This is a genomic window from Microcoleus sp. B9-D4 (assembly GCF_036705105.1).
Lineage (GTDB): Bacteria > Cyanobacteriota > Cyanobacteriia > Cyanobacteriales > Microcoleaceae > Microcoleus.
Genome location: NZ_JAUBTS010000018.1, coordinates 1 through 56,326 on the forward strand (window position 1 = coordinate 1; position 56,326 = coordinate 56,326).

The following is a 56,326-nucleotide window of genomic DNA, read 5'->3' on the forward strand; positions in this document are numbered from 1 at the left end:
GTCCTTTTTGGACGGGCGGGACGCCCATCCCACAATAACAATTAAAATTGTAAGTTATTTAATTCGCGATCCGATGAAGGCAGATGCACGCAGATGAACGCAGATACATTTAAAGATAGGAGAGCAAAGAATAGCTTCAATTCAAGTCTAATATTTATCGGTTAAATCCTGTAGATTGCTCGTTGCCGAACTTCCTTTTTTCCCCAAAAATTATGAGCCCTGAGTTTTGGATTCCAAGTTTAGCAAAAAACTCAAACCTCAAAACTCAAGACTCAAAACTCTTTCAGGCTAAAAGCCGATCGATTCAGTTGATCGCCCGACACAAATAATCGCATCAGGGCAGCATCAATTACCGGCGACGGGGAACCATCGTGTCGATATTGATATTAGCTAGAGGCACGCGCTGGGGCGGAGTAGCAGGCATGGGCATATTGCGCGCCATACCCAAATAGTTCGACGGATCGCCAGCCTTCGGTTGCTTCTCTTGAGGAACAAAACGGCGCACGCCAGTCTGCCAGATGATTTGCGGGAAGCCAAGCTGCGAACGGTGGTACTCACCGTAGCGGGGCGTTTTCAAGTTGAAAGGAGTGTCTCCTCCAACTCGCTGAGGCAAAATTCGGCGCTGCTGGTAAGGTATTGTGTCATAGCCGAACTTATCCAGGTACTCTTCGCTATTGACCAACTCGTCAATAAAGCCTTGAGGCCCCTTATTGGCTACGACGATCGACCAAGCAATCTTTTCGCGCTCGCTGTACACATCCCGGCCCAAAATGCGCTGCACGCACATTTCCACAAACCGATAGTTGCTGTTAGTTTGGTAATTCCGCTCTAGGAAAGGAGAAGAAGTCGCCAAACCGCGAATAAAGTCTCGCACCGTAATTTGGCCGAACTTGAGTTGCGACTCCAAAGACTTTTGGCGGTTGCTCTTGAGGATTTGGTGTTCGCTGTAAATCTGGCGATATCCAGCCCAAATCAAATTTTCCATGTCTCCAGACGAGAGCACATTTTCAGTTGTGAAAATTCTGGGCTGCTCGTCGCTCCCTGTTTCAAAACCAGCTACGCGCTGGTTTTGGCTTTTGGGGGCGTAGTTTATCAAAGGTAGCGCCACGTTAAAATCTCCGTTATCTCAAATTTCAGAAATAGTTGACACCGTGAGCTGCCAGCATAACGGATACAACTAACCAACATACAGATTAGGGGATTCCCGCAATCTAAATCTGATTTTCCTGAATTTTTGCAACAATCTGTAACATTTGTTGACTGTTGTCAGTTGTCAGTTGACTGTTGTCAGTGGGCAGTGGGCAGTGGGCAGTGGGCAGTCAACACTCAACAATCAACAGTCAGCAGTCAACAGTCAACAGTCAACAGTCAACAGTCAACATCCAACAGCCAAATTACCAACCCAGAGCCGAATAAAACTCGCTAGCGGGTACTTGATCTCCTGCTGCTTCTGATGTTGCATCCGAGTCTGGTTGCACCCGAATTTCGGTACAAAAAGTCGATGTGCTGAAACCGCCAAAGCGCTTTACGGTACTTGTCCGCATCCGCACGTTCGGATTAGCAAACCAGAAACGCTCGATCGAACTCATCGTCTCGTATTCCGTAATCAGCAGCAGCCCATCCTCATCATCCATCTCAAAACGGCCAGCCACCGGCACAATTTCCGCATAGCCCCGTTCGCGCAACATCAAGCCCTGCCGGGGATTTTCAGGATCGGGGACGATCGCGAACACTGTAGACCCTTTATGATTCTCATCATCCTTATCCCACGCCATCGAGCCGTGCCAAGTCACAAAAGCCCCCCCAGCAGCCCGGCTCGGATCGACTTCGTGCATCTTGCAAATATCGGCCACTCGCGCGTCATCCGCACCCAGCGCCGTTACCTGAATATTTGAATCCCCAATCTCCGCTTGGCGGAAAGCGAGGTGGTGAGTGCTGCGCTGAGATCGCCACTCCCCAGCGCTGCTTTGAAAAAACTCCATTGCATCCATACAAACTATCTCCTTTGGCTTATGCTTCCCGGTCTTGACGCCTTTTTATGATAGAGCTCCCCCCACTTAGATGTACTTTTGCTACACAAATTAGTCTTAAAATGTGTACTTTGGACATATTGTCAAGGGAATGTTATGATAGTTTACAATGTAGGAGACACAACAAATTCTGCGAAACGTCATTCCGATCAATTTCGCATTAATCTCAGCAAACTGGAGGAGCGATTTATGGATATGCCTACAACCAGCCTCAGCATGGAACAGCAGTTCAAACTTCAAGTGCTGCGCGAAGAAGTCAAAAGGTTAAGCCAAGACCAAGCTCAGGAATACTTGCTCGAAGTTATGCGGCAAAGTATGGTCAAAGAAAACCTGTTTAAGCATTGGATGAAGAATATGTGAACTCTTCGAGCATTTCTTCACAAAAATCAGCCGCTTGTATCTGCAAAAAGTGCGATAGACTCACATCTTGCACCATTGTCAAGAACAGGCTTTCCGGCCTGTTCCACAAAGAGTGAATTTTCTTGTGGAACAGGCCGGAAAGCCTGTTCCTAAAAAGCTTATTGAGAATGGTGCAACATCTCAGATCGAGCTATTAAACATAAAACCCAGAATCCCGCCTTCTCCAAGAAAGCGGGATTCTAAATTCAGAAAAGTTTTATGCAGTTTTTTTTGTCGCTAGCATACTCAGCAAATTAAATGTTTTTAGTCTCCTAGATAGGGACTTCGTTTTTGTAGCGACAGGCTTCAACCTGTCGGGGACTCAACCAAAACGGCCACTCACATAATCTAAAGTAGACTCTTCCTTCGGAGTTTGGAAAATTACCTCAGTCTTGTCACACTCCACAAGATAGCCAAACCGCTTCCCATCGTCAGAAAGTTTAGCATTGAAAAAAGCAGTCAGGTCAGAAACCCGCGAAGCCTGCTGCATATTGTGAGTAACAATCACAATCGTATACTTCTCCTTGAGTTCCCGCATCAACTCCTCAATCTTAATCGTAGAAATCGGGTCAAGAGAAGCGCAAGGTTCATCCATTAACACTACATCAGGATTAATCGCGATCGCCCTAGCAATACACAAACGCTGCTGCTGGCCACCCGAAAGAGAAAAACCGCTTTGCTTCAACTTATCCTTCACCTCATCCCACAAATAAGCTTGGCGGAGCGACTTCTCCACCAGCTCATCCATATCCCCCTTATAATTGTTCACCCTCGCACCGTAAGCAATATTGTCATAAATCGACTTCGGGAAAGGATTCGGCTTTTGGAATACCATCCCAATCTTGCGGCGCACCTCTACAGCATCAATATCAGAATCGTAAAGATTTTGACCGTAGTAATCAATTCTACCCTCTAAACGAAAACCGTTAACTAAATCGTTGAGGCGGTTAAAACATCGCAGAATTGTACTTTTACCGCAGCCAGACGGCCCAATCAACGCAGTAATGCGATTTTTAGGAATCTCCATTGAAACATTTTTAACTGCGTGAAAAGCGCCGTAAAAAATATTGATATTTTCTGTCCGTAAAATTGTTTCCGTTTGCTTGTCTAAATCCATCATCATACAGGTAAAAATCCTCTCAAATTTTACTCAAGACCTGGGTTACATTCGGCCTTCACCATAAGTGCATGAAGGCATTTTTAAAACTCACCCTTTAATACACTTTTTTGTGAGTAGCCCAGCGAGAAAGAATACTCGTCAGCAACACCATACACACCAAAATCAAAGATGCAGCCCAAGCCAATTCTTTCTGTGCCTTAAAAGGCACCGTTGCAAAGTTGTACACCAAAACCGAAAGACTCGGAGTTGGCTTATCAAATCCAGCAGGCCAAAAAGGCGAATTCAGCGCCGTAAAAATCAAAGGAGCAGTTTCTCCAGCCGCGCGAGCAATTGCCAGTGTCACACCCGTTAAAATAGCCGGAATTGCCGCAGGCAAAACCACCTGCAACACCGTTTGATAATTAGAAGCACCCACACCAACCGAGGCCCATCTAATATCTTGCGGGACGATTTGTAGAGCTTCGTCAGTAGTCCGCACAATCGTCGGCAACATCAGCACAGCCAGCGCCGCACCCCCTGCAATTGCCGAAAAACCTCCCATATTTACCACGAACAAACCGTAGGCAAATACCCCTGCAATAATCGAAGGAACGCCGCTGAGGACATTAGTAGCAAAGCGCACCCAGCGAGCGATTTGGCCGCTGCTGAATTCCGACAAATAAACGGCTGCCAATACACCAAAAGGAACAGCGATTAAAGAAGCAATTCCCACCGTCATCAATGTACCGAGAATTGCATTAGCAATACCGCCTCCCGATAGTCCGGGCGGCGGTGGCAGCTTGGTAAACAAGTCTAAATTCAGGCGATTGAAACCTTGTACGGTGACATAGGAAAGAACTGCAAACAAAGGCAGCAGAGTGATGGCTAGACTAGCTCCAGCCAATACAGTCATCCCCAGACTAAACAGCGCTTGCGGGCTGTTTTTAACCTTCTTTAAACTGCCTGTTTTCGATACCAAAGGATTCTCATCGGAGACGCTATTTGACATAAACTAAAACTCTGTAGGAAATGGCGGCAAACTTCTAGTTGTACTTCGCTCTTACTTGAGAAACAATCCACTCTGCTAAAATATTAACAATCAGTGTCATAATAAACAGAATTAGCCCAGTGTACATCAGAGCTGCTACTTGCAACCCGGAGGCTTCCGCAAACTGATTTGCCATCAGAGAAGCAATAGTATTTGCCGGAGCTAGCACAGAAAGACTTAACTGATTGGAATTGCCAATTAACAGAGTCGCAGCCATTGTTTCTCCCATCGCGCGACCGAGCCCAAGCATAATTCCGCCGACAATACCGGAAAAAGCCGCCGGTACGAGCACTCTAAAAATTGTTGTCCACCGAGTAGCTCCTAAACCTAGAGATGCTTGCCGCAAATCGGGCGGGAGACTTGCCAAAGAGTCGCGGGAGATGGCAGTAATAATCGGCAAAGTCATAATTCCCAAAATTACTCCTGCTGGTAACATTCCCGGGCCCACTGGCGAGGTGCTAAAAATCGGCAGCCATCCGAAAGTGCCGTTGAGAAACTTGCCGAGAGTGGTAATCATGGGAATCAATACAGCAATTCCCCACAAACCGTAGACTACGCTGGGAATGGCGGCTAAAAGTTCTACTAAAAAAACTAAAGCGGTACGCACTGGCAGCGGCAAAAAATCTTCACTCAAGAAGATGGCAGTCCCTACTCCTAATGGTACTGCAATTAGGAGCGCGATCGCCGAACTGACGATCGTCCCGTAAATCATCGGCAGCGCACCGTACTCTTCTTTAACCGGATTCCAATCACTGCCAAACAGAAAGCCCAAACCGTACTGTTGAATCGCCGGTAAAGCCCGATAAGCAACGGTGAGCGCGATTACCAGCAAAATTACACCAACTCCTATGCCCAAAATCCGCGTCAGCCAGATAAAGCCTTGGTCTAAGGATTTTTCTGCCCCAGAGCGCGATCGGCTCTGTGATTGAGCGCTGTTATTATCTGAAATCATAGAAAAAAAAACCAAATATATAGTAGCCGAAAATAGCCTGTTTCGGAAAAAGCTAGAAGGAAGCAGAAAGAAAGACGATAAATAAAATCACAGAGGGGCGGGTTTATTAATCCCCTGACTTTTCAACAAATATTTCTGGTAAAACCTGACCCTTGTATTTTGAAAGAGGTAGATGGCGATTTACCGTTGGGTGGGGCGGGTTTATCAGATTATTGATTTTAGGCAATTATTGTCGGTGAACCCGCCCCTACAGAAATATCTCTCTTCCTTCTTCCTTTTTTCCCTCTGCCAACTGTCAACTAACAACTGCCAACTGTCAACTGCCCACTGACTTCTCTTACTATTTGGCAACCTCAATCTTGTAGTCTGCGCTGATGCCGTCAGCGGCCGCGGCTACTTTTTCTTTAACGTTTTGGGGCAGAGGAACGTAGCCCAATTCGGAACTAACTTTTTGACCTTCATTCAAGCCGTATTCAACCATTGCCTCGATGGTTTTGGCTTTGTTGGGGTCAGTAACTGTTTTGGGGACGAGCATCCAAGTGTAGGTGACAATTGGATAGGATTGAGCGCCTTCGGGGTCTTCGATAAATGCTCGCAGGTTTTCCGGCATCGGCACAGTTGCTAAAGCTTGAGAAGCTGATTCGTCGGTAGGTGCGACAAAGCTGCCTGCTTTGTTTTCCAAAGATGCAAATTTGACATTGTTGTTTTTGGCGTAGCCGTATTCTATGTAGCCGAGGCTGCCTACGGTTTGCAGAATTTGAGCTGTGACGCCTTCGTTCCCTTTTGCGCCTACGCCTACGGGCCACTCTACTGTTTTGCCGTCGCCTACTGCACTTTTCCAGTCGGGGCTGATGGCACTCAGGTGTTTGGTGAAGACGGCGGTGGTACCGCTACCGTCGGAACGGTGGACGATGGTGATGGCTTGGTCTGGCAATTTAGCGGTCGGGTTGGCGGCTGCAATTTTGGGATCGTTCCACTTGGTAATTTTACCGGCGAAGATATCTGCGTAAACATCCCGTGGCAGTTTCAGTGGTTCGGTTAAGTCTGGCAGGTTGTAGCCGATGACGATGCTGCCGGCTGTCATGGGCAGCAAGATTACGCCTTTGTCTGCTGGAACTTTGGCGATTTCGTCGTCTTTCATGCCGGTGTCGCTGGCCCCAAAGTCTACTGTGCCTTTGGTAAATTGTTCGACTCCGGCGCCGCTGCCTACTGATTGATAGTTAATTTGTACTTTGGGGTTGATTTTGTTGAAGTCTTGAAACCAACGCTGGTAAAGGGGGGCGGGGAATGAGGCGCCGGCTGCGGTGATGGCTACGTCTGAGGCTAGGGCGAGTTTGGTGTTTTCCGCTGTGCCGGTGGCTGCAACGGGGGATGCGCCGGGGGATGCTGCGGTGTCGCCGGGGCTGGTGGTGCTGCTTGTGTTTGTGCTGGGACTGCTGCAAGCTGCTACACTGAGGGCGATCGCCATAGCGGAAATTGCAGTAGTCAGACGGTTTGAATTAATCAAGTTGAGACGAAAAAGCATAGGTATAAAAAATCTGCGATCGTTATATGGGTCTCCCGCATCAGCATAGCGCGCAAAAGTAAAGGTTAGGTTAAGAATCTTTACACTTAATGGCAATTTAATATTAATTAATATTATTAATTAATTGATGAGCTTGACAAGGGTGATTTTCTAAGATAAAGGCAAAATAGATTTGTACGGAAACCAGGATTCGATCGCCCGATCGCGAAAAATTCCCCATTAAATTATCACAATATCCAGGCTTGAGAACCAGAAAACCATACAATGGTGGTTATTTTGACAGTGGTGCTACTATTAAGAATTTAAAAGCTGGGGGCATTGAAGCTTGCATCGGACAAATACCTTCTGAGGAATGCCGTTTGATGATATAGCAACCGCCCTGACGGTTAGGACGTTCTTAATTGCACAAACATAAACGGTCGATTGCAACTTCGGTCTTCCTTCTTCCTTCTGCTATAATGCCTGCTCCTATTGAATTAATCTGGGCTGTTATTGGTTTGCTCCTGACGATAGGAGGCACTTTTTTGCCTGCATCTGTCACAATTCCTATTGGGTTGTGGGACGATCGAGGACTTCAGGCGTACTCTTTAGGTGTTACCTATCAAATTGGAGCCGTCTTGCTAGTAGGCTGCATGGGGGGGAAAAATGCTGCGGCTCTCTCGCAAATTGCTTATTTGGCATTAGGATTAACTTTGTGGCCAGTTTTTTCTCAAGGCGGCGGCATCGGCTATCTCAAAGAAGCGAGTTTTGGGTATTTGCTGGGTTTTGTGCCTGGTGCTTGGGTGTGCGGCTGGGTGGCTTTTAAGGTGGCTTCGCGGCTGGAATCTATGGCTTTTAGCTGTTTGTGCGGTTTGTTCACTGTTCACGCGATCGGCTTAATTTATCTAATTTTTACTTACTGGCTGCCTCCGGCAAAAAAAACACCTTTATTCGATGAGATTCTTAAATATTCGGTTTATCCTCTGCCGGGACAATTGGCGGTAGTTTGTGCGATCGCAGTGCTGTCATTTACTTTACGCCGCTTGATGTTTTATTAATTGGGGAATTGGGAATTGGGAATTGGGAATTGGTAATCGGGGATTGGTAATTGTGCAAAATAAGGTTATACTATCATTTCCCAACGGGAGAGTTATCGCGCTGCGGCTGGGATTGCTTTGACCCACTGCATTCTGCTCGCAATGACAAGTGAGATTGGAGTAAATTCTCTCATGCCCGATGCCCCATTTTCTATTGCTTAATTCATGCGTTTTAAAAGAAATCCCTTGTTCTGGGTTGCTGCTGTTATCAGTTTAGTTTTAGACCACCTGGCTAAGTTTTGGGTGGTGCAAAATTTTGACTTGACGGTTCCTCCGCAGACGCAGGCGGTGTTACCTGGGGTGTTTCACTTCACTTATGTTGTTAATACCGGTGCGGCTTTTAGTCTTTTCAGCAATGGCGGGGCGATTTGGTTGCGGTGGCTGTCTTTGGCCGTTAGTGTCGGATTGATAGTGCTGGCTTGGTTTGGGCCACGAATTAACCGCTGGGAACAAGCTGGCTACGGTTTGATTTTGGGGGGAGCACTGGGGAACGGGATCGATCGATTTGTTTCGGGCCATGTTGTAGATTTTATCGATTTTCGGATCATTCGGTTCCCCGTATTTAATCTAGCCGATGTGTTTATTAATGCTGGGATTATCTGTTTGCTGATTGCAACTTTTCACAGTGAACCGCCGACTCCGAAAAGTCAGGACGATCGCAATTCTATTTCAGAGTAAATTTGAAGAAGCAAGAAGGAAGTTCGCCAACCGATTCGCTTTCTTCGGATGTAACGGATGTAACAGCTAACTAACTGTAGGGTGCGTCAGCGGGGAGATCCTTAGTTTGTGGTCGCCACATTCAACCCTGACGCACCCTACAATGACTTTGGAAATGGCTTAAAATGAGATAAGAACAGACCTATTGTTAAAACTAAATTTGCCCGTGAATCCTAATCCATTTGCCCAAGAACGCTTACTATTTGCCCCAGCAACCCCCGATGCTGATGCTATCCCGACTATTTTTGCTTTTCCCAACGAGTACACGGTGGGTATTACCAGTCTCGGCTATCAGATAGTGTGGGCCACTTTGGCTGTGCGATCGGATATTGAAGTGGGCCGTTTATTTACTGATATCCGCGAACAACTTCCCCGACATCCAGAATTACTGGGATTTTCGCTTTCTTGGGAACTAGACTATGTAAATATTCTCAATTTATTGGAATCTCTAGAAATTCCGATTTGGGCGTCTAAACGAACGGATAATCATCCCATAGTATTCGGCGGTGGCCCGGTTTTTACGGCTAATCCAGAACCTTTTGCCGATTTTTTTGATGTGATTTTGCTGGGAGATGGCGAACATCTCATTGACAATTTTATTGATGCTTGTAAAGAAGTCCGTACCGCCGACAGACAAACTAAATTGCGGCATTTAGCCCAAGTTCCGGGAGTTTACGTCCCCAGTTTGTACGAAGTAACTTATCTGGATGCGACTGAGGGGATTAAATCGATTCAGCCTGTCGATTCGGAAATTCCCAGTATGGTTGAAAAACAGACGTACCGCGGCAATACTTTATCTGCTTCTACTGTGGTGACAGAAAAAGCTGCTTGGGAAAATATTTACATGGTGGAAGTGGTTCGTAGTTGTCCAGAAATGTGCCGTTTTTGTTTGGCAAGTTATCTGACTTTGCCGTTTAGAACTGCGAGTTTGGAGGATTCGTTAATTCCGGCGATCGATCGGGGTTTAGCTGTGACTAATCGTTTGGGTTTGTTGGGTGCTTCGGTCACTCAGCACCCGGAATTTGAAGCGTTGCTGGATCATTTGAATCATCCGAAATACGACGGCGTGCGGCTGAGTCTTTCTTCGGTAAGGACGAATACGGTGACAGTTAAATTAGCCGAAATTTTGACAAACAGAGACAGCAAATCTGTGACAATTGCGGTGGAAAGCGGGAGCAATCGCCTCCGCAAAATCGTTAACAAAAAACTCACAAATGACGAAATTATCCAAGCGGCGAGCAATGCTAAAGCTGGTAGCTTAAAGGGAATTAAACTTTACGGGATGGCGGGAATTCCCGGCGAAGAAATGGAGGATTTAGAGGAAACGGTGGCCATGATGCGGGCGATTAGAAAAGCTGTTCCCGGTTTGCGGTTGACTCTGGGATGCAGCACTTTTGTCCCGAAATCTCACACTCCTTTTCAGTGGTTTGGAGTGAATAAAGATGCGGAGAAGAGGCTGAAATTTTTAGATAAAGAATTGCGGAAGTTAGGTTTAGAATTTAGACCTGAAAGCTATAACTGGTCGGTGATTCAGGGGTTGTTGTCAAAGGGCGATCGGCGGTTGTCTCGGCTGTTGGAATTAGTGCGGCATTACGGCGATACTTTGGGCAGTTATCGGCGGGCGTTTAAGGAGTTGCGGGGACAGTTGCCGGAGATGGATTTTTATGTTTTTCAAGAGTGGGAATTGGATCAGGTTTTGCCTTGGAGTCATTTAAAAGGGCCGCTACCGGAGGCGACTTTGAAGAAGCATTTGGCTGAGGCGATGAGTCATTTTAGGACGAAGGATTTGCAGTTGACGAGTTAGGAAATAGCGGATGCGAAAGTGCGTTAGCGAAGCCCGCCCCTACGGGGGCTACGCCAACGAAGAGGATCGCATCTTTGCAAGTAAGTAGATTGAAAGCTAACTTAACAAGATAAAATAAGGAGCGACGTACTATAATACAATTATGCCAGAAGTTCAACCCAAGGAAATTCAGCGTTATGTCACCTCAGATGGCAGAGTACCTTTCGCTGAGTGGTTTGATTCCTTCAAAGATACAAACACTCAAGCCAAGATTCGATCTAGGCTAAATCGGGTTGTTACTGGTAATTTGGGAGACTATCGTTCAGTGGGAGAAGGAGTTTGCGAACTCAGAATAGACTATGGCCCTGGTTTCCGAATCTATTTTGGGCAAGTTGGAACAACAATTGTGCTTCTCCTCTGCGGTGGAGATAAAAGCACTCAAAACCGAGATATCCTCCAAGCAAAAGAATACTGGACAGATTACAACAGGATTTAAAACAATGGCTAAAAGTATTCCAGATCATCCGTTTTTGATTGAATCTCTGAGAAAAAACCCGGCATTGTCAGCCGCCTATATAACGGCGACTATAGAGGAAATCGACCCGGAACCTGAATTGCTGAAACTTGCTCTGGGCGATGTAGCAGAAGCTCTCGGTCAACCAAAAATGACTCCTGAACAATATGAATTGCACTTAAAAAAACTGGATGAATTGCTGTCGCAGCAAGGAAGTGATGCGATTTATAATCTGGGAACTTGGCTGAATGCTTTGGGATTGAAACTAACAGTTGCTGTTTGTACTGATACAGAGGATAATACTGCAAATGCTGAAAGGCGATCGGAAATAACTGTTTAACTTAATCTAGAAAATGCCTAATTTTCGATATTCATCCCTAATTAATGCCACCGTTGAAACAGTCTGGAACTTTCACGAAAGGCCGGACATTCTGCAACTTTTGACTCCGCCTTGGCAACCGGTGAAAATCATTCGCCGCGAAGGGGGACTCGATGTGGGTGCTGTATCAGAATTTCGCCTGTTATTGGGGCCGATTCCTGTAAAATGGGTGGCGACTCACACTGAGTGCGAACAATATCGCTTGTTTGTTGATGAACAAACTGAGGGGCCAATGGCACGTTGGACTCACCGACACGAGTTTACCTCAGAAAATGGCCACACTAGATTGACAGATGCGATCGCATTTTCGATACCGGGCGGCCCGATTGTCGATTTGCTGTTAGGTTGGTGGGTAGAAATGCGGTTAACAGATATGTTTCGCTACCGCCACGAAGTCACAAAAAGAGAGTGCGAGAAAGATGCAAACAACGGCTGAATATTACTGTGCTTTCTGCGGCGAACCGAGTACAACTTTTGTTGATATTAGCGGTGGTATGGAACAATCTTATATCGAAGATTGTCAGGTTTGCTGTCGCCCGAATGTTCTTTATGTCAGAATAGATGAAGATACCCTGGATATTGAAATAGATACTGACTATCAAGAATAAGTGACTATAAAAATGTCGGAATTGCCTTTGATGCTGACTTGGTAGAATTTATCAATCTTGAAGCGGCTGCTTCTACGAAAGCCCGAAAAATTCGAGAGTTGAACGAACAGTTGGGTGACATTTCTGGGTGCCATTGAATTGCTATCATCCAAGGGTGATAGCAGTGCTCCATTGCTTCTACCAAAGTGTCAGGTGCATCGGCTACTATTTGCCAATCGGATGTTACCTTTCGCACTGCTTGATGATGCCAGGAAACAACTGTTGTTGAAGTTTTTCCCATAATTTTTGCTAGCCGACTGTTTGGCTCAATTTGAATGGTATGCTCGATCGCACGTGGCGGAATTCCCGATCCGTGATTAACCTCATCTCCGTAAGCATCCGGTACGTGAATCACCAAACTGCCGCCGCTGGCTACGTTCAACATTTGCATTCCCCGGCAAATCCCCAACACAGGTATGTCAGCCTTCAAAGCTAGCTTTGCTAAGCTTAATTCAAAATTGTCGCGTTCTGCATTAACCGAGTAAACTGTGCGATCGACATAACCGCCATAAAGTTCTGGGTTGATATCTCCGCCCCCGGAAAAAATCAAACCATCTACTGCATCCAAAATACTAGCCGGATCTAATTGATTGGGGGGCAGTAAAATCGGAATGCCACCAGCCGCCTGCACTGCATCAATATAAGTTCCATTTAAACGATATTCGCCTGCTGGACAGCGGTTGTATGTTGTGATGCCAACAATCGGAAATTTTTTCATTTGCTAGAGGTTGGGAGATAATTATTTAGATTAATACTCAGATTTGGCACTATTTGTAATCAGTGTTTCATGGGCGGGCTAGGAGCCCAACCCCTACTCCCCAAAATAAAACTTACTTACTTATTGTGGAACAGGCATCTTGCCTGTTTCTTGTCTGATTACTTGTGATGGATTTCTAGATTAAACTGAAAATTACCAGCACTGCTGTCTAATTTGTAACAGTTTTACTATTAGTTTCCGGCAGGGGTTTGCGCGTGCACAGATAAGCCAGCGGCCCGAACAGCGGCACTAATGTTACTGCCCAAAATGCTGTAGAGTTCTGCATTCCTCGGCGCGCCATATCGTCTCCTAATAAGGCAGGAAATAGCAGGCAAAGCATACAAAAATCTAAACTCATTACATGGATAAAGCGGCTAGTCTGCCACTGCTGAATAAAATCAGACCAATCGCCGTTTGTCAAGCCAAAGGCAACTAAACCAACAGCAGCTAATGTTAAGAAAAATCCAGTAAAACGGGAGTCTAATATCTTTAAAAAGATATTTTTTTGACCGGGAAATTCTGGATTAGGTTCGCGCAGGGCTAAATAAGGCAGCAAGGCAACGGCGCCGACGCCAAAGGATAAAGTGGCAAATAACCATGCAGGTATTTTCTGGCCCCTGCCGTCAGCAAATAAGACGCAACTGTAGATGAGCGGCCAGACTCCCATGAGGTTGAATAACGCTACAATTAAAGGGTTGATGTCTGCTATTTTGCCTGTGGAAATATTGGTAATTAGTGTGATGGTTTTTTCTGGGCTGTCGGGTGGTGCAAATACAAAGGCGTAGGTGATAAATGCAATCCAAAGCAGCCCAAATCCAATTTTTCTGAACATAGTTAGTTTTTCTGACTTCTGATATTACTATAGCAAGCTTAAAGGGTTTTTGAATAATACTTTTTTTATTTACCCCAGAGGACGCAGAGAACGCTGAGGAAGACTGGAGAATATCTGAATGTATTGCTATTTGGTATTGCGGGTTTTGGGCAGATTGCTAAATTTTTGCATAAATTGGCGATCGATCCAATCTTTCCAGTACCACAACAACCGTGATTCCCACATGAAAGATCCGCGAGATGCGATCGCCCTTTTATTTCCAGTACCAATTAACCCTAAGTATTGTTCCTGCGGTGCAAAGGGTTTCAGCGGTTTTTCCAATAAAAACTGCTGCAAGTTTTCAAACAGCGGTTTGCCCTGACGCACGGCAAACACGCCTGCTTTGGGACGCGGATAATTAACCATCGCAGCGATATCTCCCGCCCCAAATACGTTGGGGTGAGAGACTGATTGCAGGCAATCGTTGACTTGCATAAAGCCGTTTGAGTCGGCTGCTAAACCGGATTCTCTTATCCAATTGGCTGCCGATGCTTGTGTCACCCAAAAAATGATCTCGCACTCTAATTCTAAACCTGATTGACAGGAAATTTTGGCATTGGGCATTGGGCATTGGGCATTGGGCATCGGGCATTCTTGATTATCTTCTATGTCACTCGTTTCTGGCTTTTCTATAGCACTAACTTTTTCCATTAAATGCAGTTTAATCCCACGACTAATCAGAATTTCTTTCAGGCGGCGACGCACCCGTTTGTTATGTCCCGGCATTAATTCAGCACCGCTATGAAACAAATGAATTTCTGATGATGAATTTTCTAAATTTTCTTCCCTGGGACGACTTCCATCGGACTTCCCCAATCGAGATTGCATATTTAATGCTAATTCTACGCCGCCTGCACCGCCCCCTACAATGGCGATCCGCAGCGGTTTTTGGAGAGAGTTTTGCCTTTCGGAAATTAACTGATTCCAGCTAGCTAAAAACTCCGGTACGGGTTTAGCTGCAATTGCATATTCTGCGGAACCCGGTACAGATAAAGTCGCAGGAGTGCTGCCGATATCCACCGAAAGCACATCAAAATTAACCGGAGGACGAGTTTGACAAATAACTAAATTTTTGTTAAGGTCGATCGCGATCGCCCGATCGATCAATATTTGACACCCGGCAAATTCCGCGAGCGATCGCAAATCGATGTGACATTGATCGTAATCGTAAAACCCGGCAACGTGCCCCGGCAGCATCCCCGAATAAGGCGCCTGCAGCACGTCGCTAATCAGAGTCAAACGCACACCGGGCAGCGGTTGGATACCGAACATTTTTAATACGATAGCATGACTGTGACCGCCGCCAATTAACACTAAATGTTTCACAATTACAGATGTTCGATCGAGATATTCTTTTCCCCGATATTGTACAGCACTTGCACTCCTGGGGCCGCACTGTCCGGTAAGGAAGGCTTGCAGTGCGTAATTGATTTCCCAGCAGTTAGACAGAATGCTGTCACTTACCATCTGTCTCCGAGATTATACGGAACTCAGTTGCGATCGCATAACATCAATGCACCCATTTCAGTTAACCTATTCCACATTCAGGGCAAATGGCTGTAGACTGTAGAGCGAGCAAATTTTATCACCAAATTATGTCGGGGTGTGTTTCAATAGCTAACTCACCATTCAAAACTATGACATTACGCATCATTCCGCGCAGTTGGCAGCGATCGATTAAAACTCTTTTCCCGCTTCTGTTTGCCCTCTCATTCATTATAGTATTGCTGGCGAACCACTTCATTCCGGCGATCGCCCAGGAACCCCGCCAGGAAATTCGCGGCGTTTGGATGACGACAAACGACAAAGACATCCTCAGAGATCGTCGCAAACTAGGAGATGCTGTCAGCAAACTCAAACGGTTAAATTTCAACACAATCTATCCCGTTGTCTGGAATTCTGGCTATGCAATGTATCCCAGCGATGTAGCGCAGCAAAAAGACATTCAACCCTTTGTTTACAGAGGGTTAGAGGGACAAGATATGATCGCAGATTTAATCGCTCAAGCTCACCGCCAAGGCCTGCTAGTAATTCCTTGGTTTGAGTTTGGTTTCATGGCTCCTCCCACATCAGAATTAGCCTTAAATCATCCCGATTGGCTGACACAAAAACAGGACGGTAGCCAAACATCAACTGGTGCAGGTGGCGAAGTAGTTTGGCTCAATCCCTTTCATCCCGAAGTTCAGCAATTCATTACCGAACTCGTACTAGAAATCACCACTAAATATAAGGCCGACGGCATTCAATTTGACGACCACATGAGTTTGCCGTCTGAATTTGGTTACGATGAGTACACAGTTGCTTTGTATACCAAAGAAACAAAAAAAGCTCCGCCCAAAGATTTTCAAAACCCAGCATGGGTGCAATGGCGAGCCAATAAAATTACCGCTTTTATGTCCCAGTTAAATCAAGCCGTCAAAGCAGTAAAACCCCATGCCATTTTCTCAATTTCTCCCAATTACTACGAGTTTGCTTACAAACATCACCTGCAAGATTGGCTGGCTTGGGTGCGTTTGGATATTGCCGACGAGCTAATTGTGCAAGTGTACCGTCCCAATTTAGAATCATTTGTGGGCAAGATTAACCGTCCAGAAATGCAAGAAGCACAGCAAAAAATTCCCACCGGAATTGGGATTATGACTGGTTTGAGAAATAACCCCGTACCGATTCAGCAAATTAAATCTCAGGTGCAAGCAGTCCAAGGATACGGCTTAGGTGTCGCTTTCTTCTACTACGAAAGCTTGTGGGAATATGCACCAGAACCTCTAGCAGTCCGACTTTCTCAATTTAGCGGTTTCTTCCCGTCTTCTGCATTCCGAACAGCGCTACAAATACCCAGACGCGCGGCGACTTTCCCTCCGCCTGCGCCACCAAAACCAGACCCCAAAGCTAAGCCAGAGGAACCTACCAAAAACAGCGCACCTTCGCCATCACCAACCACGTAAAAGAATTAAAGAGTCATCAGTCATTAGTAATTTTGTAGGGTGTGCCAGTAGTCCGACAGTCCAACAGTCCAACAGGGGTTTAAACCCCTGTCTCATAGCTGAAGTCGTCTAAAGACGACTGTACCCATTCTATCAAAGCTGTTTTTGTATAGAGTTAGCGCCGAATATATGTGTAACTCTAATTTTCAAAATAGAGATTACTATTTGAGTCGGTTTTAACCGACTTATGCTATTAGACAGGGACTTGAGTCCCTGGCGGCCCGTGGCAGAATGAAACAGCTCTACTTGGGGCTAGGGGATACCGAGTTATTTTCCTATAAAATATCCGTATTACCAACAAATACCATCAAAAAAATGCAAACAAAAGAAACAATTTTACTACCAAAAATGGGCTGTGGCACTTGGGCTTGGGGCAACAGATTGCTCTGGGGCTACAATGAAAGTATGGACGAAGAATTGCAAGCCGTTTTCAATCTTTGTGTGAGTAACGGTGTCACTTTATTCGATACCGGCGACTCTTACGGAACAGGGAAATTAAATGGACGCAGCGAACAGCTTTTGGGGCAGTTTTCTCAACAATATCAAGGTGCAAACAAAGACAGTATTTGTATTGCAACAAAACTGGCTGCTTATCCTTGGAGACTGACGCGACAATCAATGATATCGGCTGGCAAAGCCTCTGCGGCGCGCCTCGGAAAAAATGTAGATTTGGTGCAAATGCACTGGTCTACAGCAAATTACGCTCCTTGGCAAGAGGGGGCTCTTTTAGATGGTTTGGCTGACCTTTACGAGCAAGGATTGGTCAAGGGAGTGGGCTTGTCTAATTACGGGCCGAAACGGCTGAAATGGGTGCATCAAAGATTTAGCGATCGCCAAATTCCTATTGTTACTTTACAAGTGCAATATTCGCTACTTTCCACCTATCCGGTGACAGAACTCGGATTGAAAGATGTTTGCGATGAATTGGGGATAAAATTGATTGCTTACAGTCCTCTAGCCTTGGGTTTGCTGACTGGTAAATATTCCGAAAATGGATCTCTTCCTAAAGGTATTCGAGGTTTGGCGTGCAAGCAGCTACTTCCGGGAATGCGATCGCTTTTGGAGTGTTTGCGAGAAATAGCGGCCTTCAGAAACAAGACTGTTTCCCAGATAGCAATTAACTGGTGTATCTGCAAAGAAACTATTCCGATTCCGGGGGCGAAATCTGCGGCACAGGCGATGGATAATATTGGTGCTTTGGGGTGGGAGTTGGACTCCGGGGAGATTGCCGAATTGGATAAGGCGGCGGCGAGTGTAGATAAAAAAATGGTGCAGAATATCTTTCAAACTAAGTAATATCTGAGATGTTGTACCATTCTCGTGAACAGGCAAGATGCCTGTTCCACAAGACATGAATTTGCTTGTTGCACAGAAACTAAATTTTCTTGTGGGGTGGGCTTCTAGCCCGCCCATAAAAGGCCGATCGAGAATGGTGCAAGATGTGAGATGTTTTACCATTTTCATGAACAGGCAAGATGCCTGTTCCACAAGACATGAATTTGCTTGTTCTAGAAAAACTAAATTTTCTTGTGGGCCGTTGTTCCTAGTCCGCCCCTGAAAGCCTGATTTACATCACGCAAAACTTTTCCACACACCGCACAAACATTTCTACACCCATCCCCAGCGCAGTTTCATCAAAATCAAAGCGCGGGTGATGGTGCGGGTAAGCCAAGTTTTTCTCTGGATTTGCCGAACCCAAAAAGAAATAGCAACCGGGGACTTCTTGCAAAAAGAACGACATATCCTCGCCGCCCATTGTTTGACATTCGGGAACGATTCCCGCAGGAGTTTCGACAACTGCTTCTGCAACGTCGCGCACCAATTCAGCTATTCTTGAATCATTAATAACTGGCGGGTAAAGCGCACAATAATCTAATTGGTAATTTGCCCCGTGACTCTGACAAATTCCGGCAATTACTTGCTCGATTCGCTGTGCAAAATAACCTTGATATGCAGGATTGAAATAGCGCACCGTGCCACCGATTTGAGCGGTATCGGCAATGACGTTGTGGGTGTGGCCTGCGTGGAATTTGCCGACAGTTACTACCGCTGAGTCGATCGGGTCAATGTTCCGCGCGACAATAGCCTGCAAAGCGCTGACAATTTGGGCTGTAACTACGATCGAGTCCACAGTCTGATGTGGCATTGCGCCGTGTCCACCTTTGCCAAAAATCGTGCAGTCAAAAACTTCCACAGCCGCCATCAGCGCGCCGCTGCGGACGCCTACAGTGCCCAAAGGTAGATTGTTCCACAAATGCAAGCCGACGATCGCATCAACATCAGGATTCTTTAAAACTCCCGCTTCAATCATCGGTTTTGCGCCTCCTGGCCCTTCTTCGGCGGGCTGAAAGATAAATTTTACTTTACCAGAAAAGCTGTGTTTGTGCTGGGCGAGATAACAAACAGTACCGAGGGCGATCGCAATGTGGCCGTCGTGACCGCAAGCGTGCATAATTCCATCATGCTGCGATCGATAATCCACCTCATTTTCTTCTTGAATCGGCAAAGCATCCATATCCGCCCGAATTGCCAAAACCCGCCCCGGTTTGCCGCTGTCTATAGTGGCGACAATACCAGTTTTAGCAATATTAGTTTCATGATCAATGCCCCATTCCTGCAACTTTTGTGAGACAAACTGCGCCGTTAAATTTTCATCAAAACTCAACTCCGGCTTTTGGTGCAAAAGGCGACGCCATTCGACTAGCTGAGGCTGCAAATTTCTAATTTCCAGCCGCAATTGAGATAAATCGACAGAAGTTAAATTCGGTAAAGTAGAAACCATTTTTCATTCTCCTTATAACAATTTGTGAAACTCTCTCTTCTCTTTCTCTGCGCTCTCTGCGCTCTCTGCGGTTAAAATAAAATCTTAGTTTTTAACCACAGAGGCCGCAGAGTACGCAGAGGAAGAGAAGAATCAGAAATAGAGGTGTTTAGAATAGGGTTATTTAGAAGTCTGAGGAACTAAATTAACCCCTGGTAGTAACCGCTCTAAATCTAAATCTGAAGCAACTTTAGCTAATTTAGCAAGGTCAGTCGGGTCATCTAAATGCGGCAAAATACCCAACACAGGTATTTGAGTCAGCGACTGGATCAAATCTAGGGGCGCTAAATCGGCAATTTCTTGTTCAGAATAAGCTTTAACGCAATTGAGCACAATTCCTCTGAGCTTAAAACCAGTGTGTCTGGCGAGAGCAACATTCGCCACAGCTTGCCCGATCGCCCCCAACCTCACAGGTACTACCAAAACCCCCCTCAGCCGCCAATCCCTGGCAATATCGGCCACCGTCAGTTCCCGCGTTACAGGCGAACCCAGTCCTCCCAAAGCTTCCACCAACACAAAATCCTTGCGTTCAGAGAGGCTTTGCCAAGCCGTCCAGACCTTTTCGAGTTCGATACGTCTCCCCTCCAGTTCGGCGGCAATTGGTGGTGCTAGAGGCGCATCAAAGTGCAGCGGATTGAGTTCTTCGGGGGATTGGTCGAGGGAAAACAAACGGGTGTAGAGTTCGCGATCGCCCGTTCCTGTTTGCATGAGTTTCATAATTCCCAAACTGCGATCGGGAAAATACATTTGCCAATAAGCAGCCAGAGCGCTGGTCAAAACAGTTTTGCCCGCGTCGGTATCAGTTCCAGCAATTAGCAAGGAGTTCATTGACAAATAGCTAACAAATAATTGGCCTCAACATCAGTCTAGGGGAATTTTGCCAGAAGTTTAGAGTTCTGGCGATGGTGCGGGTGTTGGTGCTGGTTCCGGTTCCGGTGCGGGTTCCCGTTCCGGTTCCGGCGACGGTGCAGGAGTTGGGGCAGGTTCCGGTGACGGTGCGGGTGTTGGGGCAGGTTCCGGTGTTGGTGCGGGTGTTGGGGCAGGTTCCGGTGTTGGTGCGGGTGTTGGCGCTGGTGTTGGCGCTGGTGTTGGGGACGGCGCGGGTGTTGGTTTGGGTGCGGGTGTTGGTGCGGGCGCCGGTTTGGGGGTCGGTTTGGGCACCGGAGTCGGCGCGGGCGTCGGTTTTGGTGTCGGAGTTGGCGCTGGGCTTGGTTCTGGGCTTTGTTCTGGCAAAGGTTCTGGGCTTTGTTCTGGTAAAGGTTCTGGGCTTTGTTCCGGCAAAGGTTCTGGGCTTTGTTCTGGTAAAGGTTCTGGGCTTTGTTCTGGTAAAGGTTCTGGGCTTGGTTCTGGTAAAGGTTCTGGGCTTGGGGTTGGCAAAGGTTGGGGGGTTGGGGTTGGCAAAGGTAGCGGGTTTGGTACCGGAGTTAGTGTCGGCGTCGGACTGATGACTGCTGGCGCTGTCGGAGTGGGTTTGGGCCGCGAATTGTTGAGAAATGAGCCGACTAAAGCCCAGGAACCGAAGCCAGTCAAGATTACTAAGCCCGTCAGCAGTCCGATCGCAGCGATGGGATTGTCCCAAAAAGAGCCGCCAACAGGCTCACTTAACGGATCTGGCTGGTTTTGCGGGTGGGAACTCTGGGCGGCGGGCTCTGGCGGCCTGCCCACCGCCACCGTTGCTATTAGCGAAGGGTTTGTCGGCACCACTGGGGGCGCGGGCGGTACAGTTGGCTGGCTAGGTTTAGGATTAGTTTGGGCGTCGAGTGCTTGGGCGACTTCGCTGACAGATTGATATCGATCGCCCGGAGATCGGCTCAACATCCGATTCAGCACCAAAGCCAAACCCGTGCTCACCTGCGCTTGCTGCTGCCAATTCCACTGCAGCGTTGTTTGATCGAGCAATTCCTGCGGTTCTTTGCCCGTCAGCAGGACGATCGCCGTTACGGCTAAAGCGTAGAGGTCGCTGCTAGCTGTTGCCCGCCCGCTTTGCAACTGTTCCATCGGCGCGTAGCCGATTTTACCCACTGTTGTCGCGTGGGCTGTTCCTTCGGGAGACTGGACTTTGGTGGCAAGTTCCTTCACCACTCCAAAGTCAATCAGCACCGGCATCTGGTCGTTTTCCCGCCGAATTATATTTTCTGGGGAGATGTCGCGGTGGATGATGCCGCGGGCGTGGATGTGAGCGAGTACCGGCAGCATTTGCCGGATGAATACCAAGACTTCGGCTTCAGTGAAGCTGCGACCATTTGAAGTTCGATCGAGCATTAGTTCGCGGTAAGTCATCCCTTCCACGTAATCCTGCACTAAAAACAAACGCTGGTTCTCTTCAAATATTGCTCGAAACTGGGGAATTTGTGGGTGCCCAATTTGGTAAAGTATTGTCGCCTCTCTTTGAAACAATTCCTTCGATTTTTCCAAAACGTAAGGCCCGCTTTGCACCGGAATCAATTCCTTCAGCGCGCAGCGTTCTTGAAACCGCCCCAAATCTTCTACTAAATAAGTGCGGCCAAATCCTCCTTGACCTAAAATATTTACCAAGCGGTAGCGGTTTTGTAGGAGAGTTCCAATAGCAATAGGTGGCTGCATAAGTTTAAGTTGAAACTGTTAAAAAATAGACGATCGCTCACAGACATAGACTTCTACGTCTTTAAGGCTTCATAGCATACTTCACTGTCTCTAGTTCCCAGTCCCGACCAAAGTTAGCATTTTACGTTTTTTTACGCAACTTTGAGAAACCAGTTTTTTTTGCAAATTTAATTCGGGGCAACCACGGGGGGTTTGCCCCTACCTTCTTCGTTCTGACTAATGACCAATGACCAATGACCAATGACCAATGACCAATGACCAATGACCAATGACTAAGGACTAAGCTTTGCTTTCACCATGTCTTGAATTCTGTTACCGTCTGCTTTGCCCTTAAGCTGCTGCATTGCCTTGCCCATCACCTTGCCCATATCTTTTGCAGAAGTAGCGCCAACCGACGCAATCACTTCGTCAACGACTTGACTCACCTCTTCATCTGACATCTGCGGCGGCAAATACTCTTCAACAATTGCCAACTCCGCTTCTTCTTGTGCCACTAAATCTTCGCGGCCACCTTTGCGGTATTGTTCGATCGAATCCCGGCGCTGTTTGGCTATTTGCATCAAAATTTCCATTTCTTGAGCTTCTGTCAGCGTGTCTTGCCCGGAGGGACGGAGGCTGACTTCTTTTTCGAGAATAAATTTCTTGATGCCGCGAACTGTTTCCAAGCGAACTTTGTCCTTGGACTTCATGGCTGCTTTGATTTCTGCGTCAATGCGTTCTCTTAAGCTCATCGATTTCTACCTTGCTTTGCCCGATATCAAAAATCTGAAGTGTGCTTCCGATTCTTAACTTTTTTTACAGTATTTTTCAATTTTATTGCCTGTTGGTGGCTTTTTTATCGCATTGAACCCGGATGCCTTGGGCTTTCGACTGAATTTGGGGTGGCTGCGCTTGCAGCCTCAGCCCCAAATTGACTCTCGCCAGAACTTTTAGGCGCAGGGGCACAAGTGCGATCGTACTTCTGCCAGTACAGAGGTCGCTAGAGCCCACATTCCACGCCCTGGGGTGTCACACAGCATAATTACGCAGAAAACTCTATCTTTAAAGTAATAAATTATGCCTTTTAAAAGTAATTTATCCGTTAATCTACGGTATTTTAGTATAATTTATAGTTTTATTGCTGGATAAAAATAAGTAAAAACCGATTGTGACCGTTGAAGGTGTCGAATGTGGGCTAGAAACCCGGTTTCTCGGACATATTTCTGCAAGTCCTATTCAATTCGCCTAACCTAACACTTGTGGTCGCCCCGAAAGTTAAATGTATTAAAAAATTGGCTGAATATTTCTAGTTTCAGATGGTAAGATAGCGATGGAATAAACGTCCTGCAAGAGGCCTGCTGTGATCCGTTCTGCTACTTTACCGCTTCCGCTTCCCGAGCCGCCGGTTTCCGCTCATGACCGTCTGCGGCTGTTCTCCGGTTCTGCTAATATTCCCCTCGCCCAAGAGGTGGCTCGCTATCTGGGGATTGATTTGGGGCCGATGGTTCGCAAGCGGTTTGCTGATGGGGAACTCTACGTTCAAATTCAAGAATCGATTCGGGGTTGCGATGTTTACTTGATTCAGCCAACTTGCTGTCCGGTAAACGATCGCCTCATGGAATTGTTAATTATGATCGATGCTTGTCGCCGCGCTTCGGCTAGACAAATTACTGCTGTCATTCCCTATTACGGATATGCTAGGGCTGACCGCAAAACGGCCGGAAGAGAGTCGATTACTGCAAAATTAGTGGCTAATTTGATTACGGAAGCTGGGGCAGGTCGCATTTTGGCGATGGATTTGCACTCGGCTCAAATTCAAGGTTATTTTGACATTCCTTTCGATCACGTTTACGGTTCGCCGGTGCTTTTGGATTATCTGGCGAGCAAGCAATTGACGGATATTGTTGTGGTTTCGCCGGATGTTGGCGGAGTCGCTAGGGCGAGAGCTTTTGCCAAAAAGCTTGGTGATGCTCCCCTGGCAATTATTGACAAGCGCCGCCAAGCTCACAACGTGGCAGAAGTGATGAACCTCATCGGTGATGTCAGGGGCAAAACTGCTGTTTTGGTGGACGACATGATCGATACTGCGGGCACGATTTCTGAGGGCGCGAGATTGTTGCGCCGCGAGGGTGCGAGGCAGGTTTATGCTTGTGCTACTCATGCGGTGTTTTCGCCTCCGGCGATCGAGCGTTTGTCTAGCGGGATTTTGGAAGAGGTAATTGTTACGAATACAATTCCTGTGCCGGAAGAGAACCGTTTTGAGCAGTTGACGGTGCTTTCGGTAGCCAATTTGCTCGGAGAAACTATTTGGCGGATTCACGAAGATAGTTCTGTAAGTAGTATGTTCCGCTAGACAGGAAAGGCGCTTTTTGAATGTTTGTTTTAGGGTGCGTTAACAAGAGTGTAACGCACCGTTTTTTTGCCCAATAGTGCGATCGTTTCCCGCAAGTAATCAGCCCAGGCGCATCTAAATTTTACTGTCAACTCCCATCAAATTCTTGTGGAGTGGGCGTCCCGCCCGCCCGGAAAATACAATTTAGATGCCGAACAGCTTATCAAGTTCCTCGGTAAAATAACGGTTATAAGTTTGTACTGAGGACTCAAGTCCTCATACAATTCGCTCGGACTTGAGTTTTCACTACGAACCAATTTGACGATCGCCGATCGATCGCACTTGGTACCACCGGAACAAGAGATGGTAAAATTCTATCTTGTTGTTGGAAGAGGGCGACTTTTTTATATTCTAGATAAGTCTCATCAGCATAAGGAGCCAATAGGGAAAAATCATGAAACATTCACTTGTACGAACAGTCGCCGCACTGGCAGGTTCAGCAATTTTAACAATCGGGGCGATCGGTTCGGCTAAAGCATTTACTTTTGACGAAACCGACATTAACCAAGACCGAGTAATTGTCATCGCCCAACCTCGCCCTTTCGGCGGCTACCAATTGCTAATTGTAGAACAGGTATCTGACAAGCGAAAATGCTGGAGCGAAAGTGGCTCTAATCCCGTGAAAGTCGATCCCTTATTAGTTACTTTTGATTTCACCGGTATTTGTGGCCGCGCAACTGACAGCAACGGCTTTTCAATTCGCATGGCCGGCACCGATTTAGCATTAAAATACACCCTGACTTTGGAAACTGTTGATGGTAATGTTCTACTAATGGGAACCCCGGTAGATTACCAAGGTAAATCGGTGATTATCGGTCGCACAAACGGCGATGTTAACGACTTCATGAAAATCAGTCTCGATCCTGCTTGGCGCTTGAGTAAAAGAGCTTACCAAGGACGCACATTAGGTCACTTTTATTTCACTACCAATGAACCCGCACCGGGAGAAATTGGCAATACCGGAGGCAATACCGGAGGTAATACCGGAGGCAATACTGGAGGCAATACCGAAGCAATACCGCAGCCAATACCAATACCAATACCGCAGCCAATACCAATACCGCAGCCAATACCGCAGCCAATACCGCAGGAAATACCAATACCGTAGGCAATACTGGCTTTTCTACAATTCGGAGATAGCTACCGATGATATCTACGCTTCCGAAATTAAAGAAGCTGTGGGCCTTGGGTTTGTAGCCCGGTTTTCTCAAGATAATACCTTTTGACCGCAACTTGCTGTTACCAGAGAGCAATTGGTATCTTTAGTTTGGGAATCCTTTCAAGGAATACAAGGTGCTAATATCACCTTTCCTAGCCATGTTTCTATCCGTCCCTATAGCGAGGTTGATATTTCCCGCTGGAGTGCCGGAAAACTTCTATTTGCGCGGGACAACAAGATAGTTAACGGCTATCAAGATGGAACTTTTAAACCTACGCAGCCCGTCACTCGCGCTGAATTGATGGCGGTGCGCCGTCGAGTGGCGAAATTTGGTTTGTCGGCGGGAATGCAGCCAAATTTAGTTGCTAAAGAGCCGTCTAAAACTTTTTCAGACATTCAGAATTATTGGGCTGCTTCTATTATTACTCAAATGTCTTCTTATTGTTCTGTTGCTGCCGCTATTAAGGAAATTGGGCTCGGTTTGTTTTCGAGAATTCTGCAAAGCGCAATTACGCGGCGGCGGCTACTTTACGGATGCTGAAATGCGTCAAGGCTTAGGATCGCGAATTAAATAACTTACAATTTTAATTGTTATTGTGGGATGGGCGTCCCGCCCATCCCACTTTCAAGAGTGGAAGTTATTTAATTCTCATTCCTTAGTAGGGCCAAGTAGATACCCGACAACTTTGGCGAAGTCGGGTATCTGAGTATTCTGTTTTTTTTAGCTTGACATTTTACGCTACACCATAATCAGTATACGGTCGTTTGTATGGGGGGTGCAATCCCAAAACAATATCCTCCCTCGGTACTCCCATTGCAACTAATTCCTCCGCAGGATTTTGCTCTGTCAAATTTTGCTGAAGCCAGATTTTTCCATCTTTGATGTCAATGTGAATGATGGTTTGATAAATCCGGGTTAAGTGTTCCCAGCCGACATTCATCCACTGATAATGATCTCGTTCTGTGTCTAAGATTAGTTGCACTTCGACTTCATCATCAGAAACATCTTCTTCGGCATAACGGCTCATTAATGTCTGAACGTATTGACGATATTGAGCTAGCTTGTCCATTGCACAATTACCTCATTTGTTGGTTAATATATTATATGTTGTAATCTTTTCCAGAACGGGCAAGATGCCCGTTCCACAATAAAATCAAGTTTTGTGGAACGGGCATCTTGCCCGTTCCTAAACAAGTAATGGAGAAGGGTGCAAGATATCAGTTAATCAGGACTAAAGTCCTCAAGACAAACCACTTCGTAATCAGGACTTGAGTCCTCGTCATATCGTTTACTTGGGTTTCTTCTTAGATGGCTTTTTAGGAGTTTTCTGGACGGGGATAATTTCTTGTTCTTGCAAGATGACATCTTCTGTTAATTTGCATAAGTCGTTCAAGGAAAGTTTTTGTTGCGATTCAAGTTCGTTTAGCAAGTTTGAAGCTGTTTCTAATATTTGTTTTCCCTGTCTGGCTTGAATAGTAGTTTTATTTTCGATCGCATCTAGCAACACAAAAATCGAAACTGTTTGCCAAATATCTAAATCGTCGCCGACGACAGCACACTCTGAGACAATTTTGCCGTTTTGTGGGGAGTGAATTCCTAAGCCGGAATCTTGAATTAACGGCTGGATTTCTGCTATACTTAAATCCGCAAGGTCAGTAATTTTATGTTCTAGCGAAACTAAATCTGCTAAATCTGGCAAGTTGACCGATTCTGCGGCTAAAGCATCGAACTTGAAGGTAAGAGTTTGATTCAGCGGATCGGAAATGGCATAAAGTGATTGAATTTGCGATCGACTAACCGCACCTTTCTCGAAAAAATTTCTACCTTGGGGGGCAATCGCAATTTTCCCATTTTCAGCCACCTCCAAGCTTTCCAAACTAACCAGAGTCGCCGCCGTAGTCTTCACAAAAATCTCGTCCAACCCCAGCAAATCCGCCAATTCCTTCAAAGTTGGCGCAGGTTGAAACTCAACACCCGCCCGCAAAATGAACTCTTCCAACACGTTAAACTCGCGCGGTTCGCTAACCGCCACCTCCAGCGGAGTTTGGCGGATTGCGAAGCGGAATTGACGCGCCGCCAACACAGACAAACCCGGATTTTGTTGCTCAATTTGTTCGGCTAGCGAACTTAAATTCGAGTCTATTGGTTTAGTTGAGGACGCTAGAAACATCTACAAAACCTCCGCAGTGACGCACCGTTTTTGAAACTTCCTGATACATTTTTCCCACTGTACCTGTTTGTTGGGTAAATAAATCGTGGCAGCCGACAACTACCAGCAATTCTTGAGCGCGGGAAAATGCCACATTCACCCGTTCCGGTTCCTTAGCAAATCCAATATCGCCCCTAACATTATTGCACACTGTGCTAACAATAATTACAGGTCTTTCCATGCCTTGAAATATGTCAACCGTACCAGTACGGATGCTCAAAGCAGGGAATCTTTCTCCTTCGATTCTATCTTTAATTGCATTTAATTGAGCAGCATAAAAAGTGATAATTCCGATTTCTTTCGGTGGTTCACCATCGGCAACTTTGGGCTGCCAAGCTGTCTCCATTTGTTCGCACAAACGCTCGATCAGGTCAATTTCCTTGACATTCAACCGCGAAGTACCCTGTTTTTCCTCTTCAAACCCTTGTGCCACGGGGGTTTTCACCCACAGAATGTGATTATTCTCCTGAATGATTCTACCTGCGAGGTTGTGGGCGCGTTTAGTGTCTGCTTCCTGAATGCCACAGTTGAGCTTTTGCTGGTAAAACTGATTGATTGCGCCCATGATTTGTGGGTGCATTCGGTATTGAGTTGTCAGCATTTTTTTGATGCTGTCGCTGGCCGTTTCAAACAATACTTTGAACAAAGATTCTTTTATGAAGCTAAGTTCGTCTCCGGTACAACCGATGTCTTCGGCAATATCGTCGATCGTACTTTGATTAAACATCGGCGGCAATTGTCGGTGATCGCCCACTAATACTAACTTTCTGCCTTTCAAAGCGGGAATTAACAACTCTGGCGGAGTGCATTTACTAACTTCGTCAATGATGACAGCATCAAAGCTGGGAAAGTTTTTAGTAAAATCGAAACTAGCAGCTTGCACGCAAGTAATGCCGATCACGTTGGCATTGTCAATATAAATTTGCTTTAAATCGTTGCGGTCTTTTTCTGATGGATTGCGGAGTTTTTGAATCCAATCTGTTACAAAGTTTTGAGAGCGATTTAGTGCTGTTTCTTCTTGTTCTAATTTCCGCTGCCAAGTTTTGAATAAACGGTTAATTTTGTTCAGAAAAGTTACACTAAATAATCCTGTATTGGGAACTTCTGGCTGGTATTGAGCGGGGATAGTTTGCCATGCTGACTCCCACCAATTTCTTTCAACAAGTAATGCTGCTGTCGGTTGTTGCTGTTGTAGTTGAGCGTTAATTTCGCTCAACTCTGCTTGAAGTTCGGCGAGTTGCTGCTGGGAAGTTGCAGCCGCAATTTGCAGCGGGGATAAATGCTCGTCAAGAGTGTTTTTGATTGTCTCCAAAACCCCAAAAGGATCTAAGTCAGCAATGGATTTTTCAAGCTGAATTAGGCTTGCTTTCCAAGCCTCAACTTGCTTGAGAAACTGCTGCGGTTGCTCCCAAATATTCGATTTTTGGGCGAGATATTGTTCGGCTAAAATTCGCAACTTTTCAGGTACATTGGGCTGTTGGACAATTGCTTGCAACAAATTAGTAACTTCGCTAATTTTTAAGTTGGCCTCTTGCTGCGCTGTTTCTACCTGAAGTTTAGCGGCGGATATTTGCTGCTGGCTTAATGTTTGACCGATTTTATCTAATAATTGTTGCTGTTTGATAAGCTGCTGTTCGGTTTCGGTTTTCAGGGGAACCACGCACTGACGGGCATTGGCGAGGATACTGTGCAGCAATTCTTTGACTAGGCGATCGAAGGTAGCCTGGATCTGATTTGGCTGCAAGGATTGACTGTAAAATTGTTGAATGCTAGCTAAGAAAGTCGCTGCTTTTTCGATGATAAATTTGCGCTGACTTTGGCTGACTTGGGAGTAGCTGGCGAAGTCTTTGGCTAGTTGCTGCCACTGTGTACGATCGCCCGCAGAGAGCACGATCGGCGTTTGACTCAAATTTAGGTGCAAAAACTCGCTAAACCGGAACTGTTGCCCTTGTATATCCTTAAAACCTGCGCTTTCTTCGTGGGATATCGCCTTTTGCAACCGATCCAAATCGGGCAAATTGATTTTGCATTTGGGCGGCACGATCGGCAATTTGAGCGATCGGGCAATTTTCAGCAATCCTGCAGGCAATTCTACCATATCATCCGTGAGCATTGCGCCCGTTTCCCAGCAATTTTTCACGACTTCATAAAGTCCCGTATCTGCCGTCTCAATCCACTGTGCAACGGCGACGACAACGGCTGCAATTTCGGCTTTTCGCAGTTCCAAATTCTTGATTTTCTGTTCGAGATTTTGGCGGTGTGTCTGATTTTGCCGATCGCCCAATTCGAGTTGATTCACAGCATCCGACATCTGCCGCGACACCCGCAAAGACTCTGCAACCGCCGACATAGCGTGACAAACATCATCAGCGCGATCGAATGCCGTCTTAAATTCCGATATTTGCGCTGCTACAGTTTCCTGAAGCCAAACCGCCATCCCAAACGCGCCACAAGCAGGGCGATCGAACCCTATTTGAATAGCATTGCTAGCGGCAATCCGAACCTTTGCCATAAAGTTTTCTACTAAAACATTGCCTTCTGAATAGGGTTTTAGTCTGGGCATAAACTCAGCCACTTCTGGAGATTCCCAGTTGACATTAGGCGCATCCAGCAGATTTGACAACCCACTAACTAGAGATTCAATCTCGCTTTTTTTGGTTAAATTCCGTTCATAATCTGCTGCTTGCTGGCTGCACTTTTCCTCAATATTTGCTTTACTGTCGTGCAGGTGTTTTAGTTCATTAAAAAAATCTCTCTCTGCGGCACAGTAGGCGGTAAATCGATCTGAATCTGCCACCAACTGCCGCAAAGATTTGACATTAGTCAGGCGCTGCGAGAGCTTTTCTTCGCAGTCAGTCGCCGTATTTTGCAGCCAAGTGCCGATCGCATTTTCCTCCAAAAACGGCTGCCCTTCTTCCTGCACTTTATGAGCTTTTCCCTTTCGCAAAGCCCGAATCGCCGGATTGTGCACTAACCGACTCAAAGCATTGTCTACAGCCAAATTAGCCTGAGAAGCAATCAGAGTTTTGCCGCCCTGACGAGCAATTTGATAGCAAATCTCCGCAATCACAGTTGTTTTGCCCGTTCCCGGCGGCCCTTGAATCAAAATTAAATCCCGCGCCGAAAGCACCGTTTCTACTGCAGCAAGTTGGTCCTCATTAGCATTGCGATTTAATAAGTTTTCCCGCTCCAATTTAATAATTTTTTCGGGCTTTCTCGCCTGAGAAGAGTCGAATAAAAACTCACTCAAATAGGGATTTTGAGCGCGGCCATCTGTCAACATTTTTAAAGCTTTTTTCTTGCGTTCGATCTGACTGATATCGCCAGCCGCCTCAAAATACAAGAATCCTTGTTTGGGCATTTGATATCTGCCACCCGCCATGCGAGATCCTAAATCAACATCTAACTTAATCCGTAATTTACTATGTTCAAAGTCAACTTCAGCGATGCTACCCAATGTCTCTCCATCGCGGCTGCTTCTGCTTCCGGGCGGCGAATCAAACAGGATAATTTCTTCATTTCTGGCTTTTTTCAGCCTTTCGCGAAAGTCGCCCAATTCTAAGGAATTTTCCTCATAGCCGTCAAGAGTTGCGGAATTACGCTCAATTTCAAAAGTGACGATTTTGAAGCCGGAACCGTAATTGTGTCCTCGGAAAGGTACACAAAATTGACGCGCTTCCGCAATGCGTTTTTCTACATTTAAAAAAGTATGCCAAACTTTTAGTTGTTCGGTAGTTGGTATGTGTCTGTCGTCCCAAAATGGCATTTGTTGGACGCGGGCGATCGACTTTGCAGGAATTGGCGATCTACTGTTAGCCAAAAGTCGCAACTGAACCGGCAAAGAATACCCATCTTTCCTCCCTCTGGGAACCGCCACCAAACCAGCATCCAGCAGTTTTAAACCGCCAATTCCGTCTTCACAGCGTACAGTTGCTAACAACCGCAAAGTGCGATCGGCTTTTTGCAACAATTGGGGTAATTCAAAATCATCTCCATCCGTAGCAAGGAGTAATTCCCAGATTTCTTCTTCAGAAAATCTCTCATTTACCTTTTGGCGACGCACGTAGAAAAGATTGTGCGATTTGCCAGCTATCTCCGACATCAGAATTTCCGCACGCTCTCTACATTCCCAATCGCAATATTTCCCTAAAGTCGCTTCTCCTTCTATATCGCGAATAAACTTATTAATTGTGCGATCGCCACTAAATTTATATCCCCAATCTTCTGTTACTAAAGATGGCATATTTTGATGTTAGATTTTAGATTTTAGATTGGATTTAAGATTAGCACATCGGAACTTGTGCCGACAGAACCGCCACATCCCAAAAAAGATGAAGGTGTGCAATGCACACCCTACGACCATCGCAAATTACCGTACAGGCAACGGGCGATCGAATTAAACTGTTTAGAATCAAAAGGGCGAACGATGGGACTTGAACCCACGAATGGTGGTACCACAAACCACTGCCTTAACCACTTGGCTACGCTCGCCGTATCAGTTTTAACTATAGCATCAGATCTCAGCACAAGTCTAGGGGTAAGGCAAAAATATTTTGAAATATTTTTGAGCGTCCCTGAACCGGACAGATCGATTGTGCCTTAAATTCCAGGCACAGTAAGAGTTTAGCACAATTTTCGCTCTGTGCGATCGGCCTGTGCGATCGGCAATTATCTCGCCCCCAGCACTCAATCGATTTTAGATTTTAGATTTTAGATTTTAGAATTGAAGCATTGACCCCACGGATAAATTCGGGGGCTCCTTTATCGGATACAGGTTTTTTATGTCTCCACGGATGAACCACGTGGCGGGTATCCTGGATGCTTTCGGTCATGGGGCCTAGGTTCGGTAGCTTTGGCAGCGTCCCGATTCGATCCCGCGCATTAAAATAGCCTTATCAGCCCAGGCGCATCTACATTTTACAGTCCTGTTTGATAAAACTCACCTCTGGCACCATTTTTAAGAACAGGCAAGATGCCTGTTCCACAAAGAAGGAATTTATTTTAGGGTGGGCTCTTCTAGCCCGCCCCTAAAAGCCTGATTGAGAATGGTGCAACATCTCAGATGAAATGCTTGTGGGGTTTCCCGCCCGCCCGAAAAATACAACGCAAGAAGCCGGACAGCTTATCCCACACTGCATGAGTTATCAACCATCCCTCTTGTCTCTCTTCTCTCTTCCCTCTTCCTTCGCGCAGCTTCGCGTCTTCGCGGTTCGTTTAAAAAAAAGTCTTCTGTGCAATCTAAAATCTAAAATCTAAAATCTAAAATCGATATGAGCTACTGTGTGAACCCTGAATGTCAAAATCCTCAAAACTCCAACGCCGCACAATTTTGCTTAAACTGCGGCTTTAACCTGGTGCTGAGACAGCGATATCGCCCGATTGAACTTTTAGGTAGAGGCGGATTTGGTAAAACTTTCCTAGCAATTGATGAAGACATCCCATCTCTACCCCCCTGTGCAGTCAAGCAATTTTATTTTTACGACCGTGATCCCGAAATTTTCAACAAAGCCGTTGAATTATTTCGGCAAGAAGCAGTCCGTTTAGACGAACTCGGAAAACACCCGCAAATCCCCACATTATTAGCGGGATTTGAACAAGAAGGTCATATTTATTTAGTTCAAGAGTTTATAGACGGGCCGACTCTTAAACAAGAATTAGACAAGAGTGTCTACGATGAAAATCAAATTTGGCAACTGCTGCAAGACTTATTGCCGGTGCTGCAATTTATCCATGAGAAGCGCGTCATTCACCGGGACATCAAACCTGAAAATATTATCCGCCGCCAATCGGACAACAAACTCGTATTGATCGATTTCGGCATTGCCAAACTGCTGACTGATTCAGCAATACTCCGTTCAGCAACGCTCATCGGCAGTCAAGATTATGTAGCTCCCGAACAAATGCGCGGCAAAGTATTTCCTGCTAGCGACCTTTACAGTTTAGGTGTTACTTGCATTCGCCTAATGACGCAAGTTCCTCCCTTGGATATGTACGACTGCAACCACGAGCGCTGGTGGTGGCGCGAGTTTCTCCCCAAAGCCACGAGTATTAGCGACGAGTTAGGCGAAATTTTAGATAAATTGTTGCAAACTCGTCTCTCTCAGCGCTACAGTTTTGCTACGGAAGTTTTGCAAGATATCCAAGCAGCTTTAGATCTTCGCCATCAAAATTTGCTTTCGCCCAAAAAGCCGATCGCTCCTGCTCTTAATAATAGCGACAACTCTGCCGATATCAACGCGCTACAAACTCCTGATTCTCCGATTTTACCCACAAATGCCGTAGCCAATTCCGCAGAAACTTTTCCCTTATCTGTTACTTCAAATACTTCAAATCTCGATCCAACCCTAATTTCTGCACGGGGAATTAATTATACCAAACTGCGAGATTTTTTGTCAAACAAAAAGTGGAAAGAAGCCGATCGCGAAACTTGGGGCTTGATGTGTCAATCTCTTTCTCAGCCACCGGGTACTCAGCTAGAAATTAGCCAAATTTACCAGCTACCCTGCGAAGATTTGCAAACAGTCGATCGCCTTTGGTTGCGCTACAGTCAAGGTCGGTTTGGCTTCAGCGTCCAAAAACAGATTTATGAAAGCGTTAAGGGAGACTATATCAGATTTTGCGATCGGGTCAACTGGCAAACCTACAATTCTGCTACTACTTTAGGGCAGATTAAATTTAGTCAGCAAGCACCAATCGGACACCTCCCCTCTCGCAGTTGGGTTGGCGGCATTCAGTGGCTGCGACACCTCGATGCCCTATCAGCAAAATTAACCGAGTGCGACAATAATCCTGCTCCTAAATTGTAATTCGGTCTACCGACTCACTAAGTATAATTTCATATTTAAACTCTACCGGAAAGCAGAGAAATTTGTTGAGCTAGATGTATCCATCGACCGAGGCTCGGTGCGATCGCTTGTCGCACAATGGATGCTGAAGGTGAACACAGCTACAAGTCTGCAATCCTCAGACTGTAGCAACAGAATTAAAGAGAGGTATCAATCCATGTTTTTTCACAAAAAACAATTAATGGCTGCGGTGACTGTAGACCAACCCAACCCCCGTTTTGCCCAATTGCTGCTAGAACAGTTTGGCGGAGCAACCGGAGAACTGACAGCAGCTCTGCAATACTGGGTGCAGTCTTTTCACTGTGAAGATGCAGGGATTAAGGATATGCTCCAAGATATTGCAATAGAAGAATTCAGCCACTTAGAAATGGTGGGTCAACTCATAGAAATGCACACCAAAAACGTTGACCAAACAGAAGCTTACAAAAGCACTTTGTTTGCGGTGCGTGGCGTAGGCCCACACTTGTTGGACAGCCAAGGTCAAGCTTGGACGGCAGCTTATGTCAACGAAGGCGGCGATGTGGTGCGCGATTTGCGTGCTAATATCGGTGCGGAAGCAGGAGCCCGCCAAACCTACGAAGAGTTGATTAAACTAGCACCGGATATGGGAACCAAAAAGACGTTGCAGTTTCTGCTGACTCGCGAAATTTCTCACACTCAAATGTTCATGAAAGCTCTGGAAGCGCTGGGCAAACTCACCGATCCGATGTTCGGCAATATTCCGCCAGATTCCACTGTGGATCTCTACTTTAACTTGTCCACAAATGGCAAGGATGAACGCGGGCCGTGGAACTCGGAACCTACTTTCCAATACATTGCCGATCCCGCTCCAAAAGCTTAATTTGAGAGTTGTTTAGCTTGTGGGACTTAGAAGATTTAAGCCCTGTATTAAGTGATTTTTAAGCCGCGCACCTGACAAAAGAAGGTGCGCGGCTTAGAAGATTTAAGCCCTGTGTTGAGTAATTTCCAAGCCGGGTACTTTGCTTTAGTTCTTAGAGGTGCGTGACTCGGAAGCTTCAGGTTGAGGGTTGAGTATTTTTCAAGTCACGCGCCCTACGGTGTTATAATTATTTGAAATCCGTATCGAACATTAACATCCAATCTATATTGAAATTGCGATCGACCTATTTATTAGTCTCTCACGGCAGCCGCGACCCCAGACCTCAACTAGCTTTGGAAAACCTCGGTCAACTGCTGTCTCAAAATTTGGCTGACTCCTTCCCAGCAGTAGCAACCGCCACCTTAGAACTCGGCCCCGCACCGCTGCACGAACAAATTTGCAGTTTTGGCGAACGTACCCTGTCGCTGGGACTGACAGAATTGCAAATCCTGCCTGTATTTTTATTGCCGGGAGTTCACGTCGCCGAAGACATACCGGCAGAGGTGGAAATTGCCCAAAAAACTTTTGGTGACAAGCTAAAAATTTCATTGCGCCCGCATTTAGGTTCCCAGGAAGCAGGCTTAACAAAATTGGTAAAAAGTCAGATGGAAGAGGTGGCTTTTCTCCCCAATCTGCTATTGCCAAAATGGATTTTATTATCTCACGGCAGCCGCCGCCCCGGAGGTAACTCGACAGTTGAGGAAATCGCCAGCAAACTAGGCGCACAGACAGCTTATTGGTCGGTAAAGCCGAGTTTGGAAGAGCAAATTGAGAGTTTGGTTCGTGGTGGACAGCAGCAAATAGGGATTGTGCCATACTTCTTATTTAATGGAGGAATTACAGATGCGATCGCCAAAAATGTCGCACAGCTAAAGCAGCAATTTCCTGCGACGGAACTTCATCTGGCAAATCCTCTAGGCCCAAGTGTACAATTAGCAGACTTAATTGGGAATTTAATTCAAAAATGAACCGCAGAGGCACAGAAGAGGTAAAGGAAGCAAGAAAAATGTCTTTAGGAAAAGTGTATTTAGTAGGTGCGGGGCCCGGAGATCCGGGTTTGATGACCTTGAAGGGAAAAGCTTTGTTAGAGTGCGCGGATGTGGTGATTTACGACGCTTTAGTCAGCCCTCAAATTTTGGCAGCAATCAACCCCGAAGCAGAACGAATTGATGCCGGAAAACGCAAAGGGCGTCACTCGTTAATGCAGGACGAAACAACTCAGTTAATGATAGAAAAAGCTGGAGATAATGCGATCGTAGTTCGTCTCAAAGGCGGCGATCCGTTTATCTTCGGCCGCGGTGGCGAAGAAATGGAAGAGTTGGTAAAAGCTGGAGTGTCTGTAGAAGTCGTGCCCGGTGTAACTTCTGGGATTGCGGCCCCTGCTTATGCGGGAATTCCTTTAACACATCGAGCTTACAGTTCCTCTGTCACCTTTGTCACCGGTCACGAATCGGCGGGAAAATATCGACCGGAGGTAAATTGGCAGGCGATCGCCCGTGGCTCCGAAACCATTGTAGTATACATGGGAATCCACAATTTGCCTTACATTATCGGCCAGTTAACAGCAGCAGAATTAAGTGCAGAAACGCCCATAGCGTTAGTGCGCTGGGGAACGCGGCCGGAACAAGAAGAATTGATCGGGACTTTGGGTACAATTGTAGAGCAAGTTGAGGCGATCGGATTTGCAGCACCTGCGATCGCGGTAATCGGAAATGTCGTCAATTTGCACTCGATATTGTCTGGCTGTCGGCCCGTTTCTCAGACTGTAGAATAAGCGCAGAAATTGCCCCTAAATCCTCGTAGGGTGCGCCGGGCAGCGCACCTTACTGCTAAATCTTTTTTGGCGATTAGTTATGCTCGCCAACAACTAACAACCAACCACTAACTAATGACTGATGACTGATGACTAATGACTAATGACTAATGACTAATGACTTAACGCGCCACCTGCCGCATATACTCCCCCCACAACTGAGCGGCATTTGCACTACCTCCCCCAGTCGGAGAATTATCATCATTTCCCAACCAAACTCCTGTCACCAGTTGCTGACTCGGAATATAACCGACAAACCACAAATCTCTATTATCATTAGTCGTACCTGTTTTTCCAGCTTCTCCCAACCCCAAAGCAGCACTGCTACCCGTACCTCCCCGCACCACACCTTGCAGCATATCAGTCATCGTATCCGCTACGCCTTCAGAAACTAACTGCCGATTGGCAATGCCATCTTTCTGATAGTCATAAATCACCCGGCAACTGTTAAAATCATTTCGATCTTTGCAATCGCTGCTGTCAATAATTCGCTTGATTACGTGGGGGCGATTTCCCAAACCCCGGTTCGCCAAAACCCCGAATGCACCAGTTAATTGCAATACGTTAACTTCACTTTCACCTAATACTAAACCCGGGTTAGAACGCAGTTCAGAAGTAATTCCCAAACGTCTGGCCATTCCCACTACATTGTCTAAACCGACATCTTGTGCTATTCTCAAAGCAACTGCATTTTCCGACTGTGCTAAACCCCGATACATATCAGCAGTACCGCTGGTTCTTTCGCAGCCGCTGTAACTTTGTCCGCCCCAAGAAAGGGGGGCGCAAGAATAAGTTTTATCGGGTGAGATTCCCCGTTCCAGGGCGGCTGCATAGCTGAAAATCTTAAATGTAGAACCGGGCTGTCTCAAAGCTTGGGTAGCCCGATTAAACTGACTTTTTAAGTAATCTACGCCCCCAACTAAAGCTAAGACTTCCCCGGTTGTACTATTGAGAGTTACCACGGCTCCTTGAGAAAAACCTGCACTTACTCCGGCATTTTCAACAGCATTTCTGAGGGAAGCTTCCGCCACTTTTTGCAGGCCGGGATTCAAACCTGTTTCTACAATAAAATTGCCTTCTCTGGCTAACTGCTCCCCCAGCAAAAACTCCAATTCGTCAAATACATAACTGTAGAAATAAGGAGCGATCGTACTTTGCAGATATTGGCGGGCTTTAGGATTGATCTCAATTCGCGATCGCCTCGCGCGATCGGCTTCTTCCTGAGAAATCGTCCCCAGGGCCCGCATCCGTTCGATCACTCGATCGCGATACTGTACCGCCAACTGATAATTTTGAATCGGATTAAAACTGTTTGGAGCCGGCAAAATGCCAGCCAAAGTTGCCGCCTCTGACAAAGTTAAATCCTTCGCAGACTTCCCAAAATAAAACCGAGCCGCATCCTCAAAACCGTAAAGATCAATTCCCAAAAACACGCGATTCAAATAAGTCAGCAACAGCTCGTCTTTGCTGTAATAATTCTCCAGTTTCAAGGCAACTACAGCTTCCCGTAACTTGCGTCCTGCCGAATCTTGAGTTCCCACATAATCTCGAAACAAACTCCTAGCTAACTGCTGCGTCACAGTGCTGCCGCCTTCGCGAATTCCTCCCCCGCGAACATTAGTCAAAAGCGCGCGCAAAACTCCGATCGGATCTACCCCCAAATGCCAATTGTAGCGGCTGTCTTCCGAAGCAAGTACCGCCTTGGATAAATAAGGCGAAAAATCCTGCAATTGCTTTAATTCTAAGTGAGCGTTATTCTGAGGAGGACGCAGCGGAGTTTGCCCATCGCGGGCGTAAACAATCACGGGGCCATTGATACTTCTCGGCAGAGGCCGCACTTGAAACTTTGTGGATTCCATGCCTACCAACACGGCAATCAAAGCGGTGATTCCGCTGACGCCGTAAAAGCTGTAACGCACAAGTTGCAAATACCAAGGCGGCGGATATACGAATTGAATTCTAACAGCGGCAGCTAGTTCCGGCGGCCCTAAAGTAAACACGTCTCCGTGACGCAGGGACATACTTTTAACTCGCCTTTTGCCGCTGTAAATGCCGTTGGTGGAGTCTTCATCTTTGATCACAAAAGGAGTCCGCCGCCGACTATCCCGCGACAGGGATAAGTGCACGTGACTGACAACGGGATTGCGAACTACAATATCTGAAGATTTGGACGATCGACCTAACAAATATCGATCGCCCAACAGCGGATAAACCTCAGCTTTAGCTGCACCCGCATCCTGCACCCACAGTTCGGGTACTTTGGCATTAGGTTTCAGCGCTAGCTGGTTAAAATTAACCTTAGCAATAGTCTGGACTGCTTGGGTAATCGCACCCAAGACGGTTTGAGGTTTGCGGGGCGGCGGCGGTGGGGTCATATTTCGCTGTGCACTACGATCGAGCGATCGGCTCTTGCACCATTCTACTCGCAACTTTTGGCTAATTTCACGATCTGCCCACACTCTCTTAGCGATCGTCGGCTAGTGGCGATCAATTTTGGAGTTATTGGTGAACCCGCAAGGCGAGCAGTTTCTTGAGCAAATCTCCACCCAACCACCAAAAATCCCGATATCACCAGAAAATTAAATTATCATAAACTTGCCCAAATCTCCACACTTTCGATAACAGTTATCCCAGATTTACCAACAAACTTCGCATAATTAAAACCCCCCTTTTTCAAGGGGGGTTAAAAGCCAAAAATCAGCTTGATTCTCCTTACATCGAAGAACCCAAACCGGCATAAGCACCGTAGAAGAAAAGACTCACAATGCTGAGAACACCGAGGCCTGCAACAGTAGCTACCAGCCACAAAGGAATTCTGCCACTTTCACTAAACATAGCCATCACCTCACTAATTTACAGCTAAACAAATTCGATGGAACTATCGAAAGCCAACTCAGACACCAGTTAATTAAAGAAATAACTGGAAAACAAAATACCCAAAACAAAAATCAGCAACAAACCCAGATACAAAGAAGTCCGGTTTAACTCAACAGGCTGCTCGTTGGGATTAGGAACGCGCTCAGGCATTGTAAACTCCTATCGTTGAATAAATTGCATTGCTGCGATCGCGCCCAAAAAGAAAATTGTTGGGACACCTAAAGTATGAACTGCCAACCACCGCACCGTAAAAATCGGATACGAAATTGGCTCATTATTTGGGGTTCTGCTCGTCATTTTTCCAAATCCTTGTTAAATTACTTGGCAATGAACTGATCTACTTGTTTCTTAGCTTCAAAGCGATCCGAGATAATCGGCACTTCTTCCCGCTGCGGTGTGAAATATTGGTTAGGGCGAGGAGTTCCGAAAGCATCGTAAGCCAAACCCGTTTGCACAAACAGCCATCCAGCAATAAACAAAGCCGGAATGGTGATGCTGTGAATTACCCAATAACGGATACTTGTAATAATGTCCCCAAACGGACGTTCTCCAGTTGTACCAGCCATTTAGAATCCTCCTTTCAACAACAAATCGACAGACAATCTCTATTACTATTCTACTATCAAGCAGCTTGCGCTGAACCTTGATATTTAAGTAGAGTACCGCTTGCGCCGATCACAAATCCGCGATCGGGGCCCATAAAGACAATCCTGTAAAAATTAGCGGGAACATCTTCTACTTCGCGGTCTTTTAGCCAAGTTTTCCCGCCGTCCAAACTGCACAGCAAATTGCCGCCGCCGCCGGCTACCCAAACTTCATTATCAGTCCGGTAAGCCATGTCCAGCAAACCCCAACTCGCCTTGCGATCGGGAAAAAACGGTTTTCCCCAACCTTCAGGATTGGACGGGTCGCTAAACTGAATTTGACCACCACGGGCGAGCATCCACAAACGCCCATCCTTGGTAAAGCCCATATTTTGCAGGCGGCGAGAACTATTGCGGTTGTGAGGTTCCCAAGCTTCTTGTCCGGGTTTCCACACCGAGTAGAAATTGCCCTTCGAGGAAACCGCAACATACTGCCCGTCTTCAGAACGGTTGATATTGCGAACTACCCCAAAAGAATCCTGCACGACAGCTTTCCAATTTTTGCCGCCGTCGGAAGTCCGGTAAATCGCCCCGACATCGGTCGTCATCTCGGCGGAATTCGGGCCCAAAGCGGCGATCGTACTCGGAGAACCGGGCAACTGAGAGCTCAAAGCAATCCGCGTCCAAGACTTGCCCTCATCTTCTGTATGGAGCAAAACAGAAGGCTGGCCGACAATCCAGCCTTCGGAACCTGAAAAACTCACCGATGCAAAACGCGACCTCGGATCGTCGATATCCAGTCCTACAGACTTCCAGCTAGTGCCACCGTCAAGGGTTTCGAGCAAAGTCGCCTCAGAACCCACAACCCAGCCGTGCTGAGGATTGCCTGTAAAGGCAATATCCTGCAAATTAGCTTCCGTCGGCAAGGAAATCACTTGCCAGGGGTTGTAACTCACAGCACCGATGGTGCTGCAACTCGTACAGATGAGCGCAGCCGCCAATAACATTACAATTCGTTGCCAAAATCTCACAATCGTTTTACTGCAAACCATACATACTAAGTAACAACAAGAAACCAACGACCAAGCCGCCAAAAATCAGCAAACTTTTCTGACCTTCGGTCATGCCGTTGACACCGACACCGTAGCGCTGATTTGCCTTAAATCCCGATACCCCTTCCATCTGACCGAGATTTTGAAACATCGACTTGCGCGCCCCGCAAACGGGACAGACCCAAGTCGGGGTCACATCTGTAAAAGCAGTGCCAGGGGCAATTGCATTTTTAGGATCGCCCTTTTTAGGATTGTAGACGTAGCCGCAGGCTCGGCACTCGTGCCGATCGAGGGTATTAGTCTCCGTGGCTCGATCGCTCATAAATCCAAAATTATGGGTCAGCTAATCGTGAAGTACCTCAACTAAACTTCGTTCGAGTTGGCGCTTCCAACTAAAACTCATATTAGGACGGTCTTATTCGTCTTCGAGGTTTCCCGTCTCAACCGCCGATGCCACGTTAGGGACACCACTTGGGTGTTCGACACAAAGCGTCGATGATGGTCTTACTTAGCGTCCACAGGCAGCCACCCGTCTTCCACAGGCAGTTACAATATTAGAATATACATTAAAAATTATTGCAGAAGATGGAGGATTAATCTCAACCAACTCGTAATTTTAGCTACCCAAAATCTATATAATGTAACAGACAAGTTACAGAACCCTTTCACCTAGGCAGTAATTATTCACCGTGTTTGCACTCAGCGGCTACGAGTATTTCTTAGGCTTCCTGTTAATTTCCAGCCTAGTCCCTATCCTCGCCCTCACGGCGTCTAAGGTTCTGCGGCCCAAAAGTCGTCCCTACGACCGGCGCACTACCTACGAATCCGGCGTCGAGCCGATCGGCGGAGCCTGGATTCAGTTCAACATCCGATATTATATGTTCGCCTTAGTCTTCGTCATCTTCGACGTAGAGACGGTCTTCCTCTATCCTTGGGCGGTTGCTTTCAACCAGCTAGGACTGTTGGCTTTCATCGAAGCCTTGTTTTTTATCACGATCCTCGTTATTGCTCTTGTCTATGCATGGCGCAAAGGAGCCTTGGAATGGTCTTAAGTTCTGACAAATCACAAAAAGCGCTGATTAACCCAGTCGATCGCCCGGAAGTCACATCGCAACTCTCAGAGAACGTCATCCTGACAACAGTGGATGACCTCTACAATTGGGCGAGACTTTCCAGCCTGTGGCCGCTGCTTTTCGGCACCGCCTGCTGCTTCATCGAATTTGCAGCTTTGATCGGATCGCGCTTTGACTTCGACAGATTCGGCTTAGTACCGCGATCGAGTCCCCGGCAAGCCGACTTGATCATCACGGCCGGCACAATTACCATGAAGTACGCCCCCATCTTAGTGCGGCTTTACGAACAAATGCCGGAACCCAAATACGTCATCGCAATGGGCGCCTGCACCATCACCGGCGGAATGTTCAGCGTAGACTCCCCCACAGCAGTCAGAGGCGTTGACAAACTGATTCCCGTAGATGTGTACATCCCCGGCTGTCCCCCCCGCCCAGAAGCGATTATTGACGCAATTATCAAACTGCGGAAAAAAATCGCCAACAATTCCATGCAAGAACGGGCCAATTTGCTGCCCACCCACCGCTACTACACCAGACCCCACAAGATGAAAGTAGTAGACGACATTTTGGACGGCAAATATTTGTCAATTCCCGGCCGGATGGCGCCGCCGAAAGAATTGACCGAAGCAATGGGAATGCCAGTACCGCCGGCTTTGCTTGCAGGACAAAAACAGGAGGTAAACCGTGGCTGAACAAGAATCTGCAATTGTTGAAGCCGGGAAGGTTTCCCAGTGGTTGACTCAGAATGGCTTTGAACACGAAGCTTTAGCGGCCGATAATTTGGGCGTGGAGATATTAAAGGTCGATCGGGACTTCTTAATTCCGATGTCAACAGCACTGTATGCCTACGGGTTTAATTATATGCAGTGCCAGTGCGCCTACGACCAAGGGCCGGGAGAAGATTTAGTCAGCGTCTACCACTTGGCTAAGCTGACAGATAATGCTTCCCATCCCGAAGAAGTCCGCGTCAAAGTATTCATTCCCCGCGAAGATCCCAGAGTGCCATCAGTCTACTGGATTTGGAAAGCAGCCGACTTTCAAGAGCGGGAATCCTACGATATGTACGGCATAGTCTATGAAGGACATCCGAATCTGAAACGGATTTTGATGAACGAAGATTGGGTAGGCTGGCCACTGCGGAAGGATTACATTTCCCCTGATTTCTACGAATTGCAAGACGCTTATTAAGGGAGTTTTGCGAGGGCGGGTTTAGAGCATAAAATTTGACTTTTGGGGTTAAGTTTTATGCTAAACTCGCCCTCTATTTTTTTGCGAACTTGGATTTTTTAACCGCAGATGCACGCAGATTAACGCAGATAAGTACAAATAAGATTAAGGAAAGTAAGTAGTTCCTATAGATTCATAAGTGATGTTAGGAAAATTTTGTAACAACATCTTTCGTTGTTCATGAGATAAGTTTTTAAATTTATCAGTTACTACAGTGTAAGCTGCACAAAAACCAGGCATACCAAGCAACTCAGCAGTAAGCCCTTGAAAAAATTCCGGTGAGAGATTGGTCAATCTTGAAATATCATCAAGCCATGTTGTAAAATTTTGTCCGTGAAGATGTACTTTTAAATCTAAATCTAATCTTATCTCTCTTTCAAGCAAGCCAATTAAAAGTCGAATAATAATTGATTTTTGAGATGAAGGATACCACTGAGGAATCTCGATATAAGATTCTTTCATGAGGTTTAATAATATTATTTCCACAGACATTGCTTGTGCTTCAAGAAACAAAAACTCGTTGGGAGCTAATATGTTAGACCACTTTTTATCATAAGCTTGCATTTGCCAAATATGCACAGAATCGTGAATGATATGCCATACAAAGAACTGCGATGGTCTAAAAATTCCTGGATCGACTAAGGTGGGACAATCTAGGAAGCGCCAGCACCGCCATACCTCTAAACTCCAGTCAGCAACTCTCAGTTTAGGAGAAGCATATAAAGTTTCGCGAGTTGGTAAGTAGTCTTGGAGGTATCTATCAGCTACCTCCGTAAACCATTCATCATAAGCCCTTGTGTACAACGAAGAAACTTGTAAACTCCAATCGTTTGGAATGGTATCTGATTCAACTTCCCTCTTCAAATTGTCATTGAGATTATTTTGAGAGCAACCTAAAAATTCACAAATTTCTTCAACTCTAGAGGATATTAGATTATGAGAATTAATTTGTCTTTCAACAGTATTCAAGTCGATACAACTAGCTACCTGTGGATGAAATTGAATACTTGCTGCAATTTTGATACAACGCTCAGACATCTCTTGATGCCGACCGTAATTTAGCAGGAGATTAGCTGCTTTTTCAAGTTTTCGGGATGCTGCTTCACCTCCAAATTCACCGCAAATTAAAGAGAAAATTTCTAGAAAGCCTTCAAGATTATCAAACTGTTGATTTAGTAAAGAAGTGACTGCTTCATCATAGAAGGCTTTTGCTGTCCACGCGCCATGACCAACTTTTGAATATTTTTCAATATACTTTTCCATGTTTTTATGGTGGTTGTTTTTATCGGTAAGTAAAAGTGTTGGTATTTGACTAATTCATGCGAATTCTCAGAAGTAATCTGTTAGAATCTAAAAATGACGATCGACCGTGTAGCATCCTATGGTTATCTACAAAAATTGCTTCTCCATTATTAAGTAACAAACTAGAGCGATATCGACTTCTGTGAATCAAATTATTAAAAGCTTTAAGCTTTTTATCAAAATATTTGACATGGCTGCGATTAATTAATTGTAATCCAGTCTTTAAAGTGTCATATCTGTAGCGAATCAGGGGAATATTTGAAATCAAACTCGAATAAATATACTCCGTTTTGTCTTGTATCTGAAATATAGTTGGTACTGCAATCGGAAATTTTTCTTGGCAAGCAAAGTCGATCAGTTGTCTTCCGAAATTACTTTGGCTTAATTCATTTAAAACAAGTTGAAAATCCAGTAATAGAGTTTCTCCCCCTGCACACTCAGCTTGACGAAAAACAAGTAATGCCATATATTTTTCAGGCAGATTCCTGTATTGAGAATCTGTGTGTAATGGAGCAGCTTTGTTATGTTCAGAAAAAGTCTTAATTAGAGAATTTGATGATTTAGGCTGGATTTCCCATACAAAATCAGATTGACCAAAATTATGAGGTACTAAAGTACCAACATGAGAGGAAAGTTTTGTAAAAAAGAGCTTTGCAGAAATCAAATCATAAAACTCGGATTCTAAGCCCTGCAAAATTAGAAAACCGTGTAAATCGACATATTCTCTTATCCATAGACCCACAGCCCCAATAGAACCCCGCCTTTTAAGCAAATGCTCATACTCAAATTTATGCTTTGCAGCAGACATACTACAGCGCTCTAGATTAAATTTATTCAATTTTTATTGTTTCCCATGCTGTACCAATTGAAAAGCGGAAAAAGACGGATTATATTGAATTTTTGTAAAGGGCGGAAAAAGAATGAAAAAGACGGATAAAGTCGGTTATAATAACTAATGTCCTCCCACATCCCGAATAATGCAGGTTCGCGAGGTATTGCAATTTGTGGACAAAGTTGTCTACGCGAAGACAGGCCAACATCTCAATGACTTGCAGCGCGGAATTATCGAGGGAACGTTGAAGCGCCAAAAGTATCCTGATATTGCAGAAAATTGCGGTTGTTCAGCGGGTCACGCTAAGGATGTAGGTTACGAGCTTTTGCAAATGTTATCTGATGTCTTTGATGAACCAGTGGATAAAAAAAATCTTAAATCCGTCCTAGAGCGTCAAGGTAATCTGACTATTTCTTTTGGCGATCGAAGTAAAAGTATTAGAAGTATCAATAGTAATATAATTGGGTGCTTAAACGTTAGTTCTGAGCAACCAGTTGCTACCCAAAACGAAAGTCAGTCTCAAACTTCTGACTTTCAGCGCGTTAAGAGTAAAGCTAGGATTGAAGCTGTTGCTAAATTACGGCAGTTTGGATTGAGCGACGAACAAATTGCCGAGGTGCTAGAACTACCTTTGGATGTGGTTAAGCAGGTGAATTGGCAGGAGTAAATCTGGTGCAGTAATAAAGCTATATGCAAACTTGATGAGTTCCCACGATCGCAAAACCAAACTAGAATACGGGGATTTTCAGACACCGCTGGAATTAGCCGAGATGGTGTGTCGGAAATTGATAGAACTTGATGTTAACCCCAAAGTCATCATTGAGCCAACTTGCGGGATAGGTAATTTCATTAAAGCTGCTGCAAATTCGTTTCCATCCGCCAGCAAGATTATCGGGGTTGAAATCAATCAAAGTTATTTAAGAGAATTAAGAGCTAAGCATGAATTGTTACAGGATGAAAGATGTGAGGTTAAGCACGGAGATTTTTTTGAGTTTGACTGGACATCATTAATTAACCAATTTAATCATAGGGTGCTGGTACTGGGCAACTTTCCTTGGGTAACAAACTCACAACAAGGAACTATTGGCAGTGAAAACTTGCCGAAAAAAAGTAATTTTCAAAAGCACACGGGCTTAGATGCACTAACAGGTAAAAGTAACTTCGATATCTCAGAATGGATGCTGATCCAGGCGATACAATGGTTGCAAAATCGTGACGCCACTCTGGCAATGCTTTGCAAGACTTCCGTTGCCAGAAAGTTATTGAGTTACATTAATTCAAAAAAACTTAATCTCGCTAGCTGTGCAACTTACACAATAGATGCTAAAAAGTATTTTGGTGCAAATGTGGATGCCTGTTTGTTGTACTGCAAGTTTGACTCAAGCTCACAAAACTACTTCTGCGATGTATTTAACAGTTTACAAAGTTCAGAATGCCACCGAATCGGCTATCAAAAAAATCTCCTGATTAAGGATATAGATTCTTTCAATAAATTGAGTAATTTATATGCTGTAAATTCAGGAACGAAATGGCGATCTGGCGTCAAGCACGACTGTTCTGGCGTGATGGAGTTTCGGAAAATTGATAATTTGTTTGTCAATGGATTTGGGGAAGCTGTCGAGCTTGAGGAAACTTATCTATTTCCGCTACTTAAAGGATCTGATGTTGCTCAAAATCGCATTAACGCTACCGATCGATATATCCTAGTTACTCAAAAATTCATCGGTGAATCTACGGAAAATATCAAAAATATAGCTCCTCAAACCGGACGTTATCTAGAGAAGTGCGGGCAATATCTAGATAATCGGAAAAGCAAAATTTATCAAAATAACCCTCGATTTTCGATTTTTGGAGTAGGTGATTATAGCTTCCAACCGTGGAAAATTGCGATTTGCGGGCTTTATAAAAAATTGGATTTTAGGTTAATCGGTGAAATAGCTAATAAACCTGCAATCTTCGATGATACTGTTTACTTTCTCAGCTTTGACAGCGAGAGAGTTGCACGTCAAACTTTTGAGCTTTTGAATTCACCGGCGGCAATTAACTTTTATTCATCAATGGTATTTTGGGATGAAAAGCGCCCGATCAAATCCAGCATTTTAAATTGTCTGAATCTGGCATTCCTGGCAGATTGGGAATATTTAACCGCAGATGCACGCAGATAAACGCAGATGAGTACACAGGAATTACTGATCAAAAGCAAAGAAACCGGGTTTTTGACCGTTTATGCGGGTGTAACGAAGTATTTCGCAAAAAAACCCGGTTTCTGACTACTCGTGCCTCAGCCTGATAAACGTAAAATATTGTTTACGGTTCTTGCTCAATGATTAAACCGCAAAAAACACAGAGGATACAAAGTCAGAGTCAGAGAATGAGAGAGATGAATAATTTCGATGCCAATGGATTTGAGATCGGAACATTTGTCATAGCAATCCGCGATAGCGAATAAATACCAACATCACCGCCCACGATCCTAATGCGACTTTGACTGCAACCAGGATATTGAGCAAGGGGAGAATGCCACCGCTGAAAAGTGTGCCTAACTCTCCGTGCGGTAACTCATATCCTGACAGAGTGATAACGGACAATACAATGAAAACAAGTACCGAAACTTTCTCCAAAGTCGCGGCGTGCCAGCGCTGGTAGATTTCTTGCATCCACTGCGGTGATGAGGTAATCGCCACCAAGCCGATCGCAGTTCCCCCCGCTACACCCGCCGCAAAACCACCGCCTGGACTTAAATGCCCGCGAATTGCTAGTTCGATACCCACCAAGGCGGCAATCGTCGCTCCCAATCGCGCCAAAATAATCGATGGTTGATCGGTAAACTGATATATGGCGCAGGACGGCTGTTCATTGGCTAGCATAAAACTTGCACCCAAGATGGCGATCGTAAATACCACAACTTCAAAGATCGTGTCGTACAGCCGATTTCGCAAAATGATACCGGAAACCGCATTGGGTACTCCACTATCTTGAACAACCAATTCGACGATCGAACTTTGCTGCGATAAGTCCATTGTTGGATTGGCGATTAGCAGCATTTTGATAAACAGCGCTATCCCTGATAAAAAGTAAACCCACTTCATCAATGTTTGTCCTCTGCGTCTGGTGTATTTACATAGGTTAGGGTTGTCCCCGGTGATGAAAGTTCGGTTTGCATGATGTCGTAGACACGCCGAACTCTGATTGCGGTGTTATAAAGTTGCGCTTCGCCGCTGTGTTCCAATTGGCTTTGTGGCGCACAAGCTGCATGAACTTCTTTTTCCCTCAGCGCCCGCTGCAATGCCTGTGCACTCGCATAGGGAACGAGTTCCAGGCGCATATGGCGTTTCTCAAAAACTGTGCGGATGTCATCTATCAGTTGCTTAAAATCACCTGCGGTTTTGTCGTTTGGTATAGCCTCGCCCTCTGTCCCCTCTTCGATTACACCCAGACGCAGCACGAGGGATGAACGCACCGTCACTGCATAAAGTGTAATCGCGAGTAGAGTACCCATCAAGGCTTCGGTCAAGCCCACATCCCCCGCGCCTAAAATTGTATACACCAAGGCGGCGATCGCTCCCAATACTCCCCGCAGTAGCAAAGCGTGGTATGGATTGACCTGAAATACCACCATACCAGCAGCTAAGGGTAGCAGAGCGACTAGGACATAAATGTAGCTATTATCGTTCATAGTTAGTCCCTGTTTTGGAACAATAGGCCAACACATATCCCAGCATTGTGTTCCAGGTTGCTAAGCAAATGATCGCCAGAATCAGCAGGGGCCATTTACTGGGTATTTTCAGCAGCAATCCGACGACTATCGCGATCGAACCCAGCGTATCTGCTACCGAAAGACTGTGCAGTTTATATAAAACCGATCGCTTCCCAAGTAGGAAAGAAGTACCCCAAAACCAGAAAAAAATCCCTATACCGATGCAGGTATAGCTCAATACATCTATTACGATCATGCTTCACTGATACGTTTGATTATATGTGCCAACAACATCAATCCAGCATTACCCACACTGAGGATAATCGCCGCCACCACACCGATCATCCAATCATCGCGCCAGACGGATATGACGAGAGCGATGATTGCCGCCTTGGTCGAAATACTGGCAAAGGCCAACATTGTCTGCCAGATATCATGATCTTTCCATACCTCGTACATGGGTATGAGCAGAGCCAAAATCATCGCAATTAGAATCAAGTTGTTCAAGTTGTTCAATTGTGTGCACTCCTGATTTTTCTTACTTAATATCGGGGCGGGCTCGCGTGCCCAACCCCCTACACCCCACAAGAAACTCTTGAGAATAGTGCAACTTAATAGACCTCTGCCATAATTGTTGTGGAACAGGCATCCTGCCTGTTCTTGACGGGCTGTTTCGCGGGTGGGGGCGGGTTTATTTAACCTGTCTGCAATCTTTAAAGCTATTGGTGAACCAGCCCCTACAGATTCTTGAGAATGATTCAATATCGAGCGTGTAAATAAACTTGGGTATGTCACAAAATGTAAAGTATCGTAACCCCTGCGATAGAGCACTTTTACTAACTGCGGACATACTTACGTATTTTATCGCCGATCTACTTATTTATTTCTCCCTTCTCTGCGTTCTCTGCGTTCTCTGCGGTTAAATAATTCCGAAAAAACTTCAGCTAATTACTCGAAGTCCGCCGCACCCTGTGTACTTCGTAAAAACCCTCTTCGTGATATTTCACGACAATCGTCTTAGGAGTAAAAGTTATCAGGAAGACATCTAGGAAGATCAGCAAGGGCGATCGATGGTTTGGCACTTTTTCCATGATCACATCTTCGTGTCTGTGGGGACGGAGGATGAGTTCAAACGCTTCTATATAAGCTATTGGAATCGCCATGAAGATTTTACCCAACACCCCCAACCATTCCCTCAAAGGTTCCGGGGGTGCGTAGCTGCGCGGCAACAGGAAAGCAATGATGATGCCGATCGCAATATTTGCCAAACTAAAATCGGCCGTAAGTAGAAACCAGATCGTCAGTCTTAATATTAGATGTCCAATCATGTTGGCAATGCCATCCAGAATAGTAGAAGCGAAATCAAGCTCATAAAACCGACCAAATGATCGAATTCTTCAAGCATACGTGGCAGTTTGATTGCCGTGCGTTGAAAAATTAGAAAATAGGCTAACCAACCAACGCCGATGATGGCGATCGCCTTAAGCATATTTTCCAGCGTATAGGCCTCAACATAAAAGGCATTGGCTGCAATCAGGCCACCTAGTAACAGCAACACCGCAGGCCAAAAACCGGGTTTGGCTGCTGTTTGTCCGCCACGGGGTAGAAAGATGAATTTAGCAAAAGAGATTGCTGTTCCGACTGCTGCGACATTCATCGCGATCGCTTGCCAGGGCTCCAAATTCTTCAGCGTCAACACCTTTGCCCCAAAGCCAACCAACAAGGGAAAGCCAGAGATTGATAAGCTAGCTATGACTAAAGCAATCCAGATGTTGGTATCGATCGGCTTCTGTTTCAATTCTTTCAGATTACGACTCGGTAACGATCCTGCAATCAGAAACAGCGACGATTTGACCAAACCGTGGGCCAGCGCATAAAACCCACCCACTTCCGGTGCAGCGAGGATAAAGCCCAACTGCGAAACCGTGTGAAAAGCCAACATCCGTTTGCTATCTTTTTCTAAAACGGCATAGAACACGCCCAGCAGCGCCGTCCCGACGCCAAAGATTTGGACGATGGGTGCCACCTCCTCCACCATCAGCGCACAGCGCACGAGGGGATATACCCCCGCTTTGACCACAATCCCTGACAGCAAAGCCGACACAGGCGTTTCTGCTTCCGAGTGAGTTAACGGTAGCCATAACCCCGATACAAACACACCTCCCTTAACCAAGAGTCCCATAAAGATCAGAGCGATCGCCTCTGGGGGCGCTGCACCCAAGCCTGCAAAACTGAACGAATGACTTGCCTTATAAACCAGCACGGCACCGACGAGATAAAACAGCATTGCCGTGTTGCTAATAAATAGATAGCGCAAAGCCACCCAAATCGATCGATCGGTGCGAGCATAGGCAATCAAGAGAAACGCCGCAATGCCGCTCACCTCTAACCCCACATATAAACTGATAAAGTCAGTAGAGGCAAAGGCCGCATTCAGGCTACCGTGTACCATCAGAATCTGTGCATAAAAAAATGCCGTCTTATCTGTGGGCCAACAGTAGATAATCACCGCTGCTGTGACTAAGGCATTGGTTAAGATGAAATACCCGCTCAAGCGATCGACTAACAACGTGACACTGAAATTATCCAGTAACTCCAGCGTCACCGCTGACGGCATAGCAAAAAGCAGGAACGCATAGGCAGCGGAGACGAGCGCTCCGAATATTGCGAGATACTTGTCAAGTTTCGGAATCAAATAAATACTAAACCCGACAAAAAACGGGAGTCCAATCCAGGCTAGCGTCAGGGTATTCATGGGGTATTATTCATCTCGATTTCGTTACTTTCTAATGTCGGATTATCTCGTGCCAGCTTCATCACACTAACCAGCATTAAAGCCTGAATCGAAAAGCCGATCACGATCGCCGTTAAGATCACCGCCTGGGGAACCGGATCGGCGTAAGCGACATTTTTCCCCTTTGAAATAATGGGTGTCAGCCAGCCTTCTCGCGATGCCACCACCACGTAATAGGCTATAACCCCTGTACTCATGACATCCATACAGACGATTTTCATGATCAGGTTCTTTTTAAAGATGATACCAAAAAATCCGCAAAATACTGTTGCCAATACCAATGCTTCTAACATGGAAATTGCGTGTTGGATAAGGGGTTTTGGTTATTATATTTGAATTAACGTATATTAGTTATAATGAGACTTAAACATTTTCTAGCCCCTCAAAGACCTGAAAACCTGTCTAGGTAAGGAAAAGAGTTTGTTGGCTGTTGACTGTTGACTGTTGACTGTTGGCTGTTAACTGTTAACTGTCAGTCAAAAAACTGAATGATGGTTGAGTGTTAACTGTTGACTCGATTTTACGCCCGGCGATCGAGCGCGGATTTGATATCAGAGGTGAAACCCTTGTCAATTCAGGACTGTACCCAATTCAAGCTCAAACCCTTTACCTGTCGCCGTTTGCCGCCATTTTTGACGTGACTTTTGTCTAAGTCCCGTTAGCGAATCTGTGACCGACAACGAAGTCCGATCGTCCATCAAACCCGGTTTCAGACCACTCGTTCGTCCAGGAGTGTTCAATTTAACTGGGGCGAACCTCAGTAACTTCAATCATTCCGCAAAGCTGCGATCGGATCTAAGCGAGCGGCATTCCGAGCCGGCAATACTCCAGCTAATAAGCCTACAGTAAAGGATAGCCCAAAACCCGCCGCAATCGACCATAAAGAAACCACAAACGGAAATTTGAACGCTGTCGAAGCCCCAAAGGCGATCGCAATTCCCAACCCAATACCCGCAGTTCCCCCCACAGTGGAAACTAAAATAGATTCCGCCATAAATTGAATGAGAATTGCTGCATTAGTAGCGCCTACCGCTTTACGAATCCCGATTTCCTTAGTCCGTTCCACAACAGACACCAACATAATATTAGCAATACCGATGCCGCCAACCACCAATGAAATTCCGGCGATCGCGCCCACCATCACCGTAAATAAACCTATCACATTGCTGAAAGTATTAACTATCTCAGCTTGATTTACCACTCGAAAATCATCCGGTTGTGGCGGATAAATATTGTGGCGCAAGCGCATGATATTTTCCACTTGAAATTGAGCATCCGCTAAATCCGCTTCGCCCGCAGTTTCCAACCAAAAACCCGATATCGCAATCCCCGCTAAAGAATTTCTCCCCACAATCCGCGAAGACATATTTTTGAGAGGAATATACACTCGATCGTCCTGATCGGTTCCCCCTACAGACCCCTTGCTTTCCATCACCCCAATGACCTTGTAGCGGTTTCCCTGAATGCGAATATCAGAGGATAGCGCATTAACTCCGGCTCCAAAAAGTTCGTCCCGCACCTTAGAACCGAGGACAACTACTGGCTCAGCAGCATTCAATTCATCCTCGTTAAAAAACCGTCCTTCTTGGGGTTGAATGTTCTTCACATCGGGATAATTTAAATCCGTTCCCAAAATCGAAGTAAATGAATTTTGTCCGCCGTAAACCACTTGCACTTGGCGCTGCAAATAAGCCGAAATCGCCTTAACAGCAGGAGCTTGTTTGCCGATCGCCCTAGCGTCATCCCAAGTAAGAGTAGTAGCAGAACCGCTTCCCTGACTGACACCTCCAGATCGCGAAGCGCCGGATAAAACCAACAGCACATTTGTACCCAAAGCCTTTAACTGTTCTTCAGTTGATTTTTGTACTCCCTGTCCCACCGAAGTAATGGCAATTACGGAAGATATCCCAATAATTACGCCCAGCATAGTTAAACTGGTACGCAATTTGTTATTCCACAGCGCCTCTGTCGCCATGAAAGCGATTTGAACGTTAGAGATTTTCTTAATAACTGGGCGAGTCTTTAATTTCATGTTATTTGTTATTTGTTATTTGTTATTTGGTGGCAACTTCTAAGAATTATGCCTAAATTGGCCCCTAATTTATCACCTGACGATGCAACCGGAAACCATATGATTTGTGGCACAACCCGCCGGGGATTGAAACCCCCGTCTCATAGTTAAAGTCGGTTGAAACCGACTGAAAATTCGTCTGATGATGCAGCCGGAAACGATATGATTTGTGGCACGATCCGCCGGGGGTTTCAACCCCCGTCTCATAGCTAAAGTCGGTTGAAACCGACTGAAAATTCGTCTAAAACCGATCTACATCAACTAACTCTTCAGTCCTCTTTCAGAGGACTTTCGCTATGAGACAGGGATTTCAATCCCTGGCGGACTCTGCGACGAACTAGCGGACTCTGCGACGAACCAACTAGCCCGGACTGCGCCGACTAACTACTAACGCAAGCGCGTTCCCCCACCCGGTTGCAAACCCGGAATTCCACCCGATGGATTTTGGGATCTAGGCCGCAATCCCGGCGGGAAACTCATCAACACTTTTTCATTTCCTTTCAAACCCGATCGCACTTCCGTCTTGTCATCCACCGTGATACCAGTCTTAATCGGCATAAAAGCAGGTTTGCCATCTTCTCCACCGGGAACAAAAACCCCCGTTTCCCTTTGTTGGCGGACAATTGCCGCAGTCGGGACTACCAAAACATTTTTGAGTTCACCAGCCTTAAACTCAACATTCACATTCATGCCCGATCGCAGCATTTGTTTATCATCATTAATAATTGCCGCTTTAACCTCAAAACTTGTCACATTTTGCTGGACGATCGACTGAGGCGAAATTTGAGTGATTTTACCTGAAAAAGTCTTTCCCGCAAAAGCATCGGCTTGAATAGACGCAGCCTGGCCGATCTTAATCTGAGAAATATTAGTTTCTGCTACGTTTGCTACTAATTGATTTTTTGAAGCTAAGGACAAAATCGAAGAAGAAGTAGCCGAAGAAACCGCACTACCTGCCGTAGTGGGAGTCACAAAAGCGCCCGGATCTGCGTACTTGCGGGTGACAGTGCCGGTGAAAGGAGCCCGCAGCACAGTGTCGCCGATCAGGGCTTGAACGCTTTGCAGGCTGCCTCTAGCGGCGAGAACTTGGGCGCGGGCTTGGGCGATGTCTTCGGGGCGGGAACCGGCTTCTAGCAGCGCCAAAGCTTGCTGTTTTTGCTCCACTGCGGCCTGGGCTGCTGCGATGTCTTCGGGGCGTGCGCCCGATCGCGCCAGGGCCAAAGCTTGCCGTTTTTGCTCCACAGCGGCCCGCCCCGCAGCGATGTCTTCGGGGCGCGATCCCGATCGGGCTAGGGTCAAAGCTTGCCGTTTTTGCTCGACAGCAGCCCGCGCTGAAGCGATTTCTTCGGGGCGA

59 protein-coding genes and 1 tRNA gene (1 of these 60 cut by a window edge) are annotated in these 56,326 nt (G+C 46.0%); 23 read left to right on the forward strand and 37 right to left on the reverse strand.

Annotated elements, in window-relative coordinates:
• Positions 1-349 precede the first annotated feature (349 nt).
• Together QUB24_RS13155 and QUB24_RS13160 are read right to left on the reverse strand one after the other, a co-directional pair.
• Positions 350-1,108, reverse strand: coding sequence for a phycobilisome rod-core linker polypeptide (locus tag QUB24_RS13155; protein WP_333153596.1), 759 nt, complete (start codon positions 1,106-1,108; stop codon positions 350-352).
• A 286-nt stretch (positions 1,109-1,394) separates the two neighbouring features.
• Positions 1,395-1,991 carry a phycobiliprotein lyase gene (locus tag QUB24_RS13160; RefSeq protein WP_333153598.1) on the reverse strand — a complete coding sequence of 199 codons (597 nt, stop codon included), beginning with the start codon at positions 1,989-1,991 and terminating at the stop codon, positions 1,395-1,397.
• Positions 1,992-2,219: 228 nt separating this feature from the next.
• Here QUB24_RS13160 and QUB24_RS13165 point away from each other — a divergent pair, with 228 nt between their 5' ends.
• Positions 2,220-2,390, forward strand: a complete 171-nt coding sequence (locus QUB24_RS13165) for an NblA/ycf18 family protein (RefSeq protein WP_190657595.1) — start codon at positions 2,220-2,222, stop codon at positions 2,388-2,390.
• A gap of 361 nt (positions 2,391-2,751) precedes the next feature.
• Here QUB24_RS13165 and pstB read toward each other — a convergent pair whose 3' ends face one another.
• From pstB to pstS, 4 genes are all read right to left on the reverse strand, one after another.
• The gene (pstB, locus tag QUB24_RS13170) at positions 2,752-3,552 is read right to left on the reverse strand and encodes a phosphate ABC transporter ATP-binding protein PstB (protein WP_333153599.1); all 801 of its coding nucleotides are present in this window, start codon (positions 3,550-3,552) and stop codon (positions 2,752-2,754) included.
• 91 nt (positions 3,553-3,643) lie between these two features.
• Positions 3,644-4,537, reverse strand: a complete 894-nt coding sequence (gene pstA / locus QUB24_RS13175) for a phosphate ABC transporter permease PstA (RefSeq protein ID WP_333153600.1) — start codon at positions 4,535-4,537, stop codon at positions 3,644-3,646.
• Positions 4,538-4,571: 34 nt separating this feature from the next.
• Positions 4,572-5,528: a phosphate ABC transporter permease subunit PstC gene (gene pstC, locus QUB24_RS13180; RefSeq protein ID WP_333153601.1), complete on the reverse strand. Its 957-nt coding sequence runs from the start codon at positions 5,526-5,528 to the stop codon at positions 4,572-4,574.
• A 340-nt stretch (positions 5,529-5,868) separates the two neighbouring features.
• Positions 5,869-7,053: a phosphate ABC transporter substrate-binding protein PstS gene (gene pstS / locus QUB24_RS13185; protein WP_333153721.1), complete on the reverse strand. Its 1,185-nt coding sequence runs from the start codon at positions 7,051-7,053 to the stop codon at positions 5,869-5,871.
• Between the two features lie 458 nt (positions 7,054-7,511).
• Here pstS and QUB24_RS13190 point away from each other — a divergent pair, with 458 nt between their 5' ends.
• The 7 genes from QUB24_RS13190 (at position 7,512) to QUB24_RS13220 (ending at position 12,130) form a co-directional block, all read left to right on the forward strand.
• Positions 7,512-8,090, forward strand: a complete 579-nt coding sequence (locus QUB24_RS13190; RefSeq protein ID WP_006635529.1) for a biotin transporter BioY — start codon at positions 7,512-7,514, stop codon at positions 8,088-8,090.
• 204 nt (positions 8,091-8,294) lie between these two features.
• Positions 8,295-8,807 (forward strand): signal peptidase II, encoded by a 513-nt coding sequence (gene lspA / locus QUB24_RS13195; RefSeq protein ID WP_333153602.1) that lies wholly within the window; start codon positions 8,295-8,297, stop codon positions 8,805-8,807.
• 205 nt (positions 8,808-9,012) lie between these two features.
• Positions 9,013-10,650, forward strand: coding sequence for a radical SAM protein (locus QUB24_RS13200; protein WP_333153603.1), 1,638 nt, complete (start codon positions 9,013-9,015; stop codon positions 10,648-10,650).
• Between the two features lie 142 nt (positions 10,651-10,792).
• A complete protein-coding gene (locus QUB24_RS13205; RefSeq protein WP_194008965.1) occupies positions 10,793-11,125 on the forward strand; it encodes a type II toxin-antitoxin system RelE/ParE family toxin in 333 nt (110 codons plus the stop codon).
• Between the two features lie 4 nt (positions 11,126-11,129).
• Positions 11,130-11,483: a transcriptional regulator gene (locus QUB24_RS13210; protein ID WP_333153604.1), complete on the forward strand. Its 354-nt coding sequence runs from the start codon at positions 11,130-11,132 to the stop codon at positions 11,481-11,483.
• Positions 11,484-11,496: 13 nt separating this feature from the next.
• Entirely contained in the window at positions 11,497-11,958 is a 462-nt protein-coding gene (locus tag QUB24_RS13215; protein ID WP_333153605.1) for an SRPBCC family protein, read from the forward strand.
• The gene (locus QUB24_RS13220) at positions 11,942-12,130 is read left to right on the forward strand and encodes a CPXCG motif-containing cysteine-rich protein (protein WP_006635525.1); all 189 of its coding nucleotides are present in this window, start codon (positions 11,942-11,944) and stop codon (positions 12,128-12,130) included. Before QUB24_RS13215 ends, QUB24_RS13220 begins: the two co-directional genes overlap by 17 nt.
• A 4-nt stretch (positions 12,131-12,134) precedes the next feature.
• On the opposite strand, the gene QUB24_RS13225 is transcribed toward QUB24_RS13220, so the two are convergent.
• From QUB24_RS13225 to QUB24_RS13235, 3 genes are all read right to left on the reverse strand, one after another.
• Positions 12,135-12,887 (reverse strand): gamma-glutamyl-gamma-aminobutyrate hydrolase family protein, encoded by a 753-nt coding sequence (locus tag QUB24_RS13225; RefSeq protein ID WP_333153606.1) that lies wholly within the window; start codon positions 12,885-12,887, stop codon positions 12,135-12,137.
• 208 nt (positions 12,888-13,095) lie between these two features.
• The gene (locus tag QUB24_RS13230) at positions 13,096-13,758 is read right to left on the reverse strand and encodes a DUF2834 domain-containing protein (RefSeq protein ID WP_333153607.1); all 663 of its coding nucleotides are present in this window, start codon (positions 13,756-13,758) and stop codon (positions 13,096-13,098) included.
• Between the two features lie 126 nt (positions 13,759-13,884).
• The gene (locus tag QUB24_RS13235) at positions 13,885-15,069 is read right to left on the reverse strand and encodes an FAD-dependent oxidoreductase (protein ID WP_445300408.1); all 1,185 of its coding nucleotides are present in this window, start codon (positions 15,067-15,069) and stop codon (positions 13,885-13,887) included.
• Between the two features lie 281 nt (positions 15,070-15,350).
• On the opposite strand from QUB24_RS13235, the gene QUB24_RS13240 reads away from it, so the two are divergent.
• Together QUB24_RS13240 and QUB24_RS13245 are read left to right on the forward strand one after the other, a co-directional pair.
• Entirely contained in the window at positions 15,351-16,742 is a 1,392-nt protein-coding gene (locus tag QUB24_RS13240; RefSeq protein WP_333153608.1) for a glycoside hydrolase family 10 protein, read from the forward strand.
• Positions 16,743-17,096: 354 nt separating this feature from the next.
• Positions 17,097-18,077 (forward strand): aldo/keto reductase, encoded by a 981-nt coding sequence (locus QUB24_RS13245; protein WP_333153609.1) that lies wholly within the window; start codon positions 17,097-17,099, stop codon positions 18,075-18,077.
• Positions 18,078-18,348: 271 nt separating this feature from the next.
• Here QUB24_RS13245 and QUB24_RS13250 read toward each other — a convergent pair whose 3' ends face one another.
• From QUB24_RS13250 to QUB24_RS13270, 5 genes are all read right to left on the reverse strand, one after another.
• On the reverse strand, positions 18,349-19,563 hold the full coding sequence (locus QUB24_RS13250; protein ID WP_333153610.1) for a M20 family metallopeptidase: 1,215 nt from the start codon (positions 19,561-19,563) through the stop codon (positions 18,349-18,351).
• 159 nt (positions 19,564-19,722) lie between these two features.
• Positions 19,723-20,430 carry a dethiobiotin synthase gene (bioD, locus tag QUB24_RS13255; protein ID WP_333153611.1) on the reverse strand — a complete coding sequence of 236 codons (708 nt, stop codon included), beginning with the start codon at positions 20,428-20,430 and terminating at the stop codon, positions 19,723-19,725.
• A gap of 60 nt (positions 20,431-20,490) precedes the next feature.
• Positions 20,491-22,185 carry a protein kinase domain-containing protein gene (locus QUB24_RS13260; RefSeq protein WP_333153612.1) on the reverse strand — a complete coding sequence of 565 codons (1,695 nt, stop codon included), beginning with the start codon at positions 22,183-22,185 and terminating at the stop codon, positions 20,491-20,493.
• A gap of 272 nt (positions 22,186-22,457) precedes the next feature.
• Positions 22,458-22,916: a GatB/YqeY domain-containing protein gene (locus tag QUB24_RS13265; RefSeq protein WP_333153614.1), complete on the reverse strand. Its 459-nt coding sequence runs from the start codon at positions 22,914-22,916 to the stop codon at positions 22,458-22,460.
• A gap of 82 nt (positions 22,917-22,998) precedes the next feature.
• Complete coding sequence (locus QUB24_RS13270) at positions 22,999-23,175, reverse strand: hypothetical protein (RefSeq protein WP_333153615.1); 177 nt, start codon at positions 23,173-23,175, stop codon at positions 22,999-23,001.
• Positions 23,176-23,524: 349 nt separating this feature from the next.
• Between QUB24_RS13270 and QUB24_RS13275 the strand changes: the two genes are divergently transcribed.
• Positions 23,525-24,517 (forward strand): ribose-phosphate pyrophosphokinase, encoded by a 993-nt coding sequence (locus tag QUB24_RS13275; protein WP_333153616.1) that lies wholly within the window; start codon positions 23,525-23,527, stop codon positions 24,515-24,517.
• A gap of 247 nt (positions 24,518-24,764) precedes the next feature.
• Here the strand turns inward: QUB24_RS13275 and QUB24_RS13280 are convergent, their stop codons facing one another.
• Positions 24,765-24,959 carry a hypothetical protein gene (locus tag QUB24_RS13280; protein ID WP_333153617.1) on the reverse strand — a complete coding sequence of 65 codons (195 nt, stop codon included), beginning with the start codon at positions 24,957-24,959 and terminating at the stop codon, positions 24,765-24,767.
• Here QUB24_RS13280 and QUB24_RS13285 point away from each other — a divergent pair.
• Both QUB24_RS13285 and QUB24_RS13290 read left to right on the forward strand, forming a co-directional pair.
• On the forward strand, positions 24,951-25,664 hold the full coding sequence (locus QUB24_RS13285) for a DUF3747 domain-containing protein (RefSeq protein ID WP_333153618.1): 714 nt from the start codon (positions 24,951-24,953) through the stop codon (positions 25,662-25,664). The genes QUB24_RS13280 and QUB24_RS13285 overlap by 9 nt on opposite strands.
• A 145-nt stretch (positions 25,665-25,809) precedes the next feature.
• Entirely contained in the window at positions 25,810-26,256 is a 447-nt protein-coding gene (locus QUB24_RS13290) for an S-layer homology domain-containing protein (protein ID WP_333153619.1), read from the forward strand.
• A gap of 193 nt (positions 26,257-26,449) precedes the next feature.
• Here QUB24_RS13290 and QUB24_RS13295 read toward each other — a convergent pair whose 3' ends face one another.
• The 4 genes from QUB24_RS13295 to QUB24_RS13310 form a co-directional block, all read right to left on the reverse strand.
• Positions 26,450-26,785 carry a XisI protein gene (locus QUB24_RS13295; RefSeq protein ID WP_333153620.1) on the reverse strand — a complete coding sequence of 112 codons (336 nt, stop codon included), beginning with the start codon at positions 26,783-26,785 and terminating at the stop codon, positions 26,450-26,452.
• Between the two features lie 219 nt (positions 26,786-27,004).
• Entirely contained in the window at positions 27,005-27,886 is an 882-nt protein-coding gene (locus QUB24_RS13300; RefSeq protein ID WP_333153622.1) for a hypothetical protein, read from the reverse strand.
• The gene (locus QUB24_RS13305; protein WP_333153623.1) at positions 27,864-32,168 is read right to left on the reverse strand and encodes an AAA domain-containing protein; all 4,305 of its coding nucleotides are present in this window, start codon (positions 32,166-32,168) and stop codon (positions 27,864-27,866) included. The genes QUB24_RS13300 and QUB24_RS13305 overlap by 23 nt, the downstream gene beginning before the upstream one ends.
• Before the next feature lie 175 nt (positions 32,169-32,343).
• A tRNA-His gene (locus QUB24_RS13310) sits at positions 32,344-32,416 on the reverse strand.
• A 779-nt stretch (positions 32,417-33,195) separates the two neighbouring features.
• On the opposite strand from QUB24_RS13310, the gene QUB24_RS13315 reads away from it, so the two are divergent.
• From QUB24_RS13315 to cobA, 4 genes are all read left to right on the forward strand, one after another.
• Positions 33,196-34,731, forward strand: coding sequence for a serine/threonine-protein kinase (locus tag QUB24_RS13315; protein WP_333153624.1), 1,536 nt, complete (start codon positions 33,196-33,198; stop codon positions 34,729-34,731).
• Positions 34,732-34,927: 196 nt separating this feature from the next.
• Positions 34,928-35,611, forward strand: coding sequence for a manganese catalase family protein (locus QUB24_RS13320; RefSeq protein WP_333084545.1), 684 nt, complete (start codon positions 34,928-34,930; stop codon positions 35,609-35,611).
• A 272-nt stretch (positions 35,612-35,883) separates the two neighbouring features.
• The gene (locus QUB24_RS13325; RefSeq protein ID WP_333153723.1) at positions 35,884-36,618 is read left to right on the forward strand and encodes a sirohydrochlorin chelatase; all 735 of its coding nucleotides are present in this window, start codon (positions 35,884-35,886) and stop codon (positions 36,616-36,618) included.
• The gene (gene cobA, locus QUB24_RS13330; RefSeq protein WP_333153625.1) at positions 36,615-37,424 is read left to right on the forward strand and encodes a uroporphyrinogen-III C-methyltransferase; all 810 of its coding nucleotides are present in this window, start codon (positions 36,615-36,617) and stop codon (positions 37,422-37,424) included. The genes QUB24_RS13325 and cobA overlap by 4 nt, the downstream gene beginning before the upstream one ends.
• Before the next feature lie 161 nt (positions 37,425-37,585).
• On the opposite strand, the gene QUB24_RS13335 is transcribed toward cobA, so the two are convergent.
• The 7 genes from QUB24_RS13335 to QUB24_RS13365 all read right to left on the reverse strand — a co-directional run bounded on the left by QUB24_RS13335 (position 37,586) and on the right by QUB24_RS13365 (position 42,298).
• Positions 37,586-39,838 carry a transglycosylase domain-containing protein gene (locus QUB24_RS13335; protein ID WP_333153724.1) on the reverse strand — a complete coding sequence of 751 codons (2,253 nt, stop codon included), beginning with the start codon at positions 39,836-39,838 and terminating at the stop codon, positions 37,586-37,588.
• Positions 39,839-40,175: 337 nt separating this feature from the next.
• Complete coding sequence (locus QUB24_RS13340) at positions 40,176-40,298, reverse strand: photosystem II reaction center protein J (protein ID WP_006635506.1); 123 nt, start codon at positions 40,296-40,298, stop codon at positions 40,176-40,178.
• A gap of 69 nt (positions 40,299-40,367) precedes the next feature.
• On the reverse strand, positions 40,368-40,490 hold the full coding sequence (locus QUB24_RS13345) for a photosystem II reaction center protein L (protein ID WP_015176850.1): 123 nt from the start codon (positions 40,488-40,490) through the stop codon (positions 40,368-40,370).
• 9 nt (positions 40,491-40,499) lie between these two features.
• Positions 40,500-40,637, reverse strand: a complete 138-nt coding sequence (psbF, locus tag QUB24_RS13350; protein WP_006635504.1) for a cytochrome b559 subunit beta — start codon at positions 40,635-40,637, stop codon at positions 40,500-40,502.
• A 20-nt stretch (positions 40,638-40,657) separates the two neighbouring features.
• Positions 40,658-40,906, reverse strand: a complete 249-nt coding sequence (gene psbE / locus QUB24_RS13355; protein ID WP_006635503.1) for a cytochrome b559 subunit alpha — start codon at positions 40,904-40,906, stop codon at positions 40,658-40,660.
• A gap of 56 nt (positions 40,907-40,962) precedes the next feature.
• Positions 40,963-41,976 carry a photosynthesis system II assembly factor Ycf48 gene (locus QUB24_RS13360; RefSeq protein WP_333153627.1) on the reverse strand — a complete coding sequence of 338 codons (1,014 nt, stop codon included), beginning with the start codon at positions 41,974-41,976 and terminating at the stop codon, positions 40,963-40,965.
• The gene (locus QUB24_RS13365; RefSeq protein WP_333052113.1) at positions 41,963-42,298 is read right to left on the reverse strand and encodes a rubredoxin; all 336 of its coding nucleotides are present in this window, start codon (positions 42,296-42,298) and stop codon (positions 41,963-41,965) included. Before QUB24_RS13365 ends, QUB24_RS13360 begins: the two co-directional genes overlap by 14 nt.
• 367 nt (positions 42,299-42,665) lie before the next feature.
• On the opposite strand from QUB24_RS13365, the gene ndhC reads away from it, so the two are divergent.
• From ndhC to QUB24_RS13380, 3 genes are read left to right on the forward strand one after another with little or no spacing between them, the layout of a single operon-like run.
• Positions 42,666-43,028, forward strand: a complete 363-nt coding sequence (gene ndhC, locus QUB24_RS13370; protein ID WP_006635500.1) for a photosynthetic/respiratory NAD(P)H-quinone oxidoreductase subunit C — start codon at positions 42,666-42,668, stop codon at positions 43,026-43,028.
• Positions 43,019-43,741: a photosynthetic/respiratory NAD(P)H-quinone oxidoreductase subunit K gene (ndhK, locus tag QUB24_RS13375; RefSeq protein WP_333153628.1), complete on the forward strand. Its 723-nt coding sequence runs from the start codon at positions 43,019-43,021 to the stop codon at positions 43,739-43,741. The genes ndhC and ndhK overlap by 10 nt, the downstream gene beginning before the upstream one ends.
• The gene (locus tag QUB24_RS13380; RefSeq protein ID WP_333033861.1) at positions 43,734-44,237 is read left to right on the forward strand and encodes an NAD(P)H-quinone oxidoreductase subunit J; all 504 of its coding nucleotides are present in this window, start codon (positions 43,734-43,736) and stop codon (positions 44,235-44,237) included. The genes ndhK and QUB24_RS13380 overlap by 8 nt, the downstream gene beginning before the upstream one ends.
• A gap of 144 nt (positions 44,238-44,381) precedes the next feature.
• Here the strand turns inward: QUB24_RS13380 and QUB24_RS13385 are convergent, their stop codons facing one another.
• Positions 44,382-45,539 carry a hypothetical protein gene (locus QUB24_RS13385; protein ID WP_333153629.1) on the reverse strand — a complete coding sequence of 386 codons (1,158 nt, stop codon included), beginning with the start codon at positions 45,537-45,539 and terminating at the stop codon, positions 44,382-44,384.
• A gap of 49 nt (positions 45,540-45,588) precedes the next feature.
• Positions 45,589-46,386, reverse strand: a complete 798-nt coding sequence (locus QUB24_RS13390) for a TauD/TfdA family dioxygenase (RefSeq protein WP_333153630.1) — start codon at positions 46,384-46,386, stop codon at positions 45,589-45,591.
• Positions 46,387-46,555: 169 nt separating this feature from the next.
• Here QUB24_RS13390 and QUB24_RS13395 point away from each other — a divergent pair, with 169 nt between their 5' ends.
• Positions 46,556-47,077, forward strand: coding sequence for a hypothetical protein (locus tag QUB24_RS13395; RefSeq protein WP_333153632.1), 522 nt, complete (start codon positions 46,556-46,558; stop codon positions 47,075-47,077).
• Between the two features lie 34 nt (positions 47,078-47,111).
• Positions 47,112-48,575, forward strand: a complete 1,464-nt coding sequence (locus tag QUB24_RS13400) for a class I SAM-dependent methyltransferase (RefSeq protein ID WP_333153633.1) — start codon at positions 47,112-47,114, stop codon at positions 48,573-48,575.
• Between the two features lie 258 nt (positions 48,576-48,833).
• Here the strand turns inward: QUB24_RS13400 and QUB24_RS13405 are convergent, their stop codons facing one another.
• The 7 genes from QUB24_RS13405 to QUB24_RS13435 all read right to left on the reverse strand — a co-directional run bounded on the left by QUB24_RS13405 (position 48,834) and on the right by QUB24_RS13435 (position 53,194).
• Positions 48,834-49,499 (reverse strand): Na(+)/H(+) antiporter subunit B, encoded by a 666-nt coding sequence (locus tag QUB24_RS13405; RefSeq protein WP_333153635.1) that lies wholly within the window; start codon positions 49,497-49,499, stop codon positions 48,834-48,836.
• Positions 49,499-50,086, reverse strand: a complete 588-nt coding sequence (locus QUB24_RS13410) for a DUF4040 domain-containing protein (RefSeq protein WP_333153636.1) — start codon at positions 50,084-50,086, stop codon at positions 49,499-49,501. The genes QUB24_RS13405 and QUB24_RS13410 overlap by 1 nt, the downstream gene beginning before the upstream one ends.
• Complete coding sequence (locus QUB24_RS13415) at positions 50,076-50,363, reverse strand: monovalent cation/H(+) antiporter subunit G (RefSeq protein ID WP_333153637.1); 288 nt, start codon at positions 50,361-50,363, stop codon at positions 50,076-50,078. The genes QUB24_RS13410 and QUB24_RS13415 overlap by 11 nt, the downstream gene beginning before the upstream one ends.
• Positions 50,360-50,590: a hypothetical protein gene (locus QUB24_RS13420; RefSeq protein ID WP_041622563.1), complete on the reverse strand. Its 231-nt coding sequence runs from the start codon at positions 50,588-50,590 to the stop codon at positions 50,360-50,362. Before QUB24_RS13420 ends, QUB24_RS13415 begins: the two co-directional genes overlap by 4 nt.
• 461 nt (positions 50,591-51,051) lie before the next feature.
• Positions 51,052-51,435, reverse strand: coding sequence for a Na+/H+ antiporter subunit E (locus tag QUB24_RS13425; RefSeq protein WP_333153638.1), 384 nt, complete (start codon positions 51,433-51,435; stop codon positions 51,052-51,054).
• On the reverse strand, positions 51,432-52,862 hold the full coding sequence (locus QUB24_RS13430) for a cation:proton antiporter (protein WP_333153640.1): 1,431 nt from the start codon (positions 52,860-52,862) through the stop codon (positions 51,432-51,434). Before QUB24_RS13430 ends, QUB24_RS13425 begins: the two co-directional genes overlap by 4 nt.
• Positions 52,859-53,194 (reverse strand): cation:proton antiporter subunit C, encoded by a 336-nt coding sequence (locus QUB24_RS13435; protein ID WP_015176833.1) that lies wholly within the window; start codon positions 53,192-53,194, stop codon positions 52,859-52,861. Before QUB24_RS13435 ends, QUB24_RS13430 begins: the two co-directional genes overlap by 4 nt.
• Positions 53,195-53,400: 206 nt before the next feature.
• On the opposite strand from QUB24_RS13435, the gene QUB24_RS13440 reads away from it, so the two are divergent.
• Entirely contained in the window at positions 53,401-53,553 is a 153-nt protein-coding gene (locus tag QUB24_RS13440; protein ID WP_333153642.1) for a hypothetical protein, read from the forward strand.
• A gap of 114 nt (positions 53,554-53,667) precedes the next feature.
• On the opposite strand, the gene QUB24_RS13445 is transcribed toward QUB24_RS13440, so the two are convergent.
• Entirely contained in the window at positions 53,668-54,933 is a 1,266-nt protein-coding gene (locus tag QUB24_RS13445; protein WP_333153644.1) for an ABC transporter permease, read from the reverse strand.
• 426 nt (positions 54,934-55,359) lie between these two features.
• Positions 55,360-56,326, reverse strand: partial view of an efflux RND transporter periplasmic adaptor subunit gene (locus tag QUB24_RS13450; protein ID WP_333153645.1) — the 3' portion only. It continues 851 nt past the right edge of the window; only the last 967 of its 1,818 coding nucleotides appear in the window; its start codon lies off the right edge, out of view; the stop codon is at positions 55,360-55,362.

Bases quoted from the DNA above. Each gene is read 5' to 3' on its own strand.
- psbE (WP_006635503.1), bottom strand. From the start codon at position 40,906: ATGGCTGGTACAACTGGAGAACGTCCGTTTGGGGACATTATTACAAGT.
- QUB24_RS13365 (WP_333052113.1), bottom strand. From the start codon at position 42,298: ATGAGCGATCGAGCCACGGAGACTAATACCCTCGATCGGCACGAGTGC.
- QUB24_RS13210 (WP_333153604.1), top strand. From the start codon at position 11,130: ATGGCTAAAAGTATTCCAGATCATCCGTTTTTGATTGAATCTCTGAGA.
- psbF (WP_006635504.1), bottom strand. From the start codon at position 40,637: ATGACGAGCAGAACCCCAAATAATGAGCCAATTTCGTATCCGATTTTT.
- QUB24_RS13430 (WP_333153640.1), bottom strand. From the start codon at position 52,862: ATGAATACCCTGACGCTAGCCTGGATTGGACTCCCGTTTTTTGTCGGG.
- QUB24_RS13250 (WP_333153610.1), bottom strand. From the start codon at position 19,563: ATGGTTTCTACTTTACCGAATTTAACTTCTGTCGATTTATCTCAATTG.
- QUB24_RS13215 (WP_333153605.1), top strand. From the start codon at position 11,497: ATGCCTAATTTTCGATATTCATCCCTAATTAATGCCACCGTTGAAACA.
- QUB24_RS13425 (WP_333153638.1), bottom strand. From the start codon at position 51,435: ATGATTGGACATCTAATATTAAGACTGACGATCTGGTTTCTACTTACG.
- pstC (WP_333153601.1), bottom strand. From the start codon at position 5,528: ATGATTTCAGATAATAACAGCGCTCAATCACAGAGCCGATCGCGCTCT.
- QUB24_RS13395 (WP_333153632.1), top strand. From the start codon at position 46,556: ATGCAGGTTCGCGAGGTATTGCAATTTGTGGACAAAGTTGTCTACGCG.
- QUB24_RS13420 (WP_041622563.1), bottom strand. From the start codon at position 50,590: ATGATTTTGGCTCTGCTCATACCCATGTACGAGGTATGGAAAGATCAT.
- bioD (WP_333153611.1), bottom strand. From the start codon at position 20,430: ATGAACTCCTTGCTAATTGCTGGAACTGATACCGACGCGGGCAAAACT.
- QUB24_RS13335 (WP_333153724.1), bottom strand. From the start codon at position 39,838: ATGACCCCACCGCCGCCGCCCCGCAAACCTCAAACCGTCTTGGGTGCG.
- QUB24_RS13360 (WP_333153627.1), bottom strand. From the start codon at position 41,976: ATGGTTTGCAGTAAAACGATTGTGAGATTTTGGCAACGAATTGTAATG.
- pstB (WP_333153599.1), bottom strand. From the start codon at position 3,552: ATGATGATGGATTTAGACAAGCAAACGGAAACAATTTTACGGACAGAA.
- QUB24_RS13205 (WP_194008965.1), top strand. From the start codon at position 10,793: ATGCCAGAAGTTCAACCCAAGGAAATTCAGCGTTATGTCACCTCAGAT.
- QUB24_RS13305 (WP_333153623.1), bottom strand. From the start codon at position 32,168: ATGCCATCTTTAGTAACAGAAGATTGGGGATATAAATTTAGTGGCGAT.
- QUB24_RS13400 (WP_333153633.1), top strand. From the start codon at position 47,112: ATGAGTTCCCACGATCGCAAAACCAAACTAGAATACGGGGATTTTCAG.
- QUB24_RS13285 (WP_333153618.1), top strand. From the start codon at position 24,951: ATGAAACATTCACTTGTACGAACAGTCGCCGCACTGGCAGGTTCAGCA.
- pstA (WP_333153600.1), bottom strand. From the start codon at position 4,537: ATGTCAAATAGCGTCTCCGATGAGAATCCTTTGGTATCGAAAACAGGC.
- QUB24_RS13240 (WP_333153608.1), top strand. From the start codon at position 15,351: ATGGCTGTAGACTGTAGAGCGAGCAAATTTTATCACCAAATTATGTCG.
- QUB24_RS13415 (WP_333153637.1), bottom strand. From the start codon at position 50,363: ATGATCGTAATAGATGTATTGAGCTATACCTGCATCGGTATAGGGATT.
- QUB24_RS13405 (WP_333153635.1), bottom strand. From the start codon at position 49,499: ATGAAGTGGGTTTACTTTTTATCAGGGATAGCGCTGTTTATCAAAATG.
- lspA (WP_333153602.1), top strand. From the start codon at position 8,295: ATGCGTTTTAAAAGAAATCCCTTGTTCTGGGTTGCTGCTGTTATCAGT.
- QUB24_RS13160 (WP_333153598.1), bottom strand. From the start codon at position 1,991: ATGGATGCAATGGAGTTTTTTCAAAGCAGCGCTGGGGAGTGGCGATCT.
- QUB24_RS13280 (WP_333153617.1), bottom strand. From the start codon at position 24,959: ATGTTTCATGATTTTTCCCTATTGGCTCCTTATGCTGATGAGACTTAT.
- QUB24_RS13345 (WP_015176850.1), bottom strand. From the start codon at position 40,490: ATGCCTGAGCGCGTTCCTAATCCCAACGAGCAGCCTGTTGAGTTAAAC.
- QUB24_RS13385 (WP_333153629.1), bottom strand. From the start codon at position 45,539: ATGGAAAAGTATATTGAAAAATATTCAAAAGTTGGTCATGGCGCGTGG.
- QUB24_RS13265 (WP_333153614.1), bottom strand. From the start codon at position 22,916: ATGAGCTTAAGAGAACGCATTGACGCAGAAATCAAAGCAGCCATGAAG.
- QUB24_RS13165 (WP_190657595.1), top strand. From the start codon at position 2,220: ATGGATATGCCTACAACCAGCCTCAGCATGGAACAGCAGTTCAAACTT.
- QUB24_RS13390 (WP_333153630.1), bottom strand. From the start codon at position 46,386: ATGTCTGCTGCAAAGCATAAATTTGAGTATGAGCATTTGCTTAAAAGG.
- QUB24_RS13260 (WP_333153612.1), bottom strand. From the start codon at position 22,185: ATGCAGCCACCTATTGCTATTGGAACTCTCCTACAAAACCGCTACCGC.
- cobA (WP_333153625.1), top strand. From the start codon at position 36,615: ATGAACCGCAGAGGCACAGAAGAGGTAAAGGAAGCAAGAAAAATGTCT.
- QUB24_RS13435 (WP_015176833.1), bottom strand. From the start codon at position 53,194: ATGTTAGAAGCATTGGTATTGGCAACAGTATTTTGCGGATTTTTTGGT.
- QUB24_RS13190 (WP_006635529.1), top strand. From the start codon at position 7,512: ATGCCTGCTCCTATTGAATTAATCTGGGCTGTTATTGGTTTGCTCCTG.
- QUB24_RS13315 (WP_333153624.1), top strand. From the start codon at position 33,196: ATGAGCTACTGTGTGAACCCTGAATGTCAAAATCCTCAAAACTCCAAC.
- QUB24_RS13320 (WP_333084545.1), top strand. From the start codon at position 34,928: ATGTTTTTTCACAAAAAACAATTAATGGCTGCGGTGACTGTAGACCAA.
- QUB24_RS13340 (WP_006635506.1), bottom strand. From the start codon at position 40,298: ATGTTTAGTGAAAGTGGCAGAATTCCTTTGTGGCTGGTAGCTACTGTT.
- QUB24_RS13235 (WP_445300408.1), bottom strand. From the start codon at position 15,069: ATGTTCGGTATCCAACCGCTGCCCGGTGTGCGTTTGACTCTGATTAGC.
- QUB24_RS13410 (WP_333153636.1), bottom strand. From the start codon at position 50,086: ATGAACGATAATAGCTACATTTATGTCCTAGTCGCTCTGCTACCCTTA.
- ndhK (WP_333153628.1), top strand. From the start codon at position 43,019: ATGGTCTTAAGTTCTGACAAATCACAAAAAGCGCTGATTAACCCAGTC.
- QUB24_RS13445 (WP_333153644.1), bottom strand. From the start codon at position 54,933: ATGAAATTAAAGACTCGCCCAGTTATTAAGAAAATCTCTAACGTTCAA.
- QUB24_RS13245 (WP_333153609.1), top strand. From the start codon at position 17,097: ATGCAAACAAAAGAAACAATTTTACTACCAAAAATGGGCTGTGGCACT.
- QUB24_RS13300 (WP_333153622.1), bottom strand. From the start codon at position 27,886: ATGTTTCTAGCGTCCTCAACTAAACCAATAGACTCGAATTTAAGTTCG.
- QUB24_RS13220 (WP_006635525.1), top strand. From the start codon at position 11,942: ATGCAAACAACGGCTGAATATTACTGTGCTTTCTGCGGCGAACCGAGT.
- pstS (WP_333153721.1), bottom strand. From the start codon at position 7,053: ATGCTTTTTCGTCTCAACTTGATTAATTCAAACCGTCTGACTACTGCA.
- QUB24_RS13295 (WP_333153620.1), bottom strand. From the start codon at position 26,785: ATGGACAAGCTAGCTCAATATCGTCAATACGTTCAGACATTAATGAGC.
- QUB24_RS13230 (WP_333153607.1), bottom strand. From the start codon at position 13,758: ATGTTCAGAAAAATTGGATTTGGGCTGCTTTGGATTGCATTTATCACC.
- QUB24_RS13225 (WP_333153606.1), bottom strand. From the start codon at position 12,887: ATGAAAAAATTTCCGATTGTTGGCATCACAACATACAACCGCTGTCCA.